Raw genomic sequence first — 57,671 nt, 5'->3', positions numbered from 1 at the left:
GGCGGAACTTCCTGTTCCGTGACCCCGGCCTGCCGCCCGAGCTGCTGCCCGCGGGCTGGCCGGGTGAGAAGGCCAGGGCGTTCTTCGAGCAGGAGGCAGCCCGGCTGCTGCCCGCAGCCGCCGCGTTCGTCGACAGGGAGTTGCATTGATCCGTTATGACGTGGCCGACGCCGTCGCCACCATCACGCTCGACCGGCCCGACGCGATGAACTCGCTGACGGCGGAGGTCAAGACCGCCTTGCTGGACGCGCTGCGGCGGGCGGCGGCCGACCCCGGAGTGCGCGCCGTCCTGCTCACCGGCTCGGGCCGGGCCTTCTGCGCGGGGCAGGACCTGCGCGAGCACGCCGCCAACCTGGAGGCCGGCCGCGGCCTGGACAACACGGTGCGCGAGCACTACAACCCGATCATCGAGCTGATCACCACGATGGACCAGCCGGTCGTCGCGGCGGTCAACGGGGTGGCCGCGGGCGCGGGCGCCGCCCTCGCCTTCGCCTGCGACCTGCGGATCGCCTCGGAGAAGGCCAAGTTCGCGCTGGCGTTCGCGGGCATCGGGCTGGCGCCCGACTCGGGCGCCTCGTGGACGCTGCAGCGCCTGGTCGGCCTGGGCCGGGCGACCGAGCTGATGCTGCTCGGCGAGCCCGTCACCGCCGCCCGCGCGCTCGAGCTCGGCATGGTCACCCGCGTGGTGCCCGCCGACGACGTGCTCAAGACCGCGCACGAGCTGGCCGTACGGCTCGCGCAGGGGCCGACGAAGGCCTACGGCGCCACCAAGCGGGCGCTGGCCCACGCCGCCGCGCGTCCGCTGCCCGAGGCGCTGGCGCTGGAGGCCGACCTGCAGGACGCGTGCGCGGCCACCGACGACCACCTGCGGGCCACGGCGTCGTTCCTGGCCAAGGAGCAGCCGGTCTTCCACGGCCGCTGACGGCGCGCGGGCTCAGGCCCGCGCCACGCAGCCCTTGATGTGATCGTTGACCAGCCCGATCGCCTGCATCAGCGCGTACGAGGTGGTCGGGCCGACGAACCTGAACCCGTGGCTCTTCAGCTCCTTGGCCAGCGCCTTGGACGCGGGGGTCACGGCGGGCACGTCGGCCATGGTCGCGGGCACCGGAGCGGACGGGTCGGCATATTTCCAGACCAGGTCGGACAGGCCGCCCGGCACCTCCATCGCCGCCCTGGCGTTGGCGACCGTGGCCTCGATCTTGGCCCGGTTACGGACGATGCCCACGTCGGCGAGCAGCCGCCGCACGTCGTCCTCGGTGTACGCGGCCACCTTGGTGATGGCGAAGCCGTCGAAGGCCGCACGGAAGTTCTCCCGCTTGCGCAGGATCGTCAGCCACGACAGGCCCGACTGGAACGCCTCCAGCGTCACCCGCTCGAAGACCCGGTCGTCGCCCCGCACCGGGCGGCCCCACTCCTCGTCGTGGTAGGCGAGGTAGAGCGGGTCGGCCATGCCCGCCCACGAGCAGCGGATCACCTCGCTCACGCCCGCCCGTCCCCCTCCTTGCCGCCGTCTTCGCCGCCGGTCTTGTCCCCGCCGCCGTCGCCGTCTTTTCCGCCGAAGACCCGCACCAGCTCGCCTGCGTCGCCGGACCCCTCGGAAGACCGTCGCCGTGTCTCGTCGCCCGTCTCGTCCCGGTCCGCCGAGCTCTGCTCGGCCTCGTCCCGCTCCGCCAGACCCTGCTCGGTCTCAGACCGTTCAGACTCGTCCCGCTCCGCCGGGCTCTGCTCGGTCTCGGGGTCTTCGGGCTCGTCGTGTTCGGATGATGCGGCGAGGTCCTGGCCGTCGGGACCCACCCAGGAGACCGGCTCGTGCTCGACGCCGGCCGGCGCCTCCAGCGCGGACGGGGGCACGTGACCGTTGGACGGCGGGCCGCTCTCGGCGGTCAGCGCGAGGGGCGAGGCGGGCGGCTCGTGCTCGGTGCGCGGCCCGTTGCCCGGCGCGGCGTAGACCTCCTGGCGGGCGTAGAGCCTGCTCGACAGCAGCTCCGACACCCGCTGCTCCAGGATCGCGATCCTGGTGTCACGCGCGCTGATGGCGTTGGCCATCCGGCGCAGTGACTCGTCGACGCTCTGCGTGTGGTAACCGATGAGGTTGACCGGCAACTGCAACGCCAGGACGTCGACCGCCGCGAGATTGCCCGCCTCGGGAAGGTTGAGCGGCGGCACGTCCGGCGGGAACTCGGTCAGCTCACCGCCCTTGCCCAGGGACACCAGAACCACGCCGGCCAGGATGGCGAGCGCGGCGATGGCGAGGATGACCAGCAGCACATTGGCATCGTACTCATACCACCGGGGCACGAGTCCCGCACTTGCCCCACCCGGTGCGCAGCCGGGCGCTCAGTCGACGGCCTCGCTCAGCTCCTCCACGCTCGGCCGGACAGGCTGCGCGCGGGCTTCGAGATGGGCCAGCGCCTCGTCGACCGTGGTGGTCCAGGAGATGGCGTCGAAGACGCCGGCACGGGTGAACCCGGCGTCGTACATGCCGCTGACCAGGTCCCTGAGCGGCCGGTAGAGCCCCCAGGGATCGAGGATCACCAGGGGACGGTCGTGGATGCCGAGCACCCTGGCCGTCCAGATCTCGAACAGCTCCTCCAGCGTGCCGATGCCGCCGGGCAGCACCAAAAAGGCGTCGGACCTGGCGTCCATCTGGCCCTTGCGCTCGCGCATGTCGGCCGTGACGATCAGCTCGTCGGAATCCTCGTCGGCGATCTCGATCTCGAAGAGGACCTGGGGGATGACGCCGATCGTGCGGCCGCCGGCGGCACGGGCCGCCCTGGTGACCTCGCCCATGCAGGAGACGGTCGCGCCGCCGCTCACCAGGGTGTGGCCGCGCCGGGCCAGCTCACCCCCCACCTCGGCCGCCAGGCGGAGATACTTGTCGTCGATGTGCCGGCTTGAGGCGCAGAAGACGCAGATGTTCACGGAGAGCCAGCCTATTGCGGCTCGGCCACCTGCGCCCTGACGGACTCCTCCTCGTCCTCCCGCCGGCGCGACCGGTTCAGCTCGGAGTCGGTGATGATCCGCACCGCCTCGTCCACGTCGTCGGTGACCGTGATCAGGTCGAGGTCGTGGGGGGCGATCTTGCCGGTGCCGCACAGCTGGCTCTTGACCCAGTCGAGCAGCCCGCCCCAGAACTCCGAGCCCATCAGCACCACGGGGAAGCTGGTGACCTTGTGGGTCTGGACCAGGGTGAGCGCCTCGAACAGCTCGTCGAGCGTGCCGAACCCGCCGGGCAGCGCGATGAACCCGCACGAGTACTTCACGAACATGGTCTTGCGTACGAAGAAGTAGCGGAACTCGATGCCGAGGTCCACGTAGTCGTTCATACGCTGCTCGAACGGCAGCTCGATGCCGAGCCCGACCGACACGCCGCCGTCGACCTCGGTGGCGCCCCGGTTGGCCGCCTCCATGACGCCGGGCCCGCCTCCGGTGATCACCGCGAAACCGGCCTGCGCCAGCGCCCTGCCGAGCTCCCGGCCCACCTTGTACTCCGTCGAGTCGGCGGGGGTCCTGGCCGAGCCGAACACGGTGACCGCGCGGGGGAGCTCGGCGAGCTGGCCGAAGCCCTCGACGAACTCCGCCTGGATCCGCAGCACGCGCCACGGGTCCTGGTGCACCCAGTCGGCGGGCCCCTGACGGGCCAGCAGCCTCTGGTCATGGGTCGACTCGGGCACCAGGTTCCCGCGCACCACCGCCTGGCCTTGCCGCCGTTCGCGGCGATTCGCTCTCATACGGACCACGCTATCCCTCAACAGTTCGCTGGATGTCCGGTATCTGCCTACCCTGCGGGGACGGGGCCGGGATGCCGTCAGGAAGGCCGCCGGAAGAATCTTGAAAAACTTCCCGGGAAACCTGGAACCAGATTTCGCGACCCCTGCGTCTAACCGGCGAGGGTGCTGCTCGGGACTGAAAGTGGCTCTCCCCGTCAAATGGCCGGCGAGGAGAGCCACTTTCACTGTTTCCGGCCCCCGGTGAGCCAGGCGCGCATCGCCCGCTCGCCCTCCACGATCTTCTCCAGCGTCACGTACTCGCCCTGCTGGTGTGCCAGATTGGGGTCGCCGGGGCCGTAGTTGACGGCCGGGACGCCCAGGTCGGAGAAGCGCGCCACGTCGGTCCAGCCCAGCTTGGCCCGCGGCGTGCCGCCGACGGCGGCGGTGAAGGCGGCGGCCACCGGGTGGGTCAGGCCAGGCCGCGCCCCGGGCGCCGCGTCCACGAACGCGACCTCGTACCCGTCGAACACCTCGCGCACGTGCGCCCGCGCCCGCTCGACCGTCAGGTCGGGGGCGAAGCGGTAGTTGACGGTGACCACGCACTCGTCGGGGATGACGTTGCCCGCCACGCCGCCGCGCACGCCGACCGCGTTCAGCCCTTCGTGGTACTCCAGCCCGTCGACCACCGGCCGCCGCGCCTCGTAGGCGTTCAGCCTGGCGAGCACCGGCTCGATGCCGTGGACGGCGTTGACCCCGAACCACGACCTGGCGCTGTGGGCGCGCTTGCCGGTGACCCGGATCTCGGCGCGCAGCGTGCCCTGGCAGCCGCCCTCGATGACGCCGTCGGTCGGCTCCATCAGCACGGCGAAGTCGGCCGCCAGCCAGCCGGGGTGCTCGCGGGCGACCCGGGTCAGCCCGTTGCGCGCGGCCTCGATCTCCTCGCAGTCGTAGAAGACGTACGTGACGTCGCGGACCGGGTCGGGCACCGTGGCCGCCAGCTTCAGCGCGACGGCCACCCCGGCCTTCATGTCGGAGGTGCCGCAGCCGTAGAGCAGGCCGTCCTCGACCCGGCTGGGCAGGTTGCCGGCGACGGGCACCGTGTCGAGGTGACCGGCGATCACCACCCGCTCGGCCCGGCCCAGCGTGGTGCGGGCCACGACGGTGTTGCCCGACCTGTCGACCTTCAGGTGCGGCAGCCCGGTCAGCGCCCGCTCGACCAGCCCGGCGAGGTGCTCCTCCGCGCCGCTCACCGACTCGATGTCGACGACGGCCGCCGTCAGCGTGCGGACGTCCTGCGTCAGGTCAAGCATCAGGTGTTCACTCCGTGTTCGCGCAGCACCTCGTTGAGCGCTGCCTTGTCGTGGCGCCGCCCCGGCTCCAGGCGCTTGAGCACCAGGACGCAGGGCAGCCCGAACGTCCCGCCGGGGTACTCCTTCTGACGGGTGCCGCCCACCGCCACGCACCAGTCGGGGACGCGGCCGCGGGCCAGCTCCTCGCCGGTCTGGACGTCGACGACGGGCATGGACGCCGACAGGATCGTGCCGGCGCCGACGACGGCGCCGCGGCCCACCCGGGCGCCCTCCACGATCATCGCCCGGCTGCCGATCAGCGCGCCGTCCTCCACCACCACCGGCGCCGCGTTCGGCGGCTCCAGCACGCCGCCGATGCCGACCCCGCCGGACAGGTGGACGTCGGCGCCGATCTGGGCGCACGAGCCGACCGTGGCCCAGGTGTCGACCATGGTGCCCGGCCCGACGTAGGCGCCGGTGTTGACGAACGACGGCATCAGCACCACGCCCGGCGCCAGGTAGGCGCCCCAGCGGACGATCGCGCCCGGCACCACCCTGACCCCGTCGAAGGAGGTCTTCAGCGGCACCCTGTCGTGGTGGTGGAAGTCGCCCACCTGCGACCTGGCCATGCCGAGCACCTTGAACGCCAGCAGGATCGCCCGCCTGGCCCGCTCGTCCACGACCACCTCGTCACCCGACGGCCACGCCGCCCGCGCCTGCCCCCGGTCGAGCAGGTCCACGGCGGCCACCACCGCGGCGCGAGCCTCCGCGTCGGCCGGTGACAGCTCGGCGCGCCGCGCCCACAACCGGTCGATCGCCGGTGACAGGGTGCTCACTTCGGTCATGGCCACGGAGCCTATCCCGCCGGGTAGGTTCTACAGCGTGCACCTGCGCTTCTCACGGGGAGTCATCACCATCGCGGCGATCGTGCTGATCCTCGCGGTGGGCATCTCGTTCGGCGTCTACCAGTTGCTCAAGCGGGCGCCCAAGCCCCTGGCCGTCCCCGAGGCCCACTGCGTCGTGCGCACCCCCGGCGGCGATCGGGAGATGGACATCGAGCAGGCCCGGATCGCGGCCACCATCGCGGCCGTGGCCGCCCGGCGCAAGCTGCCGGAGCGAGCCGTGGTGATCGCGTACGCGACGGCGCTGCAGGAGTCCAAGCTCTACAACCTCGACTACGGCGACCGCGACTCGGTCGGCGTGTTCCAGCAGCGCGAGTCGCAGGGCTGGGGCACCAAGAAGCAGATCATGGACCCCGTCTACGCGACCGAACGCTTCTTCGCCGCCCTGGTCAAGGTCAAGGGCTACCGCAAGATGCCGGTCGCGGAGGCGGCCCAGGAGGTGCAGCGCTCGGCGGCCGGCTACGCCTACGGCCCCCACCAGGAGGAGGCGGAGATCCTCGCGGCGGCGTTCACCGGGCGCGTCCCGCGCGCCGTCCACTGCTGGTATCCGCCGGAGACGGGCCAGGCCGGCGATGCGCAGGCGAGCGGCGGCAAGGCGGGCGCCGAGCAGGCCGCCGCGCCCCGGCCCAAGACGGCCCAGGCCCGCCGCCAGCTCAAGCGGGCGCTCGGCAGCACCACCGTCACCGGCAGCAAGCGCGGCTGGCTGATCGCCGCCTGGTCGGTGGCCCACGCGCAGAGGTACGGGCTGAGCCGGGTGGAGTACGCCGGCGCCCGCTGGTCCAACGACACGCGGGTGGAAGGCTGGGTCGACGGCAGCGCGTCCGGCAGCCGGAAGGTCGAGCTGGCCTGACTAGGAGGAGGCGCGGCTGATGATGCCGATCGAGCCGGGCGGCAGCGGCTGCGCGTACGCTGCCGTCCACGCCTGGCCCTGCACCCGCTCGAACGACAGCAGCCGCCCGTCGGTCGACCGGTAGTCGGCGAAGTCGAGCAGCCCCCTGTCGGGCTTGCTCGTGCTGCCCTCCGACCGGAACGCGGCGGTGCCCCGCTCCAGCGGGTGGAACTCGACGTCATCCATGATCAGGCTGCTCCGCGCCGGGACCATGCCCTGGGTGGGCACGTCGGTCCAGAGCAGCACCTCCAGGTGCGGCGGCTGGTCGGGGGTCTGGCCCTTGCGCATCTCGACCGTCAGCCACTGGACGCGGCGGGCGCCGTCGCGCAGGCGGTACTCGACCCACTGCTGGCCCTGCCACGACACGTACAGGGCGCCGAGCACGCGCACCGGCGACCCGAGAACCTCGATCTTGTCGCCGACCCTGAGCGTGCGCGGGTCGGTGTAGTCGATGCCGGCATGCCCGGCCGCCGCGACCGGCGCGGGTAGCGGGGGCTCGGCGGGAGCGACCTCGACCGGCTGCTCGACCGCCGTGCGGTCCTTCCTGTCCTGGCGCAGGGTGGCCAGGAACGCCCCAAGCAGGAGGAGGACGGTGGCGATGCTCAGCCCGAGAACGACCATGGAGGTCATGCTCATCGTACGGCTCGCTCCACTCGCGGTTCGCCTCGGCGAACGCCCGGTATCTACTTGTGTTGCTGTTTATCCGGCTCGCCCCTTCCGACGACGGGAGGGGCGTTTGAGGGGCGATCCTACTGGAGGCGGCGCACTGCCGCATCGATGCGTTCGTCAGTGGCCGTGAGCGCGACCCGGATGTGCCGCCCACCTGCCGGTCCGTAGAACTCACCGGGCGCGACCAGAATGCCGGTTTCGGAAAGCTTGCCGACCTGATCCCAGCAGTTCCGGCCGTCGGACGCCCACAGGTAGAGCCCGGCCTCGGAGTGGTCGACGCGCCAGCCGGCCCGCTCCAGCACCGGACGCAGGAGGGCGCGTCGCGCGGCGTAGCGCTCGCGCTGCTCGTCGGCGTGGCGGTCGTCGCCCAGCGCGGCGGTCATCGCCGCCTGCGCCGGCTCGGGCATCAGCATGCCGGCGTGCTTGCGGATCTCCAGCAGGCGCTTGATCAGCGCGGGGTCGCCGGTGACGAAACCGGTGCGGTATCCGGCCATGTTGGACCGCTTCGACAGCGAGTGGACGGCGAGCAGGCCCTCGTGGGACCCCTCGCACACGTCCGGGTGCAGGATCGACACCGGACGCTCCTCCCAGCCGAGCTCGATGTAGCACTCGTCGGAGGCGACGATCGCGCCGCGCTCGCGCGCCCAGGCCACCACCTTGCGGAGGTGCTCCACGGGGAGCACCTTGCCGGTCGGGTTGCCCGGCGAGTTGACCCAGACGAGGTCGGCCTGCTGCGGGCCGAGCGCGAGCAGCCCGTCGGCGGCCGTGCCCGCGGCCCCCGCCAGCCTGGCCCCCACGTCGTAGGTGGGATAGGCCAGCTCGGGGAAGACCACCCGCTTGGCGCCGAGATAGGTCGGCAGCCAGGCGACGAACTCCTTGGAGCCGATCACCGGCAGCACGTCGCGCTGGTCGACCCGTACGCCGTGCCTGCGCGCCAGCCAGCCCGCCGCCGCCTGCCGCAGCGCCTGGGTCCCGTGGGTGAAGGGGTAGCCGGGGCTGTCGGCCGCCCGGGACAGCGCTTCCTGGACGAGCCCCGGCACCGGGTCCACGGGAGTGCCGACCGAGAGGTCGACGATGCCGCCGGGGTGCGCGCGGGCGCGCTCCTTGTACGGCTCCAGCCGGTCCCAGGGAAAGTCAGGCAGCTTGTTCACGGTTCTCCAGGCTCATACGTACGGGCTGGGACCGCGCACCCGCACGGCGGGCACGCGGCGCGTGCGGCAACGGCCTGCCGCCCCGCCGTGTGAGCGGCCCGCGCGCGGGCCGCTCCGGTTACTCGCTCTGCGGCGGGAGCGCCGCCACGACCGGGTGGTCCTTCTCGATCTTGCCGACCTTGGACGCGCCACCGGGCGATCCGAGGTCCTCGAAGAAGTCCACGTTGGCCTTGTAGAAGTCCTTCCACTGCTCGGGAAGGTCGTCCTCGTAGAAAATCGCCTCGACCGGGCACACAGGCTCGCACGCTCCGCAGTCGACGCACTCGTCGGGGTGGATGTAAAGCATGCGCTCGCCCTCGTAGATGCAATCGACGGGGCACTCCTCGATGCACGCCTTGTCCAGGACGTCCACGCAAGGCTGCGCGATGACGTAGGTCACCTCGAGCTCCTTCTTCTCCGCACCATGGCATGACTCTGACCGCGGTTTGCTACGCCCTAGTATTGCCGTGCCTGCCAGGCGACTGAAACGGAGGGTGGCAAACTCGTGGCCGCTCGCCTCGTGATCACTATCTCAGCATCCGACGTCGGAGCGCGCGTCACCACGCGCAGGCGGGTCCCGGAAGGGTTCAGAGACGCCGTCGGCACGCTCGAATCGTGGGAGGGCGGAGTGCTGCGCGTCCGCAAGCGCGACGGCACTCTCGTCGAGATCCCGGAGGAGACGCTGGTCGCGGGCAGGGTGGTTCCGGCCGCGCCTCCTCGACCTGGACGGAAGTAACGGTAAGTATTCATTGTGTGACCGTACGTACCTGCGCCGCCGTAGCCGCCATCCTCGCCAGCGCCGGATGCGGCGCGTCGCCGTCCGCTGAGCAGCCCGGCTCCGGGCCTCCCGTCAACGTCCATGCCGCCTCCCTCAAAGAGGGCTTCGGCACCATGGAACGGCTGGTCCAGGCGGCCCAGAAGGAGGGCACGCTCACCGTCGTCGGGCTCCCCCGCGACTGGGCGAACTACGGCGAGATCATCGACGCCTTCGCCGAGGAGTACGGCATCGAGGTCAAGCAGCTCGAACCGGGGGCCAGCAGCCGCCGGGCGCTCGACACCGCCGCCAAGCTCAAGCCCGACGTGTTCGACCTCACCCTGGAGGAGGCGGTGGGCGCCGGCGGGCGGTTCGCGCCGTACAAGGTGCAGGGCTGGCTCGACGTGCCCGACCACGTCAAGGATCCGGCCGGCGCCTGGTACGCCGCCTACGGCGGCTACATGTCCATCGGGTACGACCCCCGCGCGGTGCCCGCACCCGCCTCCTTCGCCGATCTGGCCAAGCCCGGATACAAGGTGGCGCTCGACGGCGACCCGCTGCGCTCCCAGGCGGCGTTCTCCGGCGTGATGGCCGCCTCCCTGCGGGCCGGCTCGCCGCAGCCGCAGCAGGGGGTGGCGCTGTTCGCCAGGCTCAAGCAGGCCGGGCAGCTCACCAGTCCGGCCTCCGCCAACACCGTCGTGACCTGGGACCACGTCAACGCCGCCCGCGAGGCCCGTGACTCGGCCGCCTGGAAGGTGGTGATCCCGAGGGACGCGCCGCTCGGCGCCTTCCACGTGCAGGCGATCGACAAGGCCGCGCCGCACCCCGCCGCCGCCCGGCTGTGGCAGGAGTTCCTCTTCTCCGACCAGGGCCAGAACCTGTTCCAGAAGGGGTGGACGCGACCGGCGCGGGGCGAGGCGATGCTCATGCGCGGCACGCTCGACACCGAGCAGGCGAGCAAGCTGCCGAAGGCTCCCGGGCCGCCCGTGCTGCTGACGATCCCGCAGACCGACGCCGGGAAGACCTACGTGAAGAAACAGTGGGCAAAAAGCACGGGGTGATACCGGTGTGATCAGGTATGTCGCTGCGACAAACTGGCTCTAAAGTGAACCGACACTACGGCCACGGGGGCCCGATGTCTCACGATTGAGAGCTGATCGTCTTGCGATATGACACACCGGGCCTGGAGCGGTGGAACAGTCGCGCCTACGACAGCAGCTTCGGCTACGTCTCCACCCAGGGCGCGCCGCTGGTGGACCTGCTCGACCCGCAGCCGGGTGAGCGCGTCCTTGACCTCGGCTGCGGCACCGGCGTGCTGACCGCCCAGATCGCCTTCCGCGGCGCCGAGGTGCTGGGGATCGACGGGTCCTCCGCCATGATCGAGAAGGCGCTCGCCCAGTATCCGGGCATGAACTTCATCGTCGGCGACGCGCACGACTTCACCGTGGCCCGCCCGTACGACGCCGTCTTCTCCAACGCCGCGCTGCACTGGATGAGCCGCGACCCCGACGCCGTGATCGCCAGCGTGCGGGAGGCGCTGCTGCCCGGGGGGCGGTTCGTCGCCGAGATGGGCGGGGCCGGCAACTGCGCCGAGCTGACCACGGCGATGCTGACCGCCTGGCGCGAGCACGGGCTGCGCGAGCCCGAGCTGCCGTGGTACTTCCCCTCCCCCGCCGAGTACGCCCGGCGGCTGGAGTCCGAGGGTTTCGTCGTGCGGCTGCTGGAGTACTTCGACCGGCCGACGCCGCTGGAGGAGTGCCCTGGAGGGGCCGCCGACTGGGTGAGGATGTTCGCGTCCTCGGCGCTCGACGGGCTGGCCCCCAGCCTCGTCGATCCCCTGCTCCGGCGGGTGAACGAGCTCGCGGCGCCCGCGCTGCGCCGGGAGTCCGGCTGGATGGCCGACTACGTGCGCCTACGGTTTGCCGCCGTTCGGCGCTGATGCGTAGTGCAGGATGCGTAGGGCTGTTTTGCCGGACTATGGTCTCTTCAGTGGGTGGCGCGATGATGGCACCGCGACACGGCGTCGCATGGCCCGCGACGGCACGGCGGCGTGAGGGGCTGGTGAACGGAACGGGATGAATTTCTGCCTGAGCGACCTCGTACCACCGTTGAGGTGGAGCGACACGTCCACGATCACGCTGCTCACCGGGCAGCCGGGGCTGCCGGACGCCTGGTGGCGCAGCCTGCCCATGCCGCGGGTGCTCGCGGCCATCGGGCCCGAGTCGCTGGGTGAGCTGCTCACCGAGATCGCCATCGAGCACTGGCCCGCGGCCGCCGTGGGTGACGTGCTGCCGGCGCTGCACATGCTCGACCCGGACGAGGCCGACGAGCCGCACGTGGCGATCGCGCTCGACCGGGCCGGGTCGTGGCCTGGGTTGCTGGCGCTCACCAGCCGGGAGCTGAGGGACCAGCCCTTCGTCCAGGCCCGGCCGGTGCTGACGGCGCTGTTCTCCGCCGCCCTGGTGCGTCTGTCGCCGTCGTCCGGCGCCGCCCCGGGCGAGGGGGCCGGCCGGCCGCTCGTCCGCGAGTCCGCCGGGGAACCCGCGTCCCTCCTCGCCGAACAGCCGGTGGACGGACCCGCGCCCCTCCCGCACAGCGCCACCCCCAGAGAACTCACCCCCGTCGACGACGCGGCCGAAAACGACCTCCAGGGCGACCCCGCGCAGAAGGACCGAACGCCTCACGGGGACCTCGCCCTTGACGAGGACCGGACGCCTCGCTCGGACCGCTCCCCCGAGCACGACCGAGCGCCTCACGCGGACCTCAGCCGCGACGAGGACCGCGCCTCCAGCGAAGAGCACGACCTCGCGGGCCGAGCCGGCGCCGACGCGGCCCGTACGGACGGCGACACCGCCGATGACGAGCGACCCGAGGCGGAGGTCCCCGCGTCCCACAGGGAGCTCGCCTCCGTAGACGGCGACACCGCCGACGAAGAGCATCCCGAGGCGGCACAGGTCCCCACGTCCCACGAGGAGCTCGCCTCCGTAGACGGCGACGCCCCCGACAGGACGGAAACCCCCGAAGAGGACCTCCAGGGCGACCCCGCCCAGGAGCCCCGAGCGCCCGGCTCCGACGAGGAGCAGGCGGCTCGTGAGGACCTCGGCTCCGACGAGGGCCGCGAAGCCGGTGAAGAGGGTGTGGCGGGGCACGAGCTTGCTCCTGGGGGCGCCGATCTTCAGGACGGTGACACCGCCGACGACGAGCGGCCCGAGGCTGCCGAGGAAGGTGGCGACTCCGGTGGGGCGGAGACGCCGGAAGGCCGCCGGGAGGATGGGGCTGAGGAGGGCGTCGCGCCGGGGTTCTTCGCTGTGCAGGACTCGGGCGGGCGGCAGGAGGAGGCCGGTGGGGAGCCGGTGGAGGCCGCCCCTGGGGCTCCGGAGGAAGACTCGGATCTGCCGCAGCTCATAGAGGCCGCGTTCGCCCATCTTGACGACAAGAGCTGGGCGGTCGCCCAGAACCGGGTGTTCACCGACCAGCCGTCGGCCGTGGACCAGCTCGCCAAGCTGTTCGCCGTGGCCCCCGCCGAGATCACCGCCACCGAGGACCGGCTGCGCGCCATGCTCGACGAGTGGCTGGCCAGCGACGAGGCCGCCCCGTACCGGGCGCACCTGGAGGAGCTGCGCGAGAAGATCGGCCCGTCCGCTCCCAAGGAGCGCCTGATCAAGGCCGCCGACTGGCACGGCAAGGAGATCAAGGCTCTGGAGGTGCCCGCCTGGCAGTTCGTGCTCGCCACGCTGCCTGACCAGCCGCTGCCGCAGCGCTCGCCGGCGTCGCCGTCGGCGTTCAGCGCGCCGTACGGCAAGCTGCCCGAGCCGCCGCCCCCCGCCTTCGCCCCGAAACCGGCCCCGAAACCAGTACCGAAGCCGGTCCAGAAGCCGGCCCCGACAGGGTTGCCGCCCGGGTTCATGCCGCCCGATCCGGTGCCGTCGCAGTTCCAGGCGTTCGCCCCGGCGGTGCCGGTGCAGAGCGAGGAGAACGGCGCGGCCGGCAAGCCGTACCAGCCGCTGAAGGACGTCTCGCAGACCAGGCGCTGCTTCCGCCAGCCCGACGGCCGGTGGTGGCTGCGCGTGGACGTGACGGCCGAGCAGCTGAGCGGCGGCGAGTGCCCGCTGCCGACCGGGTTCGCCGCGTACCTGGGGCTCTCGCCGGGCGAGAGCAAGGCGGCCAGGAGCGCCGCGGGCGAGCTGACCATGACCTGGCACGGCCGGCCGGTGCTGGAGTCGATCGACAGGCTGCTGGCGGACGTCGGCGCGAAGGAGGGCGGTCACCTGTTCCTCACGCTGTCGGACGAGGGCGTGCTCCGGGCCCGGCACCTGCCGGTCGCCGCGGCCGGCGCGGAGAAGATCACCAAGGCGCTCCGCCTGGTCGGCTACACGGCCCCGGGCGGCACCCGCGACCAGGCGGCGCGGGTGATCGCGACGAGGATCGGCATGACGGGCCCGGTGAAGCTGCCGGACCTGCTCACCAGGCTCCGCGAGCGCGGGGACCGCGACCTTCTCCAACTCCTGGACTGATGCGGTGCCGCGGCTCGCGATCGGCCCTGAGGTTCCCAGGGAACTCGGCGCACTGGCACAGCCGGTGCGCCGAGACGCCGTGGTCGCGCTGCGGCGGTTCCTGCTGAACGTGTCGGGCGCCCCGCATCCCGAGTCGGTCAGGGGCGCCAGGGACCCCCGGGTGGCGACTCTCCGGCTCGCCGGGGGGCACCGGGGGGTGGTGGTGCGCCGGCGGGACGTCTACTGGCTGCGCACCGTGCTGCCCGACCCCGAGGCCTGGTCGTACGCCGCGCGACACCGGTACGGGATCAACCCGGTGCTCGGCGTGGTCGAGGAGTGGGACGCCGAGGCGCTGGAGCGGGTCGAGCCCGCGTTACGCCGGTCGGCGGGCGTCGCGAGGCTGTTCGACCCGATCTGCGACGGCGACCTGCTGGCCCTCGGCATCGACGTGCACGCGCTGCCGCTGGTCCGGCTCATCACCACCGAGGCGGACGTGGCCGCGCTCGAGCCGCTGCTGCCGCCCACCCAGTACGTTCCGCTGGCGGTGCTGGCCAGGGGCGGCACGCTGGCCGAGGCGTGGCGGGAGCTTGACGGCTGCCGCGCCTTCGACGAGGACCCCGAGGAGCCGGTCGACGCCGAGGACCTCCACCAGGCGCTGCTGCGCAGCCCTGGCCGGGCCGCGTTCGCCGCCGACAAGACGGAGCTGGACCGGCTGCTGACGGCGCCCGAGTGGTGCGTGTTCCCGCATCCGCCGCAGCACCGGCTGTCCAGGGCCCGTTACGACCATCCGGTGCTGGTGGTGGGCGGGGCCGGGACCGGCAAGACGGTGCTCGCGCTGCGCCGCGCCGCTCACCTGGCCGCGCACGGCAGCGGGCCGGTGCTGCTGGTGACGTTCTCCCAGGGGCTCTGCGACGAGCTGACCGGCCGGCTGGACCAGTTAGTCCAGGACGAGCCGATGCGCAAGCGCATCGAGGTGGACAACCCGGAGCGGCTGGCGATGCGCATCGTGGCCCAGGTGGAGGGCCGCCGCCCGGCGCTGGTCGGGCCGGGCGCGCGGACCATGGACGAGCTGATCGACGAGGCGCTCCGGCTGCTGTCGAGGACCACGGGAGATCTGCTCGACGACGTCGAACCGGGGCGCAAACCGTACCGGCACATCGTGGTGGACGAGGCGCAGGACGTCAGCCCGGCGCAGTGGCAGCTGCTGCGGGCGGCGGCGCCGCGCGCGGCGGACGACCTGTTCATCGTCGGCGACCCGCACCAGCGCGTCACCGACACGCGGGTCGCGCTCGGCGCCGTCGGCATCCCGGCTGTCCAGTACACGCTCAAGGTCTCGCACCGGCTGCCGCAGGAGCTGCTGACGTTCGCGGTCCGGCTGCGCGGCGGCGGGCCCGCCGACGGGCTGGTCAAGGGCATGTCGGCGCTGTACGGGTTCCGGTCGGGGCGGTTCGGGCCGCGGCCGGTGGTCCGCGCGTACGAGAGCGAGGAGGCGGAGCTGGCCGGCCTGGAGCGCACCGTCGCCGACTGGCTCGACGAGGGCGTGCCCGCCGACCGGATCGCGGTCGGGGCGCGCAACCAGGGGCTGGTACGGGCCGCCAAGCGGGTGTTGCGGGACGTTCCGGTACGGGTGTCGACGTTCGCCAACCTCAAGGGGCTGGAGTTCGACAGGGTGGCGCTCATCGGCGTGGCCGAGGGGGTCGTGCCGGAGCGCCCTCCCGACGATCCGGGCGCCCGGGCCCGCGCGCTGCAACGGGAACGGAGCATGCTGTTCGTGGCGTGCACCCGGGCCCGGACGATGCTCTACATTTCGCATTCCGGAAGAGGTAGCCCTTTTCTGTCCTTCTGATCACATAGTCTGAACTGCGGATATCTATCGTTGCCGGTTGGACCCCAATGAACCTCAGTCTGAGCGACATCGCGCCACCACTGCGCTGGACCGCACCTGGCCAGATCGCACCGATCGCGGAGGAGCCACAGCTGCCCGAGGCATGGTGGCAGGCGATCCCGCTCGACCGGGCGTGCGCCATCGTGGGCACGCAGGTCGTGGCGGGCCGCCTCGCCGACCTCGCCGTGGCCTTCTGGGGGCATCTGGTGCTGGGCGACATCCTGCCGCTGCTGCGCTTCTCCGACCCCGCCGAGGCCGAGCGGACACCCGAGACGCTCGGCAAAGACGTGGTGCAGAAGCTGTTCGGCGGCGTGCTCGACCGGCTGCTCGAACCCGCGGCCGCGGTGGCCGCGCCCGTCCAGCAGGACAAGCCGCTGCCTGAGCTGGTCGACGCCCTGTTCGCGGCGCTGGACGAGCGGCAGCGGGCCATCGCCCGCGACCGGCTGTACGCGGCCGACCGGGCCACCCTGGACGAGCTGGCCCAGCGCTTCTCGGTGACCAGGGAGCGGATCCGGCAGATCGAGCGCGACCTGCGCGACCACGTGGAGCTGTGGCTCGCGGGGCCGGAGGCGGCGGCGCTGGTCGCGCACGTCACCTGGCTGCGCGGCCGGCTCGGCTCGGCCGCGCCCGCCGACGACCTGACGGCGGCCGTGCCGTGGCACCGCGCCGAGCTGCGCACGCTGGGCATCCCGGCCTGGCGGTTCGTGCGCACGCTGCTGACGGGCTACGAGCAGACCGACGGCTGGCTGATCGCGGGCGGCGCCGACGACCTGCGGGAGAAGACCCGCCAGCTGTTCGCCGACGGGCCGCACCCGCTCGCCGAGGCGGTGACCATGGTGACCCAGCTCGGCGTCCGCGAGGACGTGGCCGAGCGGTGGATACTCGCCGTGCCGCAGCTGCGGGTGCTCGACGGGCACGTGGTGCCGTGGCCGCGCAGCATCAACGACAAGGCGGAGGCGGTGCTGGCCGTCTCCGGGAAGCCGATGTCCCCGGAGGAGATCCAGGAACGCATCGGCGAGGACTACAGCCTCGTCGGCATCCGCAACCAGCTCACCGCCGACGACCGGTTCCTGCGGCTCGACAGGAACAAGTACGGCCTGACCCGCTGGGGCGGCGACCAGTACCTGGGCATCCGGGAGATGATCGTCAGGGAGATCGAGCGGGCCGGCGGCGAGGCCCCGGTCAGCACGATCGTGGCCAACCTGACCTCCCGCTACGACGTCAGCGAGAGCTCGGTGCGCGCCTACTCGGGCGGTCCCGGGTTCGAGCGCAGCCAGCGCGGCTGGATCCGGGTGGCGGGCACCTCGCCCTCCGGGGAGGCGGGCGCGTACCAGCCGCGCAAGGACGTCTCGGAGACCCGGCGCAGCTTCCGCAGCCGCGACGGGCGCTGGTGGCACCGGGTGGACGTGAACGCCGAGCACCTGCGCGGCTCCGGCTCGCCGCTGCCGACCGGGTTCGCCGCGCACCTGGGCATGGCGCCCGGCGGGTCGCTCACCGCCTCGACGCCCTCCGGCGACGTGGTCATCAGCTGGCACAACCAGCCGACGATGGGCTCGATACGCAACGTACTCGCCGATTTCAAGGCGAGCGAGGGCGACCACGTGTTCCTCACCGTCTCCGACGGCGGCGAGTTGCTCACCCGCTACCTGCCGGCCGCCCCTCCCGGGATGCCCGCGCTCAACCGGGCCCTCTACCTCATCGGCTACACCGCGCCGGTGAACTCCGAGCTGGAGGGGCTGCGGCTGATCGGCGCGCGGGTGGGGCTGCCCGAGACCGCCACCCGCGAGGAGGTCCTCGCCCGGCTGCGCGAGCGGGGTGACCGCGACATCCTCGGCTTCCTGGGGAGATGACGGCTAGGGTCGAGGCATGCTGCGGATCTACGACACGCTGACCGGGCAGGTCGAGGAGATCGCGCCCGCCCGGGGGCTGCGGATGTACGCCTGCGCGCCGCCCGTCCACCGCCGGGCGGACCTCGGCGACCTGCGCCCGGCGCTGCTGTCCGATCTGATCCGCCGGGTCCTGGAACGGCATCGGGTGCGCATGGTGGTCTGCCTGGGCGTCGACGACGTGGGCTGCCCGGCGGAGAGCGCTCGGGCGTACGAGGAGGCGTCCGCCCGCGACGCGGCGGCGCTCAACCTGCGCTCGCCCGAGCTGTCCCCGCGCGCCGCCGAGCATGCCGCCGAGGTGGTCGAGCTGGTCGCCGCGCTGGTCGAGCGCGGTCACGCGTACGCGGCCGACGGCGGCTGGGTGTTCTTCGACTCCGCCGGCTCTCCCTCGTACGGCGAGCTGTCCGGGGAGAAGGACCCGGACGGCGGGGATGCATTCCCCCACGACGGGGAGCGGTCCCCGCACGACGGCGGGGATGGATTCCCCCACGACGGGCCGGAGCGGCGGCGTCCGGCCGACTGGGTGCTGTGGCGGCCCGCGGACGGCGAGGCGGCCTGGGACTCGCCGTGGGGGCGCGGAGTGCCCGGCCCGCACGTCGCGTGCTCGGCGATGTCGTCGCGGCGGCTGGGCGACCGGGTCGACATCCAGACCGGCGGCACCGAGCTGATCTTCCCGCACCACGAGGCCATGCGCGCCCAGTCGGACGCGGCGGCCGGGCACGAGGTTGTCCGCCGCTGGGCGCACAGCGCAGGGCTGGCGCCGGGCGGCAGTGCGCCCGGTCCCGACGGGGTGACGCCCGGCGACGGGCCGCGGGAGCTCGCCGAAGTGGCGGAGGCCGGGCTCGACCCGCTGGCGGTGCGGCTGGCGTTCCTGCGGCACCACTACCGCGGCCCGCTGGACCTCACCTGGGACGTCCTGCGCGCCGCCGACGGCACCCTGCGACGCCTGCGCGCCCGGGTGGCCGAATGGTCGGAGTCGCCGAGCGCGCCGATGGCCGCCTCGTACGTCCGGCGGGCCGAGTCCGCGCTGGACGACGACCTCGACACCCCTGCCGCGCTGCGTGTCCTGGAGGAGCTGGAGCGCGACGACGCGGTGCCGCCGGGCGCGAAGTTCGAGTCGTTCCTGCACCTGGACCACGTCCTGGCTCTCGACCTGCCCGCCGACATCGGCAAGCCCCGGCCCTGAGCGGGCGGCCCGTCGCGGTGTGAGGTCGGGCGGACGGCATGGCAGGAGCCGTCCGCCCGGGATGGCGCCGTCCTGGTGCGGGGGTGTGGACGGTAGCGCGCCAAGCGAAACGATAGGCAGATCTCGGGTTGCATCTGGGTTGCGAGGTACCTCCCGGTGCGTGGAGGAAAACGCGGTGTGACGGCGGCGAGAGGAGTCGGCGGGGGCTGCCAAACTGGGTGCCAGCCCGGGGAGTATGGAGGTTTTCGTGAGGTTGAGGCCGTACGCGTGGATGCCGGGGCCGCTGCGGTGGTTCGCGCGGGTGGTTACCGTTCTCCTGGCGATCGCGCTGGTGCTCGCGGCGGTGCTCGTGATCACGGTGCGGCAGTCGTTCCCGCAGGTGGAGGGTACGGTCCGGCTCCCCGGCTTAACCGGGAATGTGGAGATTTATCGTGATAAATACGGAATCCCGCACCTCTACGCCGACACCGCCGAAGACCTCTTCATGGCCCAGGGCTTCGTGCACGCCCAGGACCGCTTCTGGGAGATGGACTTCCGCCGCCACGTGACCGCCGGCAGGCTCTCCGAGTTGTTCGGCGCGACGACCCTCGACAGCGACAAGGCCATCAGGACCATGGGCTGGCGCAAGGTGGCCGAGCAGGAGCTGCCCGAGCTGACCGAGCGCACCAGGCGCTTCCTCGACTCCTACGCCAAGGGCGTGAACTCCTGGACCGCCGCCAACCCCAACGCCTCCGACCGCAGTCTCGAATACTCGATTCTCAAGGCGCAGAACGGCGCCTACGACCCTGAGCCGTGGACCCCGCTCGACTCCGTCGCCTGGCTCAAGGCCATGGCCTGGGACCTCCGCTCCAACCTCGAGGACGAGATCGACCGCGCCCTGGCGCTCACCGCGCTGCCGCCGGAGCGGGTGGCCCAGCTCTACCCCGGCTATCCGTACGACGAGCACGAGCCGATCGTCACCCGGGGCACGATCGACCGGGAGCGCTTCGACCAGACCGCCGAGCCGCGCACCCGGCAGGACACGCGGACCGGCGCGCGGGCCCTCGCCCAGGCGGCGCGGGCGCTCGACGCGGTGCCCAGCACGATCGGCGCGACGGACCGGGAGGGCATCGGCTCCAACTCGTGGGTGGTCTCCGGCGAGCACACGAAGAGCGGCAAGCCGCTTCTGGCCAACGACCCGCACCTGTCGGCGCAGCTGCCCTCGGTCTGGTACCAGGTGGGCCTGCACTGCCGCGTGCCGAGCGAGGCGTGCCCGTACGACGTGACCGGGTTCTCGTTCTCGGGCGTCCCCGGCGTGATCATCGGGCACACCGACAAGATCGCCTGGGGGTTCACCAACCTGGGTCCCGACGTGGCCGACCTGTTCCTGGAGAAGGTCGACGGCGACACGTACCTCTACCAGGGCGAGCAGGTCCCGCTGGAGACCCGTCAGGAGCGGATCGAGGTGGCGGGCGGCGCCCCGGTCACCATCACCGTGCGCAGCACCCTGCACGGGCCGCTGGTCAACGAGGTCATGGGCGCGGTGGAACCGAGCGGCGAGGCCAACGCGGTGGCCCTGTCGTGGACCGCTCTCATGCCCGGCCGCACCGTCGACGCGATCTTCGAGCTGAACCAGGCGGGCGACTGGCACGAGTTCCGGGCGGCGGCCGCGCTCTTCGAGGTGCCCGCGCAGAACCTGGTCTACGCCGACACCTCGGGCACCATCGGCTACCAGGCGCCCGGCCGCATCCCCGTGCGCAAGTCGGGCGACGGCACCGTGCCCGTGCCCGGCTGGACCGGCGAGTACGACTGGAACACCGCGCCCATCCCGTACGACCAGCTCCCATCGGTGCGCAACCCGGCGGAGGGGTTCGTGGTCACGGCCAACAACGCCGTCATCGACCCCCGGCGCTACCGGCCGCACCTGACGGAGGACTGGTCGTACGGATACCGCTCGCAGCGCATCCTCGACCTGCTGCGCGAGGAGATCGGCAAGGGCCAGGTGGACGCCGCGACGATGGCGCGCGTCCAGCGGGACGACCGCAACCTGTTCGCCGGGACCCTGGTGCCCTCGCTGATGGCCGTGGACCTGGCCGGGCCCGCCAAGGAGGCCCGCGGGCTGCTCGACGGCTGGGACGGCGCCCAGGACGCGGGATCGGCCGCCGCGGCGTACTTCAACGCGGTCTGGCGGCACCTGCTGGAGCTGACCTTCCACGACGAACTGCCGGAGGGCGCCAGGCCGAACGGGGGCGACCGCTGGTACGAGGTCGTCGCCGGGCTCCTGCGCGACCCCGGCGACCCGTACTGGGACGACACCCGCACCGAGGGGATCACCGAGCGGCGCGACGACATCCTGCGCCAGGCCATGGCCTCGGCCTTCCAGGAGCTGTCGGACCTGCTCGGCGACGACGTGAAGGCGTGGCGCTGGGGCGACCTGCACGGGCTGAAGCTCACCCACGGCTCGCTCGGCACCTCGGGGATCGCGCCGATCGAGGCGCTGTTCAACCGGGGGCCGCTGGCCTCGGCGGGCGGCAAGGACGCGGTGAACGCCACCGGCTGGAACGTGCTGGAGGGGTACGCGGTCACGACGGTGCCGTCCATGCGCATGGTCGTGGACCTGGGTGACCTGGACGAGTCGCGGTGGATCAACCTGACGGGCGCGTCGGGGCACGCCTTCCACGAGAACTACTGGGACCAGGCGGAGCTGTGGGCCAGGGGCGAGATGCTGCCGATGCGCTCGGACGCGGGCTCGGTGACCAAGGCCGCCGTGCACACGCTCCGGCTCCGCCCCTGACCGTTCAGGTGGCGAAGGCGCGCGACTCGCCCACGGCCAGGTCCCACAGGCACTCGCGGGCCAGGCCGTGGGCGGCCCACTCCTCGCGGATCCACTCCAGGGGCCGCAGCAGCGGCTCACCGGACAGCACGAACGTGCCCCAGTGCATGGTGGCCATCCGGTGCGCGCCCACGTCCAGGAAGGCCCGCACGGCCTGCGGCGGGTTGACGTGGGCGGGCTCCATCGCCCACGGCGGCTGGTAGGCGCCGACCGGCATCAGCGCCAGGTCCAGGCCGGGGTGGCGGGCGCCGATCTGGGCGAGCCGCTCGCCGTAACCGGTGTCGCCGGCGAAGTACACCGACCCGCCGATCACCCACCCGCCCCACAGCGTCTTGCAGAAGTCGAAGAGCGTGCGCCTGCTCCAGTGGTGGGCGGGCACGAACTCGAAGCTCACGCCGCCGACGGTGGCCGACTCCCACCAGTCCAGCTCGATCACCTCGGTGAAGCCGCGATCGGTGAACCACTTGGCGAGCCCGGCAGGCACGAGCATCGGCGTCGTCCTGGGCAACCGGCGCACGGTGGGCCAGTCCAGGTGGTCGTAGTGGTCGTGGCTGATGACCACGGCGTCGATCGGCGGCAGGTCCTCCCAGTCCAGGCCGGGCATGCTCACGCGGGCCCGCACCCCGGGGATGCGCCGCGACCACACCGGGTCGGTGAGGATCGACAGTCCGCCCGTCCGGAGCAGGTAGGTCGCGTGCCCGACCCACGTCACGGACGTCTCCCCCCGCGCGACCGGAGGCAGCTCGCCGCCCGCCACGGGGATGCGGGCGGCCTCGCTCAAGTCAGGGGGGAAGGCGGTGTGCCAGGCGATGCTGAGCACCTCCCGCAGCCCCGACGGGGTGTCGGTGAGGCGGTCACGATAGCTCTCGGGTCTCTTCGGAGCACGGATGATCTGCGTCATGGAGATCCCCTGCCCCGCGTAATGGATCAGTCACGCGCGTGGAGGCTCACCTGCGCGTCCGCGCCAGCGGGGCTGCGCCCGCCGGTAGCCGCCCTCGTCCAGACCGGCGAGCCGTTCGAAGGGGTTGTACGACGCCTGGTCGCCGCAGACGATCACCGAGACCAGCATCGCCAGGAGGTACAGCGGGAGCATGGGCAGACCGGCGCACCAGGCCCACTGGGTGGCGTGCCTGCTCTCGTGACCGATCAGGGTCTCGTCGAGTCCGTCACGTCTGGTGATCACGACGTTTCCTACCGTGAACGCCCCGGCGATGGGGAAGCGGAAGCGGTAGCCGCAGGCGAGCACGAGCCCGTCCGGGCCGGATCGCCTGGTCGCGCCGCCGATCGCGGCGATGAGCAGGCCGAGTGGAGTGGTGAGATTAAGAAAATTGATGACTCGGCGGAACCGATATCGCCTGTCCATGCGTCTCAGTCTTGACCAATCTTGACAAATCGGAATAATGATCTGAGTCCTGAAATCTCCCAGAAGAGCAGGATTTATGAGATTCACCATCCTGGGCGCGCTGCTGGCTTCCGCGGCACTGGCCGGAGCCGGCGGAATCGCGATCACCCAGACATCAGCCACCGTCCCCTTACGCGTCGCCGACTCCCCAGCCGCCGCCGCGGCGGCGTTACCCGCCACCACCGCCCCGGGGGCGTACGTGGCGAAGACCGAGATCGTCGAGAGAGACGGCGTGACCTATCTGGACGTCGCCGTCACGTACGAGACCGCGGCCAAGTTCAGCGTCAGGCAGCGGGTCTGCAAGCGCAAGTCCTGCCGTACGGTGCGTGTCGGGCTCACGGTGGCCTCGGGCACGGGCGAGGCCGCCAAGCGGCTCGGCCGCGGCGACTACTGGCTGCGCGGCAAGCCGAGGATCAGGATGTGGCCGCTCCCCGGCCCCACGGTCACGGTCACGGAACCCCCGGTGACGGTCACGGAAACGGTCACCGAGACGGCCACGGCGACGGTCACGTTCACCTGTCAGCCCGCGCCTCCGACGGAAACGCCCACGTTGACGCCTACAGCGACGGTCGATCCCACCGTCGATCCGACAGTGGACCCGACGGTCGATCCCACCGTCGACCCGACCGTCGACCCGACCGTCGACCCGACAGTGGACCCGACCGTCGATCCCACCGTCGACCCGACGGTTGACCCGACCCTGGATCCCACCATCTCCCCGACCGTCGACCCGACGGTGGATCCGACTATCAGCCCGACCGAGATCCCGACATGTCCGGAGCCGACCGAGATCCCGACGGAGGTTCCCACCGACCTGCCGACTGACACCCCGACCGACACCCCGACCGATGTGCCCACGGACACCCCGCCCCCGACGGAGACCGTGACGCCACCGGCGCAGTGATCACGTTTCCCCGGCCCGGCGGCCTCCCTTCAGCCGCCGGGCCGGGAGAAACATATTGCTAAATCCAGTGAATTTCATATAGCGCGCGGCGACAGATCATTCACATGCCTGTCGCGCTATTAAGCAGCGCTTTCATCGGCCCTGCTGCACTTTACCCGGCGGAGCCGAGCCCTCTTCCGGATATCCGCGCAACAGCCACGATCCCCCCGACGAGGGCAACATCAGAAATGCCGCGACCGCGGCCACCATCCCGCCGTAGAGGTACACGTGCCCGGACGCGTCCCCGGCGATCACCAGATCCCCCGCGCCCAGCCTCAGCGAGAACGCCGACGACACCAGCACCCACCCGGCCGACGTGACGGCGGCGGCCGCGCGCCCGCCCATCAGCTTGCCCGCCCCCAGGGAGACACCGAAGATCAGCACCAGCCAGAGCACCGCGGAGACGACCGGGAGACCCGGCCACGCGCTGTGGGTGAATCCGCCCACCACGCCCATGACGACGCCCAGCACGAAGAGCATGCCGTAGGCGGCTCCCCCCAGCGCCGACTCGACCTGGCTGCGTTGCTCCATGTCGGTCGAGGTTAGTGGATGCCGGCGAACAGATCGTTCTCCCGCTGGTACGGCTCGCCGAGCCCTCCTGCCTCGACCGGAGGACCGGGCACGGCGGGCCCGCGCTCCCCGATGGCCAGCACGAAGTGCTCGACTCCCCGGATCTCCTGACCGACGTGGTTGGAGAGCGCGAACCACGGCTCGGACACCGTGATCTGCGTGTGGTGCGCGCGCATGGCCGCCGCCTTGTGGCCGAGCCAGGGCCGGGCGTCGATCTCCGTGGTGACGACCCCGTCGGGATCGCCGAACGGCATGTCGTCCACGCTCGCGACGGTGAACGGGGCGCCCGCCTCCAGCAGCGCCTCGTTGGACCGCGCCAGCACCGACCTCGGCGTGGCCGTGTGGTAGAACTTCGCGATCCGCCACGGCTCGCCCTCGCCGAATCCCGGGTCGGCCGCCAGCTCGAACGCCCGCCGGGAGACGCGGTGGGCCTGGATGTGGTCCGGATGACCGTAATGCCCGTTCTCGTCGTACGTGACGAGCACCTGGGGCCGCACCTCGCGGATGACCGCGACCAGCTCGCCCGCCGCCTCGTCGAGGTCGGCCCGCCAGAACGCGTCGGGCCTGTCGTTGGTGGCGACCCCCATCATCCCGGAGTCGCGCCAGCGCCCTGGGCCGCCCAGGAAGCGGTGGTCCTCGACGCCGAGCGCCTCGCAGGCGGCGGCCAGCTCACCGATCCGGTGGTCGCCGAGCACGTCGTCCTCCTCGGACGCCAGGTGCGAGAGCTCCACGGGGATGATCTCCCCCTCCTCGCCCAGCGTGCAGGTGACGAGCGTGACGTGGGCGCCCTCGGCGACGTAGCGGGCCATCGTGGCGCCGGTCCCGATCGACTCGTCGTCGGGATGGGCGTGCACGAGCAGCAGCCGTCGGTCAATCATGCTCCGAGCGTAACAACTGGCAGGATTGGGCCCATGAGTGAGAGCTTCCCGCGCCTGTCGGCCAGGACCCGCCGCTTCACCCTGGGAGTGCCCAGGGGCTTCACCATCTCCCCTGACGGCGCGCGGGTGCTGTTCCTGCGCACCAAGTCGGGCACCGACCCTGTGACGTGTCTGTGGGAGCTCGACACCGAGACCCACGTGGAGCGGCTGGTCGTCGATCCGCGCTCGCTCGACTCCGGCGACGAGGACCTGCCGCCGGAGGAGCGCGCCCGGCGCGAGCGCAGCCGCGAGCAGGCCGGCGGCGTGGTGTCCTACTCGACCGACGCGGAGGCCACCACGGCGGCGTTCGCGCTGTCCGGGGGCCTCTACGTGACCGACCTGGCCGCCGCGCGCACCCGGCGGCTGGAGACGGCGGGCGCGGTCATCGACCCCCGGCTCTCCCCCGACGGCCGCCGGGTCGCCTACGTCACCGGCGGCGCCCTGCACGTCCACGACCTGTCCACCGGCGACGATCGCGTGCTCGCCACCCCCGAGTCGGAGACCGTCACGTACGGTCTGGCGGAGTTCATCGCCGCCGAGGAGATGAGCCGCATGCGCGGCCACTGGTGGTCGCCTTCCGGCGACGCCCTCCTGGTGGAGCGGGCCGACGAGGCGCCGGTCCACACCTGGCACATCGCCGACCCGGCCAACCCCGGCCGGCCCCCGGCCGTCCAGCGCTATCCCGCCGCCGGCACGCCCAACGCCGTGACCGAGCTGTTCGTGCTGGGGCTCGACGGGTCCAGGGTCGCGGTCCCGTACGAGCACGAATACCTCGCGACGGCGGCGTGGGACTCCCACGCGCTGTCGATCGTGACGCTCTCCCGTGACCAGAAGACGATGCGCCTGCTCTCGGTCGACCCGGAGACCGGGAAGTCCACCCTTGTGCGCGAGGACACCGACCCGGCCTGGGTCGACGTCGTCTCCGGCGTGCCCGCCCACCTCGACGACGGCTCGCTGGTCTGGGTGGCAGCCGCCGACGGGGGCCACCGGCTGTTCGTCGGCGACCGCCCCGTCACCCCGCCCACCCTGCAGGTGCGCGCGGTGCTCGACGTCGACCACGACAGCGTGCTGTTCAGCGCCAGCGGCGACCCGACCGAGATCCAGCTGTGGACCTGGGACGGCCACTCGCTGCTGCCGGTCTCCACCCGGTCGGGCGTGTTCACCGGCCGGATGGCGGGCGGCGTCGGCGTGCTCACCGAGCAGAACCTCGACACCGAGGGCGTCTCCACCACCGTCGTGCGCCGCGACGGCGTGGCCGTCCCGATCCCCTCCTACGCCGAGCGTCCCGGCCTCGACCTGCGCGTCTCACTCGGCCGTTCCGGCCGTCGCGAGCTGGCGACCGCCGTGGTGCTGCCCTCCTGGCACGAGCCGGGCTCGCGGCGGCTGCCGGTCCTCATGGATCCGTACGGGGGCCCGCACGCCCAGCGGGTGCTCAACAGGCGCGGCGGCTACCTGGAGAGCCAGTGGTTCGCCGAGCAGGGGTTCGCCGTGGTCGTGGCCGACGGGCGGGGCACCCCGGGGCGCGGGCCCGCGTTCGAGCGGGAGGTGCTCGGCGACCTGGCCACGCCCGCGCTGGAGGACCAGGTCGACGCTCTTCATGGGGTCGCCGAGCAGTACCCCGACGACCTCGACCTGGAGAAGGTGGCGATCCGCGGATGGTCGTTCGGCGGCTTCCTGGCGGCGCTCGCGGTGCTGCGCAGGCCCGACGTGTTCCACGCGGCGGTGGCGGGGGCGCCGGTGACCGACTGGCGGCTGTACGACACCTGCTACACCGAGCGCTACCTCGGGCATCCCGACGAGCAGCCTGAGGTGTACGACACGTCGTCGCTGTTCGGCGACGCGGCCAAGCTGGAGCGGCCGCTGCTGCTCATCCACGGGCTGGCCGACGACAACGTGGTGGCGGCCCACACGCTGCGCCTGTCGTCGGCGCTGCTGGCGGCGGGCCGGCCGCACACCGTGCTGCCGTTGTCCGGCGTCACCCACATGACGCCGCAGGAGATCGTGGCGGAGAACCTGCTGCTGCTCCAGGTCGACTTCCTGAAGAAGTCGCTGCACCTGTAGCGGGATGACAGACCACGGTCTGATTCGGCCCTCCTGAAACCAGACCGTGGTCCGATGTGGCAGGGCGGGGCGTTCGGCCATCGTGATCGGCATGCTGAAGTCAATCGCGATGGCCCTGACGCTGGTTTTCTCGGGCGGCGCGCCCGCACAGGAGACGGCCCCACTCGACTGGGCCCCGTGCCCCGATGACAAGATCGGCATGGAGTGCGCCGACCTGCGGGTGCCGGTCGACTGGTCCACGCCCGATGGGCGGCAAATCACGCTCAAGCTCGGCCGGCTCAAGGCCACCGGCCGGGCCGAGGGCTCCGCGCTCGTCGCCTACGGCGGCCCCGGCGCCCCCGGCATCGCCTACACCGAGCCGATCGTCGACACCTGGGCCGGGCTGCGCAAGCGGATGCACGTCGTGGTGTGGGACACCCGCGGCTACGGCGAGCAGTTCCGCGGCCGGAGCACGGGCCTGCCGTGCGTCTGGACCCGCGTCCCCATCCCTGCCGCGCCGCGCGACGACGCCGAGTGGGGGCGCCTGTCCGACACCAACCGCGGTCTCGCCGAGGCGTGCCGCCACAAGGACCCCGAGCTGTTCGCCAACATGAGCTCCGCCGACCACGCCCGTGACATGGAGGCGATCAGGAAGGCGCTCGGCGACGGCGGGCTCAACTACTACGGCGCCTCCTACGCCGGCTTCTACGGCCAGGCCTACGCCCGCCTCTTCCCCGGCCAGGTCCGCACCATGGTCCTCGACGGCACGTGGAACCACAGCCCGGCCGACTGGGGCAAGGAGGTGGAGGCGATGGCCAGGAGCAACGAGCGGTCGCTGACCCGCTTCTTCGACTGGTGCGCCACCGGCGGCTGCCGCGACGTCCCCCGCAAGTGGCGCTCATTGGTCGCCGGGGCCGACCGCGAGCCGGTCCGCGCCGCCGACGGCGTCGCCTACACGGGCCGCGACCTGCGCTCGTTCGCCGTCTCCTCGGCTCGCCAGGGCCGCGCCGCCTGGCCGGGCCTGGCCGAGGCGATCCGCAGGGCCCACGGCGGCGACGCCTCGGCCTTCCTCCCCACCCGCGGCGCCCGCTACCCCGACCAGGCCACCGGGGTCACAGAGTGCACCGACTGGCCGCGCCCCACGAGCCGGTCCGCCCTCGACGCCATGACCGCCCGCCTGCGCAAGGCCGCCCCCAACGCGGGCGCCGCCAACACCATGGCCACCGCGGGCCTGGCCTGCGTCGGCTGGCCCGTCCCCGTCACCAACCCGCCCGCCCCACTGCCCAAGACCCTCCCGCCCCTCCTGGGCGCCGGCGCCTGGGGCGAGTCCGACGCGGTCACCCGAGCCATGAGCACGGTCCCGGGCAGCGTCACCATCACCCACGACGGCCCCGGCCACACCCTCTACACCTCCAACCCCTGCGCCCGCACCCACATCGACCGCTACCTCACCGACAAGACCCTGCCCCCGACCCCGGCGAAGTGCTGACGGCGGGCCCATGGGCGCAGCCGTCAACCGCGGCTCACCGCCAGACGGCGGATCGAGACCTGGGGCCTTGACTCTGACCAACGGACGACTTCTATCCACAGGATCCGGCATGCTCATAATCGAACAAGTTTCAATAGCAGGCCGAACGAGGAGGCACGGACTGTGACGTGGCCAGTGCCTACACTGGGAATCGTGTCGGTTCCTTCGCCTCTCCGCGGCCCCGCGGCGGCCATCGCCTATCTCCTGGCGGCCGCACGGACCAACGGCATGCGCGTCAACCGCACCAAGCTGGCCAAGCTTCTCTACCTGGCCGACCTCCGTGCCGTCGAGCGTGGCCTCCCTCCGGGCTCTGGTGCGGAGTGGCGCTGGCGTCACTACGGCCCCCACAGTCTTCGTCTCGGCGAAGTGGAGCGCGATCTGCGCGAGGCGGGCGTCATCCTGGTGGAAGAGAGCGCCGACCCGTTCGGCGGCAACCGTGAGAGCGTCGTTCACCTGGTGGACGCACCGCAGCTGGCCATCGACGCGGAGTTCGCCCGGATCGTCGACGGCGTGCTGTCCGACTACGGGCGATGGTCCGCAGGTCAACTCCGCGACCTCACCTACCAGACGCCTCCCATGCAGGAGGCCGTCAAGCAGCACAGACGGGAAGCGCGCCTCGATCTGGCCGGCGGACCGCCACTACCCGATCTGGGATCGGGCCTGGCTCGCCTACGCCAGTGGGCCAAGGACCATCCCCTACCCGGCGACGAACCCGGCGGCGTCGAGGACCTCCTCGAAGAGAGCCAGGACCTCGCCGAACCCCGCGCAGAGGCGACCCGGCACCTACTGGAGGAATAGTGCCGGCTCCCTACGTGGCCGGAGGCGTCTACCTCGTCAGCGATAAGACTCTCCGTCTCATCCCTGAGGAAGAGCGGGTTGTGCACGACGAACGCCGCCCCGTGGTCGTGGTCACCGGCGGGCAGTCCAACGGCGACCCCGACTGGCCGTTCGTCCTCGTCTGTCCTGTTTCGAGCTCGACTTCGCGGCGGACCCGATTCGACGTGCAGCTTGCCAGGGGCCAGGGCGGCGTGATCAAGAAGTGCTGGATCCGGGTTCCCGCGGTGCAGCCTCTCATGAAGTCCGTGCTGGAAGATCGGACCGGCACTCTGGACGAGGACGTGCTGACGCAGATACAGGGACGGCTGGCCCAGTATCCCGGCCTGCTCGGCTGACCTTCCGGCGGTCAACAGCAGTTCATGGCTAAGGCGGGCTGAGCGGACCGTCAGGCACGCTCAGTCCGAGGGGGTTCTCCGAAGGGTTCTTCGTTCATGCCGGACAAAACGAGATGAACTGAACGCCCTCGACCGAAGCACCACCTCGGACCTCAGCACCGGCTCAGACCGGAGCGCGGTCCGAGGTGCCGTGCCAGCTTTGCCAGAGAGCGGCGTAGGAGCCGCCTTCCGCCACCAGCTCGTCATGGGAGCCCAGTTCGATGATCCGTCCGTCCTCCACCACCGCCACCCGGTCCGCGTCATGAGCCGTGTAGAGCCGGTGGGCGATGGCGATGACCGTGCGCCCGTCCAGCACCGCCGCCAGCGAGCGCTCCAGGTTCCTGGCGGCCCGCGGGTCGATCAGCGACGTGGCCTCGTCCAGCACCAGCGTGTGCGGGTCGGCGAGCACGAGCCTGGCCAGCGCGAGCTGCTGCGAGTGCGCGGGCGAGATCGCCAGTCCGCCGGAGCCGACCTCCGTGTCCAGCCCGTCCGGCAGGCCGAGCACCCAGTCCAGGGCGTCCACGGCCGCGAGCGCCTCACGCACCGCCTCCTCGTCGGCGCCGGGCCTGGCGATCACGAGGTTGTCCCGCAGGGTGCCCTTGAACACGTGGTGCTCCTGGGTGACCAAGGCGACGTGCCCGCGCAGCTCGTCCAGCGGCAGGTCCACCAGCGGCACGCCGCCGACCGAGACGGTCCCGGCGCCGGGGCCGTGGATGCCGGCGAGCAGTCTGCCGAGCGTCGACTTCCCCGCGCCCGACGGCCCCACCATGGCCAGCCGCTCGCCGGGCCGCACGGTCAGCGACACGTCGTGCAGCACGTCCCGCCCTTCCCGGTAGGCGTAGCGCACCTGGTCGGCGCTCAGCAGCTCACCGGCGGGCCGGACGCCGGAGGGCTCGCGGTCGTCGGGCACGTTCGCGACCCCGAGCAGTCGCGCCATGGCAGCCCCGCCCACCTGGAGTTCGTCGATCCACATGAGAAACCGGTCGAGCGGGTCGACGAGCTGCTGCGCGTAGAGCGCGGCGGAGGTGACCTGCGCCAGCGTCACCCACTCGGCGCTATAGAGGAAGCCGCCGACGAGCAGCGTCGCCACGAGCGGCACCACATAGCCCAGCTCCACCGACGGAAACCAGACGGTGCGCAGCCCGAGCGTGTAGCGTTCGGCGGCGAACGAACCGGCGATGTCGCGGTCGGCCCGCTCGCGCCGCCGCCGCTCCAGGCCGAGCGCCTCCACGGCCCTGGCGCCCTCGACGGTCTCGGCCAGCCCTTCGGTCATCTCCGCGTACGCGGCGTTCTCGCGAAGATAGCCGTCCCTGGCCCGCCGGAGATACCAGCGGGTGGAGAAGAACAGCAGCGGTGCGGCCAGCAGCATCGGCAGCATGAGCAGCGGGCTGACCAGAACGATCGCGCCCATGGTGATGACGAACGTGACGACCGCGATCAGGGTTTCCGGCACCGCGTGCCGCACCGTCCTCGACAGCGAGTCGACGTCGCGCGACGTACGGGTGAGCAGGTCGCCGGAGCCGGCCCGTTCCACCGTCGACAGCGGCAGGGCCAGCACCCTTTCGACGAACTCCTCGCGCAGCTCCGCCAGCACCTTCTCGCCCAGCCGGGCCGAGGCCAGCACCGCATACCTGACCAGCACGCCCTGCAGCAGCAGGAACCCCGCGACCCCGGCCGCGAACAGCACCACGTTCACCGCGACGCCTCGTTCGACGTCCTCGACCAGCATGCCGAGCTGCCACGGCACCACCAGCCCGGCGACGGCGGCGAGCGCGTGCAGGGCGAGGGCGGTGGCGAGCCGCCGCGGATACTTCAACGTCAACCGCCGCGCGTAGGCGCGCACCTGCTTCCGATCGGCGACCGGAAGAATCTCGCGGGCCATCCCCGTCACCCCTCCCCTCTCAGCTCGACATCCACTTCTCGTCCCACTCCCTGCCGGCCCCCACCCGATCCCTCAGACTCCCTGCCGGCCCCTCGACCTGATCCCTTAGACTCCCCGGCCGGCCTTTCCACCCGATCCCTCAGACTCCCGGCCCGGCCTTCGTCCTAACCCACCCCATCCGGCCTCCGCCGAGGCCGAGGCCGGCCCCTGCCCTCACGCCGAGCCGCCCCGTCCCGGCTCCGCAGCCAACCTCCAGCCGTTCACCCGGAGTCACCCCGTCCCGCCTTCGCAGTCACCGCGCCCACCGCTCACGCGAGCCGACCCGCCCCGCCTTCGCCGTCGCCGCTCTCCCGTTCACCCGGAGCCACCCCGTCCCGTCTTCGCAGTCACTGCTCCCGCCGTTGCACCCGGGGCCACCCCGTTCCATCTCCGCACTCACCGCTCCCCCGTTCACCCGGAGCCACCCCGTCCCGCCTTCGCAGTCACTGCTCCCGCCGTTCACGCGGGGCCGACCCGCCCTGCCTCCGCCGTCACCGCTCCCGCCGTTGCACCCGGAGTCACCCGAGCCCATCTCCGCACTTACCGCTCCCCCCGTTCGCCCGATGCCGCCCTGTCCTGTCTCCGCTCTGCGTCGGGCTCCTCCTGCGGACACGTTGCCTCCCGACGTGCGACCCTTCGCCTCCCGGGGGCCGTGCCGCCCGCGCAGTCCTTGGTCGGGGGCCTTTTCTCCTCTTCGCCGCTGATCCCTTCAGGACCACCTTTGGAGGTCCGAAACTCCGAAGGGTGCGGGATCTCGTCAGGTCTCCCCTCTCGTGACCGTGGCCGCGTATGCCGGGCAGGTGGTCAGGAGGTCGCGGTGGGTGCCCTCCGCCTGGACCCGGCCGTCCTCGACGTAGATCACGTGATCGACCCGACCCAGCACCAGCGGGCTGGTCGTGCAGACCAGCGTGGCGCGGCCACGTCGCGCCGCCGCCAGCCGGTCGGCGATGCGCGCCTCGGTGTGGGCGTCGACGGCGCTGGTCGGCTCGACGAGGATGAGCACCTCGGGGTCCGCCAGCAGCGCCCGGGCGAGCCGGAGCCGCTGCTGCTGGCCGCCGGAGAACTCCCGCCCCGCCTCAGCCACCTGCGCGTCGAGCCCGCCGGGCAGCGCCTCGACGATGTCCTCCGCGCACGCCGCGTGCAGGGCCCGGCTGATCAGCTCGGGGGTCGCGGTGCCGCGTACGTCCAGCTCGGCCCGGAGGGTCCCGGTGAACAGGCGGGCGCCGTTGTCCGCGACCAGGACGCGCGCCCGGACCTCCTCCACCGGCAGCGACGCCAGGTCGGCGGAGCCGAACGTGACGTCGCCGTCGGAGTAGCGGCCCAGCCGGTCGGCGATGGAGATGGCGTCCTCGGGCCGGGCCGCGGCGAGCGCGGTGAGAGAGCCGGGCTGCAGGGTGACACCACTGTGGCTGTCGCGCAGCACGCCGCCCGCGGTGCTGCCCGTGCCGCCGGTCACCTCCGGCTCGATCGACAGGATCCGCACCACCCGGCGGGCGGCGACGTGTCCCTTGGTGAGCCGGTCGGCCGCCTCGGTGATCGTGCGCATCGGCGCGACCAGGAAGACCGCGTACGCGTAGAAGGTGACGAGCTGGCCGACGGTGATCCGGTCGTCGACGGCGAAGGCCGCGCCGACGCTGGTCACGAGCGCGATGAGCAGGCCGGGCAGCACGATCTGGGCGCCTTCGAGCAGCGACTCCACCCGGGCGACGCCGACGCCCGCGTGGCGGGCCCGCTGCGACTCCTCCCGGTAGCGCTCCGCGAACACCTGCTCGCCGCCGATGCCGCGGAGCACCCGCAGCCCGGCCACGATGTCGGCGGACCTGGTGGCCAGGTCGCCGGTCAGGTCGCGCTGATGTTTCTGCCTGCGGTGCAGGGGCCGCAGCAGCGGCCCGACGGCCGCCGTCATCACGGGCACGCCGATCAGCACCATGAGCCCGAGTACGGGCGAGGTCGAGATGAGGATCACGGTGACCGCGACGATCGCCACGACGGACCCGGTGCCGCGCAGCAGGATGTCCATGGAGCTGCCGATGTGCGCGATGTCGGAGTTGCCGACGCTGACCACCTCGCCGGTCGACAGGCGCTTCGACAGGGTGGCGCCGAGCCTGGCCGCCTGCCGGGTGGTGAGCTGGACCGTGCGGTAGGCGGCCGACAGCCAGTTGTAGACGGCGAACCGGTGCCGCATGATCCCGGTGAACGCCTGCACCAGCCCCAGCCCGAGCAAAATGCCCGACCAGGCGAGCAGCGCGCCGGTGTCCTTCAGCCTGAGCGCGTCGATGCCCATGCCGAGCGCGGCCGGCACCAGCGCCTGCGCCAGCCACCAGGTGGTGGCGAAGGCGATGCCGGCCAGGAGGGCGCGGCTCTGCCGCCGCGCGTTCCACCACAGATAGCGGAACGGGCTGCGGATGTCGGGCAGGCCGGGGTCGGCGTCAGGAAGGGAGCGCATAGCCAGTCAACAGTGGCAAAGTCCCTGGTTGATCGGCAATTGATTTATCCCGCAGCGTGTCGATCACCCGACGTTTCGTACAAGATGGGTCAGTCTGGGCGTGCCCCCTCACACCGACCTCAGGAGTACGCCACAATCGTCTCTCGTGGAGCACGGGTACACCAACAGCACGGTCGGAGACGGCGCTCTCGTCGTCAAGTGCTACCAGGGGCCCGACGCCGCCGTCCGGCTCCGGACGGAGGCGCGGTTCCTGCGGCGGCTGCGCAGACGGATGCCGGTGCCGAAGCTGCACGCGGTGACCGACACGAGCGTGAGCATGCACTACATCCCGGGCGTCCACGGTCAGGACCTGCTCGACGAGGGTCACCCTGTCGAGGTGCTCGCCGAGTGCGGCCGCGCGCTGTCCCGGCTGCACCGGATGGGGTTCGTGCACGGCGACTACGGGCCTCAGAACATGCTGTTCGACCCGGAGACGTTCAAGGCGGTGGCGATCCTCGACTGGGAGTGGGCGCATCCCGGCCGGCCGGTGGAGGATCTGGCGTGGTGCGAGTGGATCGTGCGCGCCCACCATCCGGAGCACGTTCCCCACCTGCGTCACTTCTTCGAGGCGTACGGGGGGCCGGTGCCGTCGTGGGAGGAGCGTCACGCGGCGATGCTCAACCGCTGCCGCAACCTGCTGGACTTCGCCGCGCGGTGGGAGCCGGGCGGCGAGGGCGAGAAGCTGTGGCGTCAGCGGATCGACGACACCGCCGACTGGGTCGCCTGACCGTTCCGGCCTCACCGGCCGCGGCAGCCGTCCGGCTCCGGCCCGGCTCATTCAGCCTTCCCTGGGCGTGACCACCGGCTCGCGAATCCCGAAGAGCGTTTCCAGGTCGGCGAGGAGCACGTCGCCTCGGGCGCGGGCCGCCTCGATGAGATCCCGGTGGAATCCCGTCAGCGAGAAGATCGCGAGCGTGGCGGCCGAGGTGTCGTGACCGTGCTGTGAGAGCAGCCCCGCGAGCATGTCCAACCGGTCGAGATCGGCCATGCCCCCCTTGGTGATCGTCGCCTTCGCCTCGCCGACGAGGCCGACGACCGCTCGCCCGCCTCGCTTGTCCAGCGCGATGACGTCGATCTCGTGCCTGGCCCGTCCCCTCCCGTCGTTGACCACGGTCGAGGTGATCTGACCTGCGGCGCCACGCAGCGCGGTGGCCGTCTGACCCCGCAGCCACCCCCTGGCGCACTCCTCGAAGTGCGGGCCGAGGATCCGGGAGTCGAAGGCGGGTCGCGCCCTGCGCCAGGCCTCCGCTCCCTGTCCGGTCTCCACCAGGTCGCGCTGCGGCACGGTGATCAGGTTGTGGAACCGTACGATGGGGTCGACCACGCTGATCACCGGACGGCGCTCCCACAACGGATCGCTGTCGTACCGCAGGTAACCCGCGGTGACCAGCGCCTCGATGGGGCAAGTCAGCGACGTACGCGACAGTTCAAGCAAGCCGCCGATCTTGCTGGGACTCGTCGCCCCACCGGCTACCGCGTTGATGATCGCGTAGTGCAGGGAGCTGCCGGTGAAGCGGGGATCCTCGCGGAGCAGATACTCGCTCTCGCTCTCCGAGAACAGCGCCTGGCTGGAGTCGAGAGCCGTGGCCGCGACCCAGTCGTCCACCTCCGCGAGAGACTGCGGCGGTGGCACGTTGGCCAGGTTGCGGTAACCCGGGGAGCCGCCGTAGACGGCGTGCACCCGCAGGGCCGCGTGCGGATCACCGATGCCCCAGTGGCGAGCCATGGTGGACAGTTGAACGGATGCAGCCGCAGGTCGACGGCGGCGCGACCGCGGAGCGCCTTGGTGCCGGACAACAGTTCGTTCATCACCGAGAGCGCCGAGCCGCATACGATCACCCGACCGCCCTCCGACCCCTCCCCCGCCTGCGACCGGTCATAGAGCAGTTGCAACAGGCCGGGCAGTTCCGGAGAGTGCGCCATCCAGTACGGCAACTCGTCGATCACCAGCAACCCACCCCGGCCCGCTGTCAACTCGATGGCCGTGGTCAGGAGGGTCTCCCAACCGGCGTCCGCCATGAGCCCGGGGTCGATGCCCGCGTACCGCGCGATCTCCGTCGCGAACCGCCGCCTGGCGAGGACCACGCCCTCTTCCACGACCGCCGTGACGTAGAGACCATGCGCGGTTTCGGCCAGGGCGCGCAGCAGGTAGCTCTTCCCCACCCGCCGCCTGCCGGACACCACGGCCAGCCGCAGCCGGCGATCCGGGTGTGCTCGAGAAAGCTGGTCAACGCCGACCATTCCATCTCGCGGGCCAGTACCCGCTGGGGCTTCTGCATCGTGTGCCACCTCATTTGTACGCTCTGAAACGTACTCATTAAGTCACGCGGCCCCATCGGCGATTTCGCCGACTTTACAGCTGGGCCCTTTTCCGGTTGACAAACGCGAGTCACACTCTGGTCATGTCAGAGGGGCTGCATGGCCGAGCCGCCGAGCTGGACGCCGTGCGGCTGCTGCTCGACGCGGCGCGGGCCGGCGACGGCGGCGCGCTGGTATTGGCGGGACCGCCGGGTATCGGCAAGACCGCCGTGCTCGGCCGGGCCGCGTCCATGGCCGGTGGGTTCGCCGTCCTGCGCGCCCGCGGGGTGCCGCAGGAGTCGCGGCTGGCCGGGTCCGGGCTGCACGCGCTGCTGCGGCCGGTGGCGCGGCTGGTCCGGTCGCCGGTGCTGGCGCGGGCGCTGCGGCGGGGCACGGCCGGGGACGGGATGGCGTTGCCCGCCGCGGTGCTGGAGTTCCTGGCCGAGCTGGCGGCGGCCGAGCCGGTGCTGGTGTGCGTGGACGATCTGCACCTGCTCGACGAAGTCAGCAGGGAGGCGCTGTGCTTCGCTGCCAGGAGGGTGGCGGGCGAGCGGATCGCCTTGCTGCTGGCGGTGCGGGACGCGGCCGGGCTGCCGGAGGACGTGCCCGTACGGGTGCTGGAAGGGCTGGATCCCGCCGCGTGCCGGGCGCTCGCCCACGAGCTGGCGGCGGGCGCGCTCCCCGACGACCTGCGCACCTGCCTGGCGCGACTGGCCGGAGGCAACCCGCTGGCCTGGCGCGAGCTCGTCGGATCGCTGACGCCCGAGCAGCTCGCCGGGCTGGCCGCGCCGCCCACGGGCCTCCCGCCGGGCGGGCGTCTGCACCGCGCGCACGCCGAGCGGCTGGCCCGGCTCCCGGAAGCCACCCGGTTCCTGCTCCTCCTGCTCGCCGCCCATCCGGGGCTGAACGCCGAGACTCTCCGCCGGCGACCCGCCCAGGAGTCCGGCGCCGAGGCGCGGCTGCACCGCGAACTCCTGGCCGCCGGGCCGCCCGCCGTCCTGGCGCCGGCCGAGCGCGCGGGATTGATCAGGGCGGCGGGCGGGCGGTACGGGTTCGCGGACGAGACGGTGCGTGCCGTCGCCTACGCGGAGGCGCCGCCAGCCCGCAGGCGCGCGGCGCACGCCCTGCTGGGCAGGCTCCTCGACGGCGACCGGCACCGGCTCGCCCGCGCCTGGCACCGCGCGCACGCCCTGGACGGGCCGCCCGATCAGCTCGCCGCCGAGCTGGCCGCCGCCGCGTCCGCCGCCACCGCGCGGGGTTACCCGGGCAGGTCCGCCGCGTACGAGCACGCCGCCGAGCTGACCGGCGTCGAGGAGCGCAGGACGGAGTGGCTGGCCGCGGCCGCCCGCCACGCCTGGGTGTCCGGTGACGTGCCCCGGGCCAGGTGGCTGCTCGCGCAGCCGAGGCACCCTCTGGAGGGCCAGGCCCAGCTCATGCGCGGCAGGCTGGAGCTGTTGAGCGGTCACGCCGACAGCGCCAGGGACAAGCTGCTGACCGCCGCCTCCTGCCTGGTGCAGCGCGACCGGATCGACGGCGTCAAGGCGCTGCTGCACGCGGCCGAGGCCAGCTATCTGACCGGCGACATCCGTACCTTCCACGCCATCGCCGGGCAGGTCGCCCTGCTGCGCCGTCCCGACGACTGCGCGAACGCGCAGCTCATGTTCGAGTATCTGCAGGGGATCGCCGCCACGTTCAGCGGCGACCATCGCGCGGCGGCGGGGCCGCTGCGGCGGGTGGTGCGGCTCGCCCCGGCGGTGCGCAGCCCCGTCCCGCTGGTGTGGGCGTGCGTGGCGAGCCTGCTGCTGGGCGAGGACGCGACCGCGCTGGAGCTGTCGGCGCGCGCGGTCGACACGGCGCGCCGGCGCGGCGCGGTCACGCTCGTGCCGCAACTGCTGGAGTCGGTGGTGCAGGCGCACTTCTGGCTGGGCCGCTACCCGTCGGTGGCCGCGCACGCCGCGGAGGGGCTCCGGCTGGCCGAGGCGTCCGGCCAGCCCAACGCCGCCGCCCAGCATCTCGCCTGGCTGGCGCACGCCGACGCGGTGCAGGGCGACGCCGACGCCTGCCGCGACCGCGCCCACCGCGCGCTCGACCTGGCCGAGTCGCACGGCCTGGGCATCGCCGGCGCCCTCGGCACCTGGGCGCTGGCCCACCTCGACCTGGCCGCCGGCAGGCTCGCCGACTCCGCCGCCCGGCTGCGCGGGCACCGTGACAACGACCATGTCGTCGTACGGGTCATGGCCAGCCCGCACTTCATCGAGGCCGCGGCCCGTACAGGCGACGACCGGCGCGCCACGGCGGCGCTGCGGGTGCTGGAGCGGTGGGCCGGGAGTACGAGCAGCCCGGACCGGCGCGCGCTCGTCGCGCGCTGCCGGGCGCTGCTCGCCGCGCCCGGCGAGGCGGGCGAGCGTTTCCAGGAGGCCCTGGAGCTGCACCGGCAGGGCGCGTGCCGGTTCGAGACGGCGCGCACCCAGCTCCTGTACGGGGGCGCGCTGCGCAGGGAACGCCGGCCGGGAGCCGCGCGGGAGCACCTGCACGGCGCGCTGGAGACGTTCGAGCGGCTGGGGGCGCGGCTGTGGAGCGAGCGGGCCCGCGCCGAGCTGCGCGCGGCCGGCGAGACCGTGGCCCGCCCGGCGCCCGGCGGCGGCCCCGAGCAGGTGCTGACGCCCCAGCAGCTGCGTATCGCCCGGCTGGTGGCGGAGGGCGCGACGAACCGGGAGGTGGCCGCCCAGCTCTTCCTCAGCCCCCGCACCGTCGACCATCATCTGCGCAACGTGTTCGCCAGGCTGGGCGTGCGGTCCCGGGTGGAGCTGGCGCGGCTGCTGTTCTGACACCGGCGATTCACGCGATGCGGGGACGCGCCGCCCGGTCTGACAATGGCGGCGTTCGCACCCCCCACAGATGGAGTTGCCGACGTGTATCCCCGCAACGCGATCGCCAGACTCGCCGTGGCCGCAGCCCTCGCCTGCGGCGCCCTCACCCTGGCCCAACCGGCTAGCGCCGCCGGACCGTTCGAGCGCGGCCCGAACCCGACGGACTCCCTCCTGGAGGCGAGCCGCGGCCCGTTCAGCACCTCGGACCAGTCCGTGTCCTCGCTCGTGACCGGGTTCGGCGGCGGTCGCGTCTACTACCCGAACGACACCAGCCAGGGCACGTTCGGCGCGATCGCCATCTCGCCCGGCTACACCGCCTCCTGGTCGAGCCTGTCGTGGCTCGGCCCGCGGATCGCCTCGCACGGCTTCGTGGTCATCGGCATCGAGACCAACAGCCGCTACGACCAGCCGGCCAGCCGCGGCCGCCAGCTCCTGGCCGCGCTCGACTGGCTGGTGGAGGACAGCCCGACCGCGGTGCGCAGCCGCATCGACCCGTCGAGGCTGGCGGTGGCGGGCCACTCGATGGGCGGCGGCGGCAGCCTCGAAGCCGCCGACGACCGCCCCAGCCTGCAGGCGGCCGTGCCGCTGGCCCCGTGGAACCTGACCAAGAACTGGTCGGGCGTCCGCGTCCCCACGATGATCATCGGCGGTGAGAACGACTCGGTCGCCTCGGTCACCACCCACTCCCAGCCGTTCTACGAGAGCATCCCCGCCTCGTCGGAGAAGGCGTATCTGGAGCTGAACGGCGCCAGCCACTTCTTCCCGCAGACCACCAACACCACGATGGCCAAGTCGATGGTCGCCTGGCTGAAGCGCTTCGTGGACGACGACCTCCGCTACGACCCCTTCCTCTGCCCGGCCCCCCGGGGCACCGCCATCGAGGAGTATCGCGACACCTGCCCGCACAGTTGACCCGCTCTTCGACGGCCTCCCCACCCCGGGGAGGCCGTCAGGCCGGCCTGCGCTCCACGAGGTGCTCCGTGGCCGGTGCGGGCGAGCGGAGCACGGTCACCGCGACCACGAGGGCCGTCAGCAGCAGGGCGGCCGCGATGCCGAACGCCAGCCGGTAGCCGCCGGTGAGGGCCGCCGCGTCCGTCATGCCCCGGGCCAGCAGGTCTCCCGTGCGGGACGCGGCCATCGTGGACAGCACGGCCACGCCCAGCGCCATGCCGATCTGCTGGGTGGTGTTGAACAGGCCCGAGGCGAGCCCCGCGTCGTCGGCCCTGGCGGCCGACATGCCGAGCGTGGCCAGCGCGGGCAGCACCAGCCCGCCCCCGGCGATCAGCAGCATGGCCGGCAGCAGGTCGGTGACGTACGACGCCTGGACCGGCACCCGGGAGAGCCAGCCCATCGCGGCCATCAGCAGTGCCAGGCCGGCGATGAGCACGGCACGCGCCCCGAACCGCTCGTTCAGCCGTGCGGAGAGGAACAGCGAGATCCCGCCGATCGCGACCGCCGCGGGCAGCATGGCCAGCCCTGTCTCCAGCGCGCTGTAGTCGAGGACCTTCTGCATGTAGAGCGCGACGAGGATCTGGAAGGCGAACATGGCCGAAAGGCCCAGCATCTGGGTCAGGTTCGCGCCGGAGACGTTGCGGGAGCGGAAGACGCGCAGCGGCATGAGCGGGGTGCGGGCCGTGGCCTGGCGGACGAAGAAGCCGGCCAGCAGGGCGACCGACAGCGCGCCCAGGCCCAGCGTGTGGGCCGCCGCCCAGCCGTACTCCTCGATCTTGATGACGGTGTAGATGCCCAGCATCAGGCCGCCGGTGACCAGCGCGGCACCGAGGGCGTCGGCGCCCGCCGAGAGCCCCGTGCCGCGGTCGGCGGGCAGCACGCGGGCGGCCAGCGCGACGGTGGCCAGCCCGATCGGCAGGTTGATGAAGAAGATCCAGTGCCAGGAGAGCGCGTCGGTGAGCACGCCGCCGAGCACCTGGCCGATGGAGGCGCCGGCCGCGCCGGTGAAGCTGAACACGCCGATCGCCTTGGCCCGCTCGCCCGGCTCGGTGAACAGGGTGACCAGGATGCCGAGGACCACGGCCGCCGCCATGGCGCTGCTCGCGCCCTGCAGGAAGCGGGCGGCGACCAGCATGCCGGGCGTGGTGGCCAGGCCGGCGAGCAGTGACGCGACGGTGAAGAGCGTGTTGCCCGCCAGGAACATCGTCTTGCGGCCGATCAGGTCGCCCAGCCGCCCGGCGAGGAGCAACAAGCCGCCGAAGGGGATCAAGTAGGCGTTGACGGTCCAGCTCAGCCCGGCGGGCGTGAAGCCCAGGTCGTGCTGGATGGCCGGCATCGCGACGGTCACGATGCTGCCGTCGAGGATCGTCATCAGGCTCGCCGCGGACAGCACGATCAACGCGAGCCGGCGGTGCGGGGTGGGCGACATGGCCCCTCCTGTTCATGGGAAACAGGAGAGACCTTAACAGATAGTTTTGTTATAGACGATCCTCTACAGAACTACTTCCGGGACTGCCTGGCCCTGCGCGCGCCGGGCGCGACCTCCACCGGGGTGGCGAGATGGCCCTCGGCCAGCCGCTTCATCGCCGACAGGAGCATCTCCCGCTCCTTCTCCGGCAGGGCGTCCAGCGCCTCCCGGTGCACGCCGTCCACGATCCGCTGGCTGTCCCGGGCTACCTCGGCGCCCTTCTCGGTGACCGCGATGATGCGGGCCCGCCGGTCGGTGCTGGAGGGGCGGCGCTCCGCCAGGCCCGCCTTCTCCAGGGCGTCGACGGTGACCACCATGGTCGTCTTGTCCATGTCGCCGATCTCGGCGAGCTGGATCTGCGTGCGCTCCTCTTCCAGGGCGTGGACGAGCACGCAGTGCATGCGCGCGGTCAGGCCGATCTCGGCCAGCGCGGCCGCCATCTTCGTACGCAGCACGTGACTGGTGTGGTCGAGCAGGAACGACAGGTCAGGCTCGGAGCGGCCCGGCGCCATGGCGGTCATGCCGCCAGCCTACTCAACCGTCCCGAACCGGATTATCCCCAACAGGAGCAGGAAAGGGCCGCGCGGTGGGAACCGCGCGGCCCTTCCGGAGAAGCGGGCTACTTGGCGTTGGCCTTGAGGTAGTCGCTGTTCATCTGGGCGATCGTGTCCAGCGGGATGCCCTTCGGGCAGACGGCCGTGCACTCGCCGGTGTTGGTGCAGCCGCCGAAGCCCTCGGCGTCCATCTGGTCCACCATGGCCTTGGCGCGGGACAGGCGCTCGGGCTGGCCCTGCGGGAGCAGGCTCAGGTGGGTGATCTTGGCTGCGGTGAAGAGGGACGCCGACCCGTTGGGGCAGGCCGCGACGCAGGCGCCGCAGCCGATGCAGGTGGCGGCGTCGAAGGCGGCGTCGGCGTCCTCCTTGCGGACGGGCACGCTGTGCGCGTCGGGGGCGGAGCCGGCCGGGACGGAGACGAATCCGCCGGCCTGGATGATGCGGTCGAAGGAGCTCCGGTCGACGACCAGGTCCTTGATCACGGGGAACGGCGCGGCCCGCCACGGCTCGATGGTGATGGTGGCGCCGTCCTCGAAGTGCCGCATGTGGAGCTGGCAGGTGGTGGTGGCCACCTGCTCGCCGTGCGCGACGCCGTTGATGACCATGCCGCACATGCCGCAGATGCCCTCGCGGCAGTCGTGGTCGAAGGCGATCGGGTCGTCGCCTTCGAGGATGAGCCGCTCGTTCAGCACATCCAGCATTTCGAGGAAGGACATGTCGGGCGAAACATCCTCCACCCGATAAGTCACCATGCGTCCGCGGTCCTTGGGTCCGCTCTGACGCCAGACCTTCAGGGTCAGGTTCACTTGTAGCTCCGCTGGCTCATCTTGACGTACTCGTACTCGAGCGGCTCCTTGTGCAGCACCGGCGTGCCGTCCGGCGAGTGCTCCCACGCCGAGACGTGGGCGAAGTTCTCGTCGTCGCGCAGCGCCTCCCCGTCGGAGTCCTGCGACTCGGCCCGGAAGTGGCCGCCGCACGACTCGCTGCGCACCAGGGCGTCCAGGCACATGAGCTCGGCCAGGTCGAAGAAGTCGGCCACCCGGCCGGCCTTCTCCAGCGTCTGGTTCAGCTCCTCGGCGACGCCGGTGACCTTGACGTTCTCCCAGAACTCCTGGCGCAGCTCGGGGATGCGCTCCAGGGCCTTGCGCAGCGACTCCTCGGTGCGGTCCATGCCGCAGTAGTCCCACATGAGCTTGCCCAGCTCGCGGTGGAAGGAGTCGGGGGTGCGGGTGCCGTTCACCGACATCAGCCGGTCGATCTTCGTGCGCACCGCGACCTCGGCCGCCGCGACGGCCTCCTCGTCGACGTCCCCGAACGGCCCGTCGGCCAGGTAGTCGCCGATCGTGGTGGGCAGCACGAAGTAGCCGTCGGCCAGGCCCTGCATCAGCGCGGACGCGCCGAGCCGGTTGGCGCCGTGGTCGGAGAAGTTGGCCTCGCCGATCACGAACAGGCCGGGGACCGTCGACTGCAGGTCGTAGTCCACCCACAGTCCGCCCATCGTGTAGTGGACGGCCGGGTAGATGCGCATCGGCGTCTCGTACGGGTTCTCACCCGTGATGCGCTCGTACATCTCGAACAGGTTGCCGTACTTCTTCTCCACGGCGTCGCGGCCGAGCCGGCCGATGGCGTCGCGGAAGTCGAGGTAGACGCCCAGGCCGCCGGGTCCGACGCCGCGGCCCTCGTCGCAGACGTTCTTGGCGGCGCGGGAGGCGATGTCACGCGGGACCAGGTTGCCGAAGGCGGGGTAGATCCGCTCCAGGTAGTAGTCACGTTCGGCGTCCGGGATGTCGCCGGGGGCGCGGGAGTCGTTCTTGCGCAGCGGCACCCACACGCGGCCGTCGTTGCGCAGCGACTCCGACATGAGCGTGAGCTTCGACTGGTGGTCGCCGGAGACCGGGATGCAGGTCGGGTGGATCTGCGTGTAGCAGGGGTTGGCGAAGTACGCGCCGCGCTCGTGCGCCCGCCAGATGGCGGTGGTGTTGCAGCCCTTGGCGTTCGTGGACAGGTAGAACACGTTGCCGTAGCCGCCGGTGGCGAGCACCACGGCGTCGGCGAAGTGCCGCTCGATGTCGCCGGTCACCATGTCGCGCACGATGACACCGCGCGCCCGGCCGTCGGAGACGATCAGGTCGAGCATCTCGTGCCGGGTGAACATCTCGACGGTCCCGGCCGCGATCTGCCGCTCCAGCGCCTGGTACGCGCCGAGCAGGAGCTGCTGGCCCGTCTGGCCGCGGGCGTAGAAGGTACGCGACACCTGGGCGCCGCCGAACGAGCGGGTGTCGAGCAGACCGCCGTACTCGCGGGCGAACGGCACGCCCTGGGCCACGGCCTGGTCGATGATGTTCACCGAGACCTCGGCCAGGCGGTACACGTTCGACTCGCGGGCGCGGAAGTCGCCGCCCTTCACCGTGTCGTAGAACAGGCGGTAGATCGAGTCGCCGTCGCCGCGGTAGTTCTTGGCGGCGTTGATGCCGCCCTGGGCGGCGATGGAGTGGGCGCGCCGGGGCGAGTCCTGGTAGCAGAACGACTTGACGTTGTAGCCGAGCTCGCCGAGCGTCGCGGCGGCGGAACCGCCGGCCAGGCCGGTGCCCACCACGATGACGTCGAGCTTGCGCTTGTTGGCGGGGTTGACCAGGCGGGCGCCGAACTTGCGCTTCTCCCACCGCTCCTCGATGGGACCGGCCGGTGCCTTGGTGTCGCGGATCTCCGCGCCTTCGACGAAATTCACTGGACCACTCCGAACGTGATGGCGAGCGGCGGCGCGAGGAAACCGATGACCAGGACGGCGGAGCCGAGCCCCGCGACCGCGCGCAGCGCCCTGTTCCTGTCGCGGTTGGCCACGCCGAGCGTCTGGAAGGCGCTCCAGATGCCGTGCCGCAGGTGCAGGCCGACCATGGCGACGGCGACGATGTAGAGAAGCGTCACGTACCACCGGGACGGGTCGAACCCGGCGATCATCCGGTCGGCCGGTGAGGAGTCGAAGCCCTTCGGGTTCACCACGCCGAAGGTCAGGTCGAGCAGGTGCCAGACCACGAAAAGCGCGATCGTGATGCCGCCGAACCGCATGATGTGCGTCGCGTACCCCTTGGCCTGCGACTTCTTCCTGGCCGCGTACTTCACCGGCCGGGCCGCGGCCGCGCGGCGGGACAGCGAGATCGCGGCCCACATGTGCAGGACGACCGAGACCACGAGGACGATCTCGACGAGGGTGAGCAGGGTCCGGTACGGGGCGATCGGCTCCAGCAGGGTGCGCAGCGCGAGCGCGTACTCGTCGAAGGAGTCGCGGCCCGCGAAGATCTTGAGGTTGCCGAGCATGTGGCCGACGAGGAAGAGCACCATGACGGCCCCCGTGACGGCCATGACGGCTTTCTTGCCGTTGGACGAGGTCAGGAATCCGCCAGGCCTCTTGGCTCTGGGCTTCTCTTCACCCTTGGGGGGGATAACGGGCGCGGTGGCGGCGCCGCGCTCTATCGTGGCAGTCACGTTCATCGACGCTAGGTAGCCTGCGATGATCCGTCCAAGTCATGAGGGGCCTGGTTTCGATAGCCAGCGGCTATGATGTCTGGTTTGTACGGCATAAGCACGTTCACCGGGCTGGCCGGTTGCGAGGAAAATCACATGCAGTTCCAGCAGTTGGCGTACTTCGTCACCGTGTCCGAGACCAGGCACTTCACCCACGCGGCTGAGCGGATGCGGGTCGCGCAGCCGTCGCTCAGCAAGCAGATCAAGGCGCTGGAGCACGAGCTGGGCGCGCCGCTGTTCTCCCGGGCGCGCGGCAACGTCACGCTGACCCCGGCCGGGGAGGCGCTGCTGCCGCTGGCCCGCCGGATGCTGGCCGACGCCGACACCGCCAGGCAGGCGGTCGCCGAGCTGGCCGGGCTGCGCCGGGGCCAGGTGCGGCTGGGCGCGACGCCCTCGCTCTGCGCGGGGCTCATGGCCGACGCCCTGGCCCGCTTCCATCACTCGTACCCGGGGATCGGCCTGCTGGTCGAGGAGGGCGGCTCGCGCGACCTGGTGCGCGCGCTGGCGCGCGGCCAGCTCGACATGTCGCTGATCATCATGCCGCTGCAGCACGACGACCCGTCGCTGGTGACGGAGGAGATCCTGCGCGAGAACCTGGTCGTGGCCTCGCCCGCCGCCGAGCGGCCGCGCAAGCCGTACCTGCGCATCGACGAGCTGCGCGGCAGGCCGCTGGTGATGTTCAGGACCGGCTACGACCTGCGCGACGCGACGCTGGCGGCCTGCCGGCAGGCCGGGTTCGAGCCCCGGTTCGCGGTCCAGGGCGGCGAGATGGACGCGGTGCTGCGGTTCGTGGAGGCGGGGCTGGGCGTTGCCGTGGTGCCGTCGATGGTGCTCGACGGGCGGCCGGGGCTGGCCGGCACGCCGCTGGCGCCGCCCGGGCTGAGCCGGACCATCGCGCTGGCGCACCGCAAGGACGTGGAACCGATCAGGGCCGCGCAGGCGTTCCGGGCGACGCTTCTCTCTTACGTGATCGAAGCAGGGCAGGAAGGCACCCTTCCACAAGGGGTCGAGCTCATCGCAGAATGAGCAGCACGGCCTCAATCTGCGGAAGGGCGTGCGTGACCGCGACTCTGAACGAAACGCTGACGCTGCTCCTGGTCGAGGACGACGCGGGAGACGCGTTCCTCGTGGAGGAGTTGCTGAAGCAGGCCGAGGCGCCGCCCCGGATCACCTGGGTCCGGAGCCTGGAGGAGACGAAGGCCCAGCTCGGCCCGCAGATCCAGTGCGTGCTCGTCGACCTCTCGCTGCCCGACGCGACCGGCCTGGAGGCGCTGGAGCACGTGCTGGACCTGGCGCCGCACGCCGCGGTGCTGGTGCTGACGGGGTTACGCGACGTTCACGTCGGGGTCGCGGCGGTGCAGGCGGGCGCCCAGGACTACCTGGTGAAGCAGGACGTCGACGCCCGGCTGCTGGCCAGGGCCATCCGCTACGCCATGGAGCGCAAGCGCGCCGACCTGGCCCAGCGCCGGCTGGTGGAGGCGGAGCTGACTGCCAAGGAGAACGCCCGCCTGGAGAACGGCCTGCTGCCCGTGCCGCTGCTGCGCACCCGCGAGCTGCGCCACGCCACCCGCTACCTGCCCGGCTCGCAGGGGCAGCGGCTGGCCGGCGACTTCCTGGACACGGTGCAGACGCCCGACGGCTCGGTCCACGTGATCGTCGGCGACGTGTGCGGCCACGGGCCCGACGAGGCCGCGCTCGGAGTGGCGCTGCGCATCGCCTGGCGCACCCTCGTCCTCGCCGGGCAGACCGGCGACCTGCTGCTGCGCACGCTCGACACGCTGCTGCGGGCCGAGCGCAGGGCCCCGGAGATCTTCACCACGCTCTGCATGGCCACGATCGCGCCCGACCTGGCGAGCGCCCGGATGCGGGTGGCCGGCCACCCGCCCCCGGTGCTGGTGCGCGGCGGGGTGGTCGAGGTCGTCGAGGGCGCGCCGTCCGGCCCGCCGCTCGGCATCTTCCCGGACGCCCAGTGGGCGGTGCTCGACGTGCCGCTGGGCGAGCGCTGGTCGATGATGCTCTACACCGACGGGCTGATCGAGGCCGCCGTCGGCGGCGAGCTGCTCGGCGTGGAGGGGCTCGTCGAGCTGGTACGGCTGCACGGCGCGATCGACATCGACCGGCTCATCGGCGAGGTCGGGACTCTCAAGGACGATCTGGCGGCCGTGATCGTCAGCAGGGGCGAGACATGAGCATCAATCCGCTTCCCCCCGCCAAGCCGCCGACCGGCGTCGGCAGGGTGCCGATCGCCCGCTGGTTCGTCTTCGCCGGGGCGGCCACCGCGGTGGCGTTCCTGGCCGGCGTGGCGCTCATCATGCTGATGATCGCCCAGGCGCGCGAGCTGGCCCCCAAGCCTGAGGTGGCCGCGCAGATCGACCGGCTCAACGTCGCGCTCGTGGTGCTGTTCGTGGTGATCCTGGTCGCCGGTGTGGCGCTGGCGTTCATCGTGCGCTTCACCGTGCTCGACCCCATCGCCCGGCTGACCGAGCAGGTGCGCACGGTCGCGGGCGGCGACTTCGACCACCGGCTCGGCGTCGAGCGGCCCGCGGAGCTGGCCGAGCTGTCGAGCCACATCGACTCCATGCGCAGGCGCATCCTGTCGGCCTGGCGCACCGCCTCCGACCAGGCCGACGAGCTGCGCCGCTCCAACGGCGAGCTGGAGCAGTTCGCGTACGTGGCCAGCCACGACCTCCAGGAGCCGCTGCGCAAGGTGGCGAGCTTCACCCAGATGCTGGAGCAGCGGTACGAGAACGAGCTCGACGATCGGGCCAGGCAGTACATCCACTACGCGGTCGACGGCGCCAAGCGCATGCAGCTGCTCATCAACGACCTGCTCGACTTCTCCCGCGTGGGCCGGGTGGGCGGCGAGAAGGCGCCCATGGACAGCGGCGTGCCGGTGCGGGCGGCGCTGGACAACCTGTCGGCGGCCATCGAGGACGCCGGGGCCACGGTCACCACGGGCGAGCTGCCCCGGGTGACGGGCAGTCCCAGCCAGCTCACCCAGCTGTTCCAGAACCTCATCGAGAACGCGGTCAAGTTCCGCGGCGACGAGCCGCCGCACGTCCGGATCGAGGCGGTCGAGAGAGACGGCATGTGGGAGTTCAGCTGCTCCGACAACGGCATCGGCGTCGATCCCAAGTACGCCGACCGCATCTTCCTGATCTTCCAGCGGCTGCACCCGCGCGACGTCTACGCCGGCACCGGCATCGGCCTGGCGCTCTGCCGCAAGATCGTCGACTATCACGGCGGCCGGCTCTGGCTCGACGGCGACTCGGGCGAGACCGGCGGCCGCGGCACCACGTTCCGCTGGACGCTGCCCGCCGCCGGTGACGACGATGCCTGACTGGCGGCCTGTCGAGGTGCTCCTGGTGGAGGACGACGACCTCAACCTGCCCAGGAAGAGCGGCCTGGAGGTGCTCAGGGAGGTGAAGGCCGACCCGGTACTCAGGACGATCCCGGTGGTCGTCCTGACGACGTCGAAGGCCGAGGAGGACGTCGTCCGGAGTTACCGGCTGCACGCCAATGCATACGTGGCTAAACCCGCAGATTTTGGGCAATTCATAAGGGTTGTCTGTCAAATCGATAACTTTTTTGTGACTGTGGTGAAGTTGCCTTACCAGGGACAGCGCCCCTGACGGGATACGTGACAGGAATCACAGCGTGAGCAGGAGAAAGTGAGTGACCGTCCTCACAAATCGCGATGCGCTCGTCGTAACGTATGCCACACCAACTGCGCGCCCGCGCGGCATAGTCACCGCCGAACGCGCCTAGAAGAACGACCCGGACCCCAGGCGTGCGGGGTCCGCGGGAGGTGGAGAGGTCCGCGATGACCCAGACGACGCCCGATGCCCCAGCGAGAAAGCAGCGTGCCCAGGTCAAGGTGCGCACGCTGCGCACCGACCGGTGGTGGCTCACCCCGCTGCTGGTATTCCTCGGGCTCAGCTCATTTCTGATCTACGGTGTGTGGGCGATCCTCGACACGAGCAACTTCGCCGAACCCTACATCGCCCCCTTCGCCGCACCCTGTCTGACCACGCAGGAGGTCTGTGACGGCGCGCGGCTGTTCGGGTGGGCGCCCGTCGGCGACTGGTACGCGCTCCCGCCGGGGCTGCTGATCCTCGGCCTGCCGGGCGGGTTCCGGCTGACGTGCTACTACTACCGCAAGTCCTACTACCGCTCGTTCTGGCTGTCGCCCGCCGCGTGCGCGGTGCAGGAGCCGCACGGGAAGTACACCGGTGAGACCCGCTTCCCGCTGATCATGCAGAACATCCACCGCTACTTCTTCTACTTCGCGCTCCTGATCGGCGCCATCCTCACCTACGACGCCGTGCTGGCCGTCGTGCACAAGCCGATCGGCCTCGGCAGCTGGATCCTGATGCTCAACGCCGTGCTCATCCTCGGCTACACGCTCGGCTGCCACTCCTGCCGTCACATCACCGCGGGCCGGCTCAACCACTTCTCCCGTCACCCGCTCCGCTACCGGGCCTGGACCTTCGTCTCCAAGCTCAACGCCAAGCACCAGCAGTGGGCGTGGGCCTCGATGTTCTCCGTCATGGGCGCCGACCTCTACGTCCGCCTGGTGGCCAAGGGCATCATCGCCTTCCCGTTCGCGTAAGGATCAGTTCAAGTGGATAACTCGATCAACATCGAGCGTCACGAGTACGACGTGGTCGTCATCGGCGCGGGAGGCGCCGGGCTGCGTGCCGCCATCGAGGCCCGCCAGCAGGGCAAGCGCACGGCGATCGTGTGCAAGTCGCTGTTCGGCAAGGCCCACACCGTCATGGCCGAGGGCGGGGCCGCCGCCGCGATGGGGAACGTCAACTCCGACGACAACTGGATGGTGCACTTCCGCGACACCATGCGGGGCGGCAAGTTCCTCAACAACTGGCGGATGGCCGAGCTGCACGCGAAGGAGGCGCCGGACCGGGTCTGGGAGCTGGAGGCCTGGGGAGCGCTCTTCGACCGCACCAAGGACGGCAAGATCAGCCAGCGCAACTTCGGCGGCCACGAGTATCCCCGCCTGGCGCACGTCGGCGACCGCACCGGCCTGGAGATGATCCGCACGCTCCAGCAGCGCGTGGTGGCCCTCCAGCAGGAGGACCACGAGCAGCACGGCGACTACGAGGCCTACATCAAGGTCTTCCAGGAATGTACGGTCACGCGCCTGCTCAAGGACGGCGACCGGATCTCCGGGGCGTTCGGCTACTGGCGCGAGACCGGCAGCTTCGTCCTCTTCGACGCGCCCGCCGTGGTGCTGGCCACCGGCGGCATCGGCAAGTCCTACGTGGTCACCTCGAACTCCTGGGAGTACACCGGTGACGGTCACGCCCTGGCCCTGCTGGCCGGCGCGAACCTCATCAACATGGAGTTCATCCAGTTCCACCCCACCGGGATGGTCTGGCCGCCCTCCGTGCGCGGCATCCTCGTCACCGAGTCGGTCCGCGGCGACGGCGGCGTGCTGCGCAACTCCGAGGGCGAGCGCTTCATGTTCAAGTACATCCCCGAGGTGTTCAAGGACAAGTACGCCACCACCGAGGAGGAGGGCGACCGCTGGTACACCGACCAGGCCAACAACCGCCGGCCTCCGGAGCTGCTCCCCCGTGACGAGGTGGCCAGGGCCATCAACGCCGAGGTGAAGGCAGGCCGCGGGTCCCCGCAGGGCGGCGTCTACCTGGACGTGTCCACCCGCCTCCCGGCCGAGGAGATCAAGCGGCGGCTGCCGTCGATGCACCACCAGTTCAAGGAGCTGGCCGACGTCGACATCACCGCCGAGCCCATGCAGGTGGGCCCGACCTGCCACTACATCATGGGCGGCGTCGAGGTCGACGCCGACACCGGCGGCGCGTCCGTACCCGGGCTGTTCGCGGCCGGCGAGGTGTCCGGCGGCATGCACGGCTCCAACCGGCTCGGCGGCAACTCGCTGTCGGACCTGCTGGTGTTCGGCCGGCGCGCGGGCGCCGGCGCCGCGGCCTACGTGGACGCGCTGCCCGCCCGGCCCAAGGTGGCCCAGGAGCAGGTGGACGCGGCCCGCACCGAGGCGCTGGCGCCGCTCGAGCGCTCCAGCGGCGAGAACCCGTACGAAGTGCACCACGAGCTCCAGCGGACCATGAACGAGCTGGCCGGCATCATCCGCAAGGCCGAGGAGCTCACCGAGGCGCTGGAGGTCGTGGAGAAGCTCAAGGAGCGCGTGCAGCTCGTCGGCGCGGGCGGCTCGCGCATCTACAACCCCGGCTGGCACCTCGCGCTCGACCTGCGCAACATGGTCCTCGTGTCGGAGTGCGTGGCCAAGGCCGCGCTGATGCGCGAGGAGAGCCGCGGCGGCCACACCCGCGACGACCACCCGGGCATGCGGCCGGAGTGGCGGCGCAAGCTGCTGGTCTGCTCCACCGAGGACGGCGGGTCCATCACGGTCGAAGAACAGGAGCAGCCCGCGATGCGGGACGACCTGATCACTCTGTTCGACCGCGACGAGCTGAGCAAGTACCTCACCGACGACGAGATGGACGAGTTCGACAGGATCGCGAAATGAGTTACAAGGCGAAGTTCAGGATCTGGCGCGGTGAGAGCGGCGAGGGCAAGCTCGAGGACTTCACCGTCGAGGTGAACGAAGGCGAGGTCGTCCTCGACATCATCCACCGGCTCCAGGCGACCCAGGCCCCCGACCTGGCCGTGCGCTGGAACTGCAAGGCCGGCAAGTGCGGCTCCTGCTCGGTGGAGATCAACGGCAAGCCGCGGCTGAGCTGCATGACCCGCATGTCGACCTTCGCCGAGGACGAGACGATCACGGTGACGCCGATGCGGACCTTCCCCGTCATCAAGGACCTCGTCACCGACGTCTCGTACAACTACCAGAAGGCCAGGGAGGTGCCGTCCTTCACGCCCCCGGAGGGCGTGCGGCCGGGCGAGTACCGGATGCAGCAGGTCGATGTCGAGCGGTCCCAGGAGTTCCGCAAGTGCATCGAGTGCTTCATGTGCAACAACGTCTGCCACGTGGTCCGCGACCACGAGGAGAACAAGCCGGCCTTCTCCGGGCCCCGGTTCCTGATGCGGATCGCCGAGCTGGACATGCACCCGTACGACGTCGCGGACCGCAAGGAGTCGGCCCAGGAGGACCACGGGCTCGGCTACTGCAACATCACCAAGTGCTGCACCGAGGTGTGCCCCGAGCACATCAAGATCACCGACAACGCGCTGATCCCGATGAAGGAGCGCGTCGCGGACCGCAAGTACGACCCGCTGGTCTGGCTCGGCAGCAAGATCTTCAAACGCGCCAAGTAACACCCTCGGAAACGCGGCGGGCCCTTGTTCCCGCCGCGTTTCCCATCTCCAGCACCGTCCTACCGGCAGGCACCCGGAACACGCCGTCCCGCTGGGAACAGGCGCTCCGCCGGGAACACGCCGCGTTCACCGGACTCAGCCCGGAACGAGGCGCTCGGCCGGAAACACGCCTTGCCGCCGTGAACAAGCCCTCGCTCGGAACCTGCCGCGCTCACCGTGAACAGACACACTCGGCCCGGAACGCGCAGTGCTCGCCGCAGGCGGGTGTCAGCGGGGGTGGCGTCCGCGCTCGTCCGGACCGTGATCGTCGTCGGGGAAGCGCTGCACGATCGTACGGTCGAGGTCGGACGGCGGGTTGCCTGTCGTCCGCGGGCCGAACCAGGGCTCGGAGTCACCAGATTCGGCAGCCGAGGCCGGGCCCAGAGGACGATCCGGGGTGTCCTCGTACGGGGCCGCGCCGCCCGGCGGGATGTCGGAGGACGGCGGCTCCGGCGCGATCAACGGCTCGAACGGCGCCCGGAGCTGCTCCCTCTCCGCCTCACCCGGCTGGTGACCATACGATTCCCTGGTCGCCTCACCCGGCTGGTGACCCGACGAGTCCCTGCTCGCCTCACCCGGCTGGTGACCCGACGACGGCGGCTGGCCCGGCTGGTGACTGTACGAGCCGTACTGGTCGGGAGCCAGGACGACGGGACCCTGCTCGGGCATGGGGGCGGGCGCGGTGTGGGGGGCGTTCGGGTCGTGGTAGACCGCGCCGTACTGGACCTGCCCGCTCGGGAACGTCTGGACGGGCACGAAGCTGATGATCGGCGCGTACGCGGTGCCGCCAGGGTAGCCGGGGGCCGCGACGCCCGCCGTGGCGTAACCGGGCCCCGCCGGGTAGCCCTCGGCCTGGTGCGGGTACGGGCCGGGCTGCTGAGGATAGGCCCCGGGGTAGGCCCCGGCCTGCGGACCGGCCTTGCGCACGGCCGCGGCGTGAGCCATCCGGCGCAGCCGCCCCTCGAAGATCAGCACCGCGAACAACGCCAGCAGCACCATGATCAGCGCCGGGATGCTGAGCCGCTGGGTGAGACTGCGCTGGTCGTACTCCGGCGCCGCGTTGCGCACCTCCAGCTGCACCGTGTCGCTCTCGACGGAGGCGGCGTCGGTGGAGAGCGCGGGTGTCGGGGTGTCGGTGCCGGCCACGGTGGGCATCTGCACCGACTCTTCGGCCGACGACGTGACGGGGTCCGGCACCTCCTGCGGCGTCTCCTCCGGCAGTTGCTGCGGCGGCGGGGCCACCGACTGCGTGACCGGCGCCGGGTCGGGGGCCTTGGTCGTCTTGGTCTTCGTCGGCTCGGGGGCCTTGGTCGTCTTGGTGGGCTTCGCGGTGACCGTCTTGGTGATCGTGGTCTCGGGCTGCTCCGGCTCCGGGGTCGGGGTCGGGAGCGTGGTGGTGATCGTCACCGTGGTCTGCGGCGGGCACTCCTGTCCGACGTCACACGGCTCCACCGGGTCCAGCGCCGTAGCCGAAGCCGTCGCGCCCGCGCCGACGAACGGGATGACCCCGATGCCGGTTAACCCGATAGCGAGCACCATGGCGGAGACGGCCGTCGCTCGTTTGCGTGCCACCTGTGCCCTCCGCGATTGGCGAATCCACGGTCAAGGGAATACTAGTCGGGTCAAAGGAACAGTAAAGACGGATCTAGAATACCTTTCTCCGCATACGCCGGGCCTGTGCCTTGGCGACTGCCCAGAGTCCCACGAGCAACACCCCGATCCCGCCCGCCACGTACGGCAACCCGCCGACCCCGGCCAGCGGATTCGTCCTCTCCGCGGCTCGTACACTCACCTGCGCCCCGTCGACGGTCCTCGGCAGCGGCGCCCCGGGAACCACCTCCTGCGCGGCCTCGACCGGCGGCGGAGCCACCTCGGGCAGCTTCACCTCGCCATGCTGATGCGTCCGATCCGGAGCCGCGGGCCACTCGCCCGCCCCGTCCTCCAGCGAAGGCTCCTCAAGCTCGGCCCCCCACCCGTGCTCCTCCGCGCCCTTACCGGCCTCACGCCCGCGCTCCTCCGCGCCCTTGCCGACCTCACGCCCGTACTCTTCCGCGCCCTTACCAGCCTCACGCCCACGCTCTCCCCAGCCCTTACCGGCCCGCCCGTGCTCCTCCCGGCCTTTACCGGCCTCAGGCCGTCCGGACCGGTCATGCGACTCCGCCGCCTCCGCGCCGCCCCGCTGGTCCCCAGGCTGACGCGCCGACTCGGCGTCGTTCACCCGACCAGGCTCGACCGGACGGCCCAGGTCCCCGAGTTCAGGCGCCGACTCCGCGCCAGGCGCCCCCCGGCCAGGCCCTTGCTCACCTCGCCCGGCCGCGCGATCCTCCCGAGCCCCAGGCTGACGCGCCGGCCCGGCCATATGCGCCCGACCCGGCTCCGCCGCGCGGCCCAAGCCCTCGGGAGCACCCGCCGACTCGTCGTCAGGCACCTCCCAGCCGATCTCCCACGCACCTCGCCCGGCCGCGCCGTCTTCCCCGCCCTCAGGCTGACGCGCCGACCCCGCGTCACGCGCTCCACCGAACTCGGCCGCGCGACCGAAACCTTCACGGTCACGCACGCGACGAGGCTCGGCCACGTGACCCTCGCGGTCACGCACGTGACCAGGCTCGGCCACGTGACCCTCGCGGTCACGCACGTGACCAGGCTCGGCCACGTGACCCTCGCGGTCACGCACGTGACCAGGCTCGGCCACGTGACCCTCGCGGTCACGCGCCGACCTCTCCCAGCCAGTCCACCGCTCAGGTCGCCAGGCCGCCCTGTCCTCCCCGTACTCGGGCCGGCGCGCCGGCTCGGCGGCGCGCATCCGCCGCCGGTCGCCGGGCCACTCCTGCCACGTCTCGCGCCGCGCGCGCTCGCCCGCCTCCCAGCGGCCGAACTCCCGCTCTTCGACGGCGCGCGGGTCCCGCGACTCATCCCACGGGTCCGGGACGGGGGCCGCAGGGCCGTTCATGGTGGAGGATTCATCGGCGACGGAAGTGGTGGCGGTGCGCAGGATGGTCGTCAGGCCGCCGTCCCCCTCACGCAGCCGGGCCACCGCCGCCACCTCCACCTCCTCGGCGCCCGACGGCACGGACAGCACCACCTGTACGGCCTTCTCCGACGAGACGTCCCCCAAGTGGCACGCCTGCGCCCCGGGCACCGCCACCCCATCGGGCGCGGTCAGCGCGCGGGCGGCCAGCGCCCGGGCGGTGATCTCCGCGCCCCCGGGGTCGGGCGTGTCGGATGGAGGGACATGACGAGCACAGGACAGCCCGGTGAGCGAGTGCACGGGCGTCGCCGCCACCGCCAGGCTCGCGTCCTCGGCCATGCCGCTCAGCCGCACCTCGTACCGGAGCACGTCGCCTGTCCTGATCCACCTGACCATGCCGGCGGGATCATCCACCCGTTCCAGCACCATGGCCACGCCCGCCGCTGCCGCGGGCACGACCGGGGCCGCCACCAGGGCCAGGACCCCGGCCACCATCCAGCCACGGTTCATCGTGACGCCTCCCCCAGACGCGACGAAATAACGCTTAGTAATCGTTATGTCACTGAGAGCGACGTCTCAATCCTGTGCGAGGAGTTTCTCCACCGCCTCCATCAGAGGCAGGTCCGCCGCCAGCCAGGCCACGTCGTAGTACTCCCCGGGTTCCAGCCACCGCAACGCCAGATGCTCACGGGCCTGCGGCGTGCCCGAGGCGACGCGGGCCAGCCAGGCGCGCATCACGTAGCCGCCGGTGGACAGCGGCCAGTCGCCGCCCACCCGCTCGCCCACCTCGATCTCCACGCCGAGCTCCTCGCGGCACTCCCGTACGAGGGCCTCGATCTCGCCCTCCCCGGGATCCACCTTCCCGCCGGGGAACTCCCACCCGCCCATCAGCGCCGGCGGCTCGGCCCGCTGCGCGGCCAGCACCCGACCGCCCGGCCCGACGATCACCGCGGCCACCACGATCACCGTCATAGCGCGGGATCCCCCAGCTTGGCGAGCTGGCCCTGCACGTCGGGGTTCTGCAGCGGCCGGGTGAAGCCCACG

At 71.8% G+C, this 57,671-nt stretch carries 50 protein-coding genes and 1 pseudogene (2 of these 51 running past the window's edge); 26 read left to right on the top strand and 25 right to left on the bottom strand.

What is annotated here, in order from left to right:
• Positions 1-149: the final stretch of a PaaX family transcriptional regulator C-terminal domain-containing protein gene (locus FR742_RS01575; protein WP_148029251.1), read on the top strand. Its footprint begins 628 nt before the window's first position; 149 of the gene's 777 nt are visible here — the last part of the coding sequence; its start codon lies off the left edge, out of view; it ends in the stop codon at positions 147-149.
• Complete coding sequence (locus FR742_RS01570; protein WP_148029250.1) at positions 146-922, top strand: enoyl-CoA hydratase-related protein; 777 nt, start codon at positions 146-148, stop codon at positions 920-922. Before FR742_RS01575 ends, FR742_RS01570 begins: the two co-directional genes overlap by 4 nt.
• Before the next feature lie 12 nt (positions 923-934).
• Here FR742_RS01570 and FR742_RS01565 read toward each other — a convergent pair whose 3' ends face one another.
• From FR742_RS01565 to FR742_RS01540, 6 genes are all read right to left on the bottom strand, one after another.
• Complete coding sequence (locus tag FR742_RS01565) at positions 935-1,483, bottom strand: DNA-3-methyladenine glycosylase I (protein ID WP_148029249.1); 549 nt, start codon at positions 1,481-1,483, stop codon at positions 935-937.
• Positions 1,480-2,268 carry a hypothetical protein gene (locus tag FR742_RS01560; RefSeq protein WP_148029248.1) on the bottom strand — a complete coding sequence of 263 codons (789 nt, stop codon included), beginning with the start codon at positions 2,266-2,268 and terminating at the stop codon, positions 1,480-1,482. Before FR742_RS01560 ends, FR742_RS01565 begins: the two co-directional genes overlap by 4 nt.
• Positions 2,269-2,337: 69 nt before the next feature.
• A complete protein-coding gene (locus FR742_RS01555) occupies positions 2,338-2,922 on the bottom strand; it encodes a TIGR00730 family Rossman fold protein (protein ID WP_148029247.1) in 585 nt (194 codons plus the stop codon).
• Positions 2,923-2,933: 11 nt separating this feature from the next.
• Positions 2,934-3,731: a TIGR00730 family Rossman fold protein gene (locus tag FR742_RS01550; protein ID WP_148029246.1), complete on the bottom strand. Its 798-nt coding sequence runs from the start codon at positions 3,729-3,731 to the stop codon at positions 2,934-2,936.
• A 221-nt stretch (positions 3,732-3,952) separates the two neighbouring features.
• On the bottom strand, positions 3,953-5,020 hold the full coding sequence (gene dapE / locus FR742_RS01545; protein WP_148029245.1) for a succinyl-diaminopimelate desuccinylase: 1,068 nt from the start codon (positions 5,018-5,020) through the stop codon (positions 3,953-3,955).
• Positions 5,020-5,850 (bottom strand): 2,3,4,5-tetrahydropyridine-2,6-dicarboxylate N-succinyltransferase, encoded by an 831-nt coding sequence (locus FR742_RS01540; RefSeq protein WP_396989212.1) that lies wholly within the window; start codon positions 5,848-5,850, stop codon positions 5,020-5,022. The genes dapE and FR742_RS01540 overlap by 1 nt, the downstream gene beginning before the upstream one ends.
• Between FR742_RS01540 and FR742_RS01535 the strand changes: the two genes are divergently transcribed.
• On the top strand, positions 5,843-6,751 hold the full coding sequence (locus FR742_RS01535; protein WP_261808305.1) for a hypothetical protein: 909 nt from the start codon (positions 5,843-5,845) through the stop codon (positions 6,749-6,751). The genes FR742_RS01540 and FR742_RS01535 overlap by 8 nt on opposite strands.
• Here FR742_RS01535 and FR742_RS01530 read toward each other — a convergent pair whose 3' ends face one another.
• From FR742_RS01530 to fdxA, 3 genes are all read right to left on the bottom strand, one after another.
• Positions 6,752-7,420 (bottom strand): DUF4178 domain-containing protein, encoded by a 669-nt coding sequence (locus tag FR742_RS01530; protein WP_148029243.1) that lies wholly within the window; start codon positions 7,418-7,420, stop codon positions 6,752-6,754.
• Between the two features lie 119 nt (positions 7,421-7,539).
• Positions 7,540-8,610 (bottom strand): succinyldiaminopimelate transaminase, encoded by a 1,071-nt coding sequence (dapC, locus tag FR742_RS01525; protein ID WP_148029242.1) that lies wholly within the window; start codon positions 8,608-8,610, stop codon positions 7,540-7,542.
• Positions 8,611-8,728: 118 nt separating this feature from the next.
• Positions 8,729-9,049: a ferredoxin gene (gene fdxA, locus FR742_RS01520; RefSeq protein ID WP_148029241.1), complete on the bottom strand. Its 321-nt coding sequence runs from the start codon at positions 9,047-9,049 to the stop codon at positions 8,729-8,731.
• A 105-nt stretch (positions 9,050-9,154) separates the two neighbouring features.
• Here fdxA and FR742_RS01515 point away from each other — a divergent pair, with 105 nt between their 5' ends.
• From FR742_RS01515 to FR742_RS01480, 8 genes are all read left to right on the top strand, one after another.
• On the top strand, positions 9,155-9,385 hold the full coding sequence (locus FR742_RS01515; protein WP_148029240.1) for a hypothetical protein: 231 nt from the start codon (positions 9,155-9,157) through the stop codon (positions 9,383-9,385).
• A gap of 17 nt (positions 9,386-9,402) precedes the next feature.
• Positions 9,403-10,464, top strand: a complete 1,062-nt coding sequence (locus tag FR742_RS01510; RefSeq protein ID WP_187280948.1) for an ABC transporter substrate-binding protein — start codon at positions 9,403-9,405, stop codon at positions 10,462-10,464.
• A 101-nt stretch (positions 10,465-10,565) separates the two neighbouring features.
• Positions 10,566-11,342 (top strand): methyltransferase domain-containing protein, encoded by a 777-nt coding sequence (locus tag FR742_RS01505; protein ID WP_148029239.1) that lies wholly within the window; start codon positions 10,566-10,568, stop codon positions 11,340-11,342.
• Positions 11,343-11,478: 136 nt separating this feature from the next.
• Positions 11,479-13,917, top strand: a complete 2,439-nt coding sequence (locus FR742_RS01500) for a hypothetical protein (protein ID WP_222708812.1) — start codon at positions 11,479-11,481, stop codon at positions 13,915-13,917.
• A 4-nt stretch (positions 13,918-13,921) separates the two neighbouring features.
• Positions 13,922-15,742, top strand: coding sequence for a UvrD-helicase domain-containing protein (locus FR742_RS01495; RefSeq protein ID WP_148029237.1), 1,821 nt, complete (start codon positions 13,922-13,924; stop codon positions 15,740-15,742).
• A gap of 47 nt (positions 15,743-15,789) precedes the next feature.
• The gene (locus tag FR742_RS01490; RefSeq protein ID WP_148029236.1) at positions 15,790-17,631 is read left to right on the top strand and encodes a sigma factor-like helix-turn-helix DNA-binding protein; all 1,842 of its coding nucleotides are present in this window, start codon (positions 15,790-15,792) and stop codon (positions 17,629-17,631) included.
• Positions 17,632-17,647: 16 nt separating this feature from the next.
• Complete coding sequence (locus tag FR742_RS01485; protein WP_148029235.1) at positions 17,648-18,853, top strand: cysteine--tRNA ligase; 1,206 nt, start codon at positions 17,648-17,650, stop codon at positions 18,851-18,853.
• A gap of 271 nt (positions 18,854-19,124) precedes the next feature.
• On the top strand, positions 19,125-21,626 hold the full coding sequence (locus tag FR742_RS01480; RefSeq protein ID WP_148034273.1) for a penicillin acylase family protein: 2,502 nt from the start codon (positions 19,125-19,127) through the stop codon (positions 21,624-21,626).
• 4 nt (positions 21,627-21,630) lie between these two features.
• Here FR742_RS01480 and FR742_RS01475 read toward each other — a convergent pair whose 3' ends face one another.
• Positions 21,631-22,566, bottom strand: a complete 936-nt coding sequence (locus FR742_RS01475) for an MBL fold metallo-hydrolase (protein WP_148029234.1) — start codon at positions 22,564-22,566, stop codon at positions 21,631-21,633.
• Positions 22,567-22,596: 30 nt separating this feature from the next.
• Complete coding sequence (locus FR742_RS01470) at positions 22,597-23,028, bottom strand: hypothetical protein (protein ID WP_148029233.1); 432 nt, start codon at positions 23,026-23,028, stop codon at positions 22,597-22,599.
• 76 nt (positions 23,029-23,104) lie between these two features.
• Here FR742_RS01470 and FR742_RS01465 point away from each other — a divergent pair, with 76 nt between their 5' ends.
• A complete protein-coding gene (locus tag FR742_RS01465; protein ID WP_148029232.1) occupies positions 23,105-23,971 on the top strand; it encodes a hypothetical protein in 867 nt (288 codons plus the stop codon).
• A gap of 132 nt (positions 23,972-24,103) precedes the next feature.
• On the opposite strand, the gene FR742_RS01460 is transcribed toward FR742_RS01465, so the two are convergent.
• Both FR742_RS01460 and mshB read right to left on the bottom strand, forming a co-directional pair.
• Positions 24,104-24,541: a DUF6113 family protein gene (locus tag FR742_RS01460; protein ID WP_148029231.1), complete on the bottom strand. Its 438-nt coding sequence runs from the start codon at positions 24,539-24,541 to the stop codon at positions 24,104-24,106.
• Between the two features lie 11 nt (positions 24,542-24,552).
• Positions 24,553-25,458 (bottom strand): N-acetyl-1-D-myo-inositol-2-amino-2-deoxy-alpha-D-glucopyranoside deacetylase, encoded by a 906-nt coding sequence (mshB, locus tag FR742_RS01455; protein WP_148029230.1) that lies wholly within the window; start codon positions 25,456-25,458, stop codon positions 24,553-24,555.
• A 33-nt stretch (positions 25,459-25,491) separates the two neighbouring features.
• Between mshB and FR742_RS01450 the strand changes: the two genes are divergently transcribed.
• The 4 genes from FR742_RS01450 to FR742_RS44235 all read left to right on the top strand — a co-directional run bounded on the left by FR742_RS01450 (position 25,492) and on the right by FR742_RS44235 (position 30,237).
• Entirely contained in the window at positions 25,492-27,558 is a 2,067-nt protein-coding gene (locus tag FR742_RS01450) for a S9 family peptidase (RefSeq protein WP_148029229.1), read from the top strand.
• Between the two features lie 91 nt (positions 27,559-27,649).
• The gene (locus tag FR742_RS01445; RefSeq protein WP_148029228.1) at positions 27,650-29,026 is read left to right on the top strand and encodes an alpha/beta fold hydrolase; all 1,377 of its coding nucleotides are present in this window, start codon (positions 27,650-27,652) and stop codon (positions 29,024-29,026) included.
• A 192-nt stretch (positions 29,027-29,218) separates the two neighbouring features.
• Entirely contained in the window at positions 29,219-29,863 is a 645-nt protein-coding gene (locus FR742_RS44240; RefSeq protein WP_187280946.1) for a type II toxin-antitoxin system antitoxin SocA domain-containing protein, read from the top strand.
• An 80-nt stretch (positions 29,864-29,943) separates the two neighbouring features.
• Complete coding sequence (locus FR742_RS44235) at positions 29,944-30,237, top strand: type II toxin-antitoxin system PemK/MazF family toxin (protein ID WP_187280945.1); 294 nt, start codon at positions 29,944-29,946, stop codon at positions 30,235-30,237.
• A 163-nt stretch (positions 30,238-30,400) separates the two neighbouring features.
• Here FR742_RS44235 and FR742_RS01435 read toward each other — a convergent pair whose 3' ends face one another.
• Positions 30,401-32,158: an ABC transporter ATP-binding protein gene (locus tag FR742_RS01435; RefSeq protein WP_148029226.1), complete on the bottom strand. Its 1,758-nt coding sequence runs from the start codon at positions 32,156-32,158 to the stop codon at positions 30,401-30,403.
• A gap of 796 nt (positions 32,159-32,954) precedes the next feature.
• Positions 32,955-34,643 carry an ABC transporter ATP-binding protein gene (locus tag FR742_RS01430; protein ID WP_148029225.1) on the bottom strand — a complete coding sequence of 563 codons (1,689 nt, stop codon included), beginning with the start codon at positions 34,641-34,643 and terminating at the stop codon, positions 32,955-32,957.
• Positions 34,644-34,788: 145 nt separating this feature from the next.
• Between FR742_RS01430 and FR742_RS01425 the strand changes: the two genes are divergently transcribed.
• Complete coding sequence (locus FR742_RS01425; protein ID WP_148029224.1) at positions 34,789-35,409, top strand: phosphotransferase; 621 nt, start codon at positions 34,789-34,791, stop codon at positions 35,407-35,409.
• A gap of 51 nt (positions 35,410-35,460) precedes the next feature.
• Here the strand turns inward: FR742_RS01425 and FR742_RS45535 are convergent, their stop codons facing one another.
• Positions 35,461-36,408 carry a DUF234 domain-containing protein gene (locus FR742_RS45535; protein ID WP_261808303.1) on the bottom strand — a complete coding sequence of 316 codons (948 nt, stop codon included), beginning with the start codon at positions 36,406-36,408 and terminating at the stop codon, positions 35,461-35,463.
• Between the two features lie 676 nt (positions 36,409-37,084).
• Here FR742_RS45535 and FR742_RS01415 point away from each other — a divergent pair.
• The gene (locus tag FR742_RS01415) at positions 37,085-39,808 is read left to right on the top strand and encodes a LuxR C-terminal-related transcriptional regulator (RefSeq protein WP_148029223.1); all 2,724 of its coding nucleotides are present in this window, start codon (positions 37,085-37,087) and stop codon (positions 39,806-39,808) included.
• A 45-nt stretch (positions 39,809-39,853) separates the two neighbouring features.
• Positions 39,854-40,762 (top strand): alpha/beta hydrolase, encoded by a 909-nt coding sequence (locus FR742_RS01410; RefSeq protein ID WP_148029222.1) that lies wholly within the window; start codon positions 39,854-39,856, stop codon positions 40,760-40,762.
• Positions 40,763-40,799: 37 nt separating this feature from the next.
• Here FR742_RS01410 and FR742_RS01405 read toward each other — a convergent pair whose 3' ends face one another.
• The 5 genes from FR742_RS01405 to FR742_RS01385 all read right to left on the bottom strand — a co-directional run bounded on the left by FR742_RS01405 (position 40,800) and on the right by FR742_RS01385 (position 46,312).
• Positions 40,800-42,230 (bottom strand): MFS transporter, encoded by a 1,431-nt coding sequence (locus tag FR742_RS01405; RefSeq protein ID WP_148029221.1) that lies wholly within the window; start codon positions 42,228-42,230, stop codon positions 40,800-40,802.
• A gap of 71 nt (positions 42,231-42,301) precedes the next feature.
• Positions 42,302-42,790 (bottom strand): MarR family winged helix-turn-helix transcriptional regulator, encoded by a 489-nt coding sequence (locus tag FR742_RS01400; protein ID WP_148029220.1) that lies wholly within the window; start codon positions 42,788-42,790, stop codon positions 42,302-42,304.
• Between the two features lie 98 nt (positions 42,791-42,888).
• Positions 42,889-43,629, bottom strand: a complete 741-nt coding sequence (locus FR742_RS01395) for a succinate dehydrogenase/fumarate reductase iron-sulfur subunit (RefSeq protein ID WP_148029219.1) — start codon at positions 43,627-43,629, stop codon at positions 42,889-42,891.
• Positions 43,626-45,551: a fumarate reductase/succinate dehydrogenase flavoprotein subunit gene (locus FR742_RS01390; protein WP_148029218.1), complete on the bottom strand. Its 1,926-nt coding sequence runs from the start codon at positions 45,549-45,551 to the stop codon at positions 43,626-43,628. The genes FR742_RS01395 and FR742_RS01390 overlap by 4 nt, the downstream gene beginning before the upstream one ends.
• Entirely contained in the window at positions 45,548-46,312 is a 765-nt protein-coding gene (locus FR742_RS01385) for a succinate dehydrogenase cytochrome b subunit (RefSeq protein WP_148029217.1), read from the bottom strand. Before FR742_RS01385 ends, FR742_RS01390 begins: the two co-directional genes overlap by 4 nt.
• 129 nt (positions 46,313-46,441) lie before the next feature.
• Between FR742_RS01385 and FR742_RS01380 the strand changes: the two genes are divergently transcribed.
• From FR742_RS01380 to FR742_RS01350, 7 genes and pseudogenes are all read left to right on the top strand, one after another.
• A complete protein-coding gene (locus FR742_RS01380; protein ID WP_148034272.1) occupies positions 46,442-47,371 on the top strand; it encodes a LysR family transcriptional regulator in 930 nt (309 codons plus the stop codon).
• Between the two features lie 32 nt (positions 47,372-47,403).
• Complete coding sequence (locus tag FR742_RS01375) at positions 47,404-48,534, top strand: PP2C family protein-serine/threonine phosphatase (protein ID WP_148029216.1); 1,131 nt, start codon at positions 47,404-47,406, stop codon at positions 48,532-48,534.
• Positions 48,531-49,685 (top strand): ATP-binding protein, encoded by a 1,155-nt coding sequence (locus FR742_RS01370; RefSeq protein ID WP_148029215.1) that lies wholly within the window; start codon positions 48,531-48,533, stop codon positions 49,683-49,685. Before FR742_RS01375 ends, FR742_RS01370 begins: the two co-directional genes overlap by 4 nt.
• 4 nt (positions 49,686-49,689) lie before the next feature.
• A pseudogene (locus FR742_RS01365) lies at positions 49,690-49,977 on the top strand (response regulator); the annotation flags it as partial.
• A 191-nt stretch (positions 49,978-50,168) separates the two neighbouring features.
• Positions 50,169-50,957 carry a hypothetical protein gene (locus FR742_RS01360; RefSeq protein WP_148029213.1) on the top strand — a complete coding sequence of 263 codons (789 nt, stop codon included), beginning with the start codon at positions 50,169-50,171 and terminating at the stop codon, positions 50,955-50,957.
• A gap of 24 nt (positions 50,958-50,981) precedes the next feature.
• Positions 50,982-52,871 carry a fumarate reductase/succinate dehydrogenase flavoprotein subunit gene (locus tag FR742_RS01355; RefSeq protein WP_148034271.1) on the top strand — a complete coding sequence of 630 codons (1,890 nt, stop codon included), beginning with the start codon at positions 50,982-50,984 and terminating at the stop codon, positions 52,869-52,871.
• Complete coding sequence (locus tag FR742_RS01350; protein ID WP_148029212.1) at positions 52,868-53,620, top strand: succinate dehydrogenase/fumarate reductase iron-sulfur subunit; 753 nt, start codon at positions 52,868-52,870, stop codon at positions 53,618-53,620. Before FR742_RS01355 ends, FR742_RS01350 begins: the two co-directional genes overlap by 4 nt.
• Positions 53,621-53,887: 267 nt before the next feature.
• Here the strand turns inward: FR742_RS01350 and FR742_RS01345 are convergent, their stop codons facing one another.
• The 4 genes from FR742_RS01345 to FR742_RS01330 form a co-directional block, all read right to left on the bottom strand.
• A complete protein-coding gene (locus tag FR742_RS01345; protein ID WP_148029211.1) occupies positions 53,888-55,231 on the bottom strand; it encodes a hypothetical protein in 1,344 nt (447 codons plus the stop codon).
• A gap of 73 nt (positions 55,232-55,304) precedes the next feature.
• Entirely contained in the window at positions 55,305-57,137 is a 1,833-nt protein-coding gene (locus FR742_RS01340; RefSeq protein ID WP_148029210.1) for a hypothetical protein, read from the bottom strand.
• Positions 57,138-57,203: 66 nt separating this feature from the next.
• On the bottom strand, positions 57,204-57,599 hold the full coding sequence (locus tag FR742_RS01335) for a (deoxy)nucleoside triphosphate pyrophosphohydrolase (protein ID WP_148029209.1): 396 nt from the start codon (positions 57,597-57,599) through the stop codon (positions 57,204-57,206).
• Positions 57,596-57,671, bottom strand: partial view of an NlpC/P60 family protein gene (locus FR742_RS01330; RefSeq protein ID WP_261808300.1) — the final stretch only. 1,016 nt of this gene lie beyond the right edge of the window; the window shows 76 of its 1,092 coding nt (coding positions 1,017-1,092); its start codon lies beyond the right edge, outside the window; the stop codon is at positions 57,596-57,598. Before FR742_RS01330 ends, FR742_RS01335 begins: the two co-directional genes overlap by 4 nt.

The organism is Nonomuraea sp. C10 (assembly GCF_008017515.1).
Classification (GTDB): Bacteria; Actinomycetota; Actinomycetes; order Streptosporangiales; family Streptosporangiaceae; genus Nonomuraea; species Nonomuraea ferruginea.
Note: the sequence above shows the minus strand (reverse complement) of the source record. Positions and strands in the feature narration are given on the sequence as shown.

Coding starts and splice junctions, on each gene's coding strand:
- FR742_RS01550 (WP_148029246.1), bottom strand. CDS start 3,731: ATGAGAGCGAATCGCCGCGAACGGCGGCAAGGCCAGGCGGTGGTGCGC.
- dapE (WP_148029245.1), bottom strand. CDS start 5,020: ATGCTTGACCTGACGCAGGACGTCCGCACGCTGACGGCGGCCGTCGTC.
- FR742_RS01535 (WP_261808305.1), top strand. CDS start 5,843: ATGGCCACGGAGCCTATCCCGCCGGGTAGGTTCTACAGCGTGCACCTG.
- FR742_RS01530 (WP_148029243.1), bottom strand. CDS start 7,420: ATGACCTCCATGGTCGTTCTCGGGCTGAGCATCGCCACCGTCCTCCTC.
- FR742_RS01500 (WP_222708812.1), top strand. CDS start 11,479: ATGAATTTCTGCCTGAGCGACCTCGTACCACCGTTGAGGTGGAGCGAC.
- FR742_RS01490 (WP_148029236.1), top strand. CDS start 15,790: ATGAACCTCAGTCTGAGCGACATCGCGCCACCACTGCGCTGGACCGCA.
- FR742_RS01485 (WP_148029235.1), top strand. CDS start 17,648: ATGCTGCGGATCTACGACACGCTGACCGGGCAGGTCGAGGAGATCGCG.
- FR742_RS01480 (WP_148034273.1), top strand. CDS start 19,125: ATGCCGGGGCCGCTGCGGTGGTTCGCGCGGGTGGTTACCGTTCTCCTG.
- FR742_RS01475 (WP_148029234.1), bottom strand. CDS start 22,566: ATGACGCAGATCATCCGTGCTCCGAAGAGACCCGAGAGCTATCGTGAC.
- FR742_RS01470 (WP_148029233.1), bottom strand. CDS start 23,028: ATGGACAGGCGATATCGGTTCCGCCGAGTCATCAATTTTCTTAATCTC.
- FR742_RS01465 (WP_148029232.1), top strand. CDS start 23,105: ATGAGATTCACCATCCTGGGCGCGCTGCTGGCTTCCGCGGCACTGGCC.
- FR742_RS01460 (WP_148029231.1), bottom strand. CDS start 24,541: ATGGAGCAACGCAGCCAGGTCGAGTCGGCGCTGGGGGGAGCCGCCTAC.
- mshB (WP_148029230.1), bottom strand. CDS start 25,458: ATGATTGACCGACGGCTGCTGCTCGTGCACGCCCATCCCGACGACGAG.
- FR742_RS01450 (WP_148029229.1), top strand. CDS start 25,492: ATGAGTGAGAGCTTCCCGCGCCTGTCGGCCAGGACCCGCCGCTTCACC.
- FR742_RS01445 (WP_148029228.1), top strand. CDS start 27,650: ATGCTGAAGTCAATCGCGATGGCCCTGACGCTGGTTTTCTCGGGCGGC.
- FR742_RS01435 (WP_148029226.1), bottom strand. CDS start 32,158: ATGGCCCGCGAGATTCTTCCGGTCGCCGATCGGAAGCAGGTGCGCGCC.
- FR742_RS01430 (WP_148029225.1), bottom strand. CDS start 34,643: ATGCGCTCCCTTCCTGACGCCGACCCCGGCCTGCCCGACATCCGCAGC.
- FR742_RS45535 (WP_261808303.1), bottom strand. CDS start 36,408: ATGGCTCGCCACTGGGGCATCGGTGATCCGCACGCGGCCCTGCGGGTG.
- FR742_RS01415 (WP_148029223.1), top strand. CDS start 37,085: ATGTCAGAGGGGCTGCATGGCCGAGCCGCCGAGCTGGACGCCGTGCGG.
- FR742_RS01410 (WP_148029222.1), top strand. CDS start 39,854: ATGGCGGCGTTCGCACCCCCCACAGATGGAGTTGCCGACGTGTATCCC.
- FR742_RS01405 (WP_148029221.1), bottom strand. CDS start 42,230: ATGTCGCCCACCCCGCACCGCCGGCTCGCGTTGATCGTGCTGTCCGCG.
- FR742_RS01400 (WP_148029220.1), bottom strand. CDS start 42,790: ATGACCGCCATGGCGCCGGGCCGCTCCGAGCCTGACCTGTCGTTCCTG.
- FR742_RS01385 (WP_148029217.1), bottom strand. CDS start 46,312: ATGAACGTGACTGCCACGATAGAGCGCGGCGCCGCCACCGCGCCCGTT.
- FR742_RS01380 (WP_148034272.1), top strand. CDS start 46,442: ATGCAGTTCCAGCAGTTGGCGTACTTCGTCACCGTGTCCGAGACCAGG.
- FR742_RS01370 (WP_148029215.1), top strand. CDS start 48,531: ATGAGCATCAATCCGCTTCCCCCCGCCAAGCCGCCGACCGGCGTCGGC.
- FR742_RS01360 (WP_148029213.1), top strand. CDS start 50,169: ATGACCCAGACGACGCCCGATGCCCCAGCGAGAAAGCAGCGTGCCCAG.
- FR742_RS01350 (WP_148029212.1), top strand. CDS start 52,868: ATGAGTTACAAGGCGAAGTTCAGGATCTGGCGCGGTGAGAGCGGCGAG.
- FR742_RS01340 (WP_148029210.1), bottom strand. CDS start 57,137: ATGAACCGTGGCTGGATGGTGGCCGGGGTCCTGGCCCTGGTGGCGGCC.
- FR742_RS01335 (WP_148029209.1), bottom strand. CDS start 57,599: ATGACGGTGATCGTGGTGGCCGCGGTGATCGTCGGGCCGGGCGGTCGG.